Origin of the sequence: Pseudonocardia parietis, assembly GCF_017876315.1 — a bacterium.
In the GTDB taxonomy this organism is placed as follows: domain Bacteria; phylum Actinomycetota; class Actinomycetes; order Mycobacteriales; family Pseudonocardiaceae; genus Pseudonocardia; species Pseudonocardia parietis.
In genome coordinates this window covers 1-57,671 of record NZ_JAGINU010000003.1, presented here as the reverse complement: position 1 = coordinate 57,671, position 57,671 = coordinate 1, and the positions used below count along the sequence as shown (strand labels likewise).

General features: G+C 70.5%; 49 protein-coding genes and 2 pseudogenes (1 of these 51 running past the window's edge). 21 read left to right on the top strand and 30 right to left on the bottom strand.

Features of this window, described 5'->3' with window-relative positions; translation table 11 throughout:
- From JOF36_RS35890 to JOF36_RS35860, 7 genes are all read right to left on the bottom strand, one after another.
- Positions 1 to 251, bottom strand: the beginning of a protein-coding gene (locus JOF36_RS35890) for an HD domain-containing protein (protein ID WP_210036708.1). 484 nt of this gene lie to the left of the window's left edge; 251 of the gene's 735 nt are visible here — the first part of the coding sequence; it begins with the start codon at positions 249 to 251; its stop codon lies beyond the left edge, outside the window.
- Positions 248 to 1,051 (bottom strand): 1-acyl-sn-glycerol-3-phosphate acyltransferase, encoded by an 804-nt coding sequence (locus JOF36_RS35885; protein ID WP_245353213.1) that lies wholly within the window; start codon positions 1,049 to 1,051, stop codon positions 248 to 250. The genes JOF36_RS35890 and JOF36_RS35885 overlap by 4 nt, the downstream gene beginning before the upstream one ends.
- Positions 1,052 to 1,376: 325 nt before the next feature.
- Positions 1,377 to 2,222 carry a YmdB family metallophosphoesterase gene (locus tag JOF36_RS35880; RefSeq protein WP_210036706.1) on the bottom strand — a complete coding sequence of 282 codons (846 nt, stop codon included), beginning with the start codon at positions 2,220 to 2,222 and terminating at the stop codon, positions 1,377 to 1,379.
- Positions 2,219 to 4,039, bottom strand: a complete 1,821-nt coding sequence (locus JOF36_RS41235; RefSeq protein ID WP_210036705.1) for an ABC transporter ATP-binding protein — start codon at positions 4,037 to 4,039, stop codon at positions 2,219 to 2,221. The genes JOF36_RS35880 and JOF36_RS41235 overlap by 4 nt, the downstream gene beginning before the upstream one ends.
- Positions 4,036 to 4,836 (bottom strand): energy-coupling factor transporter transmembrane component T family protein, encoded by an 801-nt coding sequence (locus JOF36_RS35870; protein WP_210036704.1) that lies wholly within the window; start codon positions 4,834 to 4,836, stop codon positions 4,036 to 4,038. The genes JOF36_RS41235 and JOF36_RS35870 overlap by 4 nt, the downstream gene beginning before the upstream one ends.
- Before the next feature lie 9 nt (positions 4,837 to 4,845).
- Positions 4,846 to 5,439, bottom strand: a complete 594-nt coding sequence (locus JOF36_RS35865; RefSeq protein ID WP_210036703.1) for a hypothetical protein — start codon at positions 5,437 to 5,439, stop codon at positions 4,846 to 4,848.
- 257 nt (positions 5,440 to 5,696) lie between these two features.
- Complete coding sequence (locus JOF36_RS35860) at positions 5,697 to 6,554, bottom strand: YmdB family metallophosphoesterase (RefSeq protein ID WP_210036702.1); 858 nt, start codon at positions 6,552 to 6,554, stop codon at positions 5,697 to 5,699.
- Between the two features lie 341 nt (positions 6,555 to 6,895).
- Between JOF36_RS35860 and JOF36_RS41230 the strand changes: the two genes are divergently transcribed.
- Complete coding sequence (locus JOF36_RS41230) at positions 6,896 to 8,155, top strand: NAD(P)-dependent oxidoreductase (RefSeq protein ID WP_210036701.1); 1,260 nt, start codon at positions 6,896 to 6,898, stop codon at positions 8,153 to 8,155.
- Positions 8,156 to 8,400: 245 nt separating this feature from the next.
- Positions 8,401 to 9,294 (top strand): mycobacterial-type methylenetetrahydrofolate reductase, encoded by an 894-nt coding sequence (locus tag JOF36_RS35850; RefSeq protein ID WP_210036700.1) that lies wholly within the window; start codon positions 8,401 to 8,403, stop codon positions 9,292 to 9,294.
- A 68-nt stretch (positions 9,295 to 9,362) separates the two neighbouring features.
- On the opposite strand, the gene JOF36_RS35845 is transcribed toward JOF36_RS35850, so the two are convergent.
- Together JOF36_RS35845 and JOF36_RS35840 are read right to left on the bottom strand one after the other, a co-directional pair.
- On the bottom strand, positions 9,363 to 9,827 hold the full coding sequence (locus JOF36_RS35845; protein ID WP_210036699.1) for a hypothetical protein: 465 nt from the start codon (positions 9,825 to 9,827) through the stop codon (positions 9,363 to 9,365).
- Positions 9,824 to 10,549, bottom strand: a complete 726-nt coding sequence (locus JOF36_RS35840) for a hypothetical protein (RefSeq protein ID WP_210036698.1) — start codon at positions 10,547 to 10,549, stop codon at positions 9,824 to 9,826. The genes JOF36_RS35845 and JOF36_RS35840 overlap by 4 nt, the downstream gene beginning before the upstream one ends.
- A gap of 251 nt (positions 10,550 to 10,800) precedes the next feature.
- Between JOF36_RS35840 and JOF36_RS35835 the strand changes: the two genes are divergently transcribed.
- The 7 genes from JOF36_RS35835 to JOF36_RS35805 all read left to right on the top strand — a co-directional run bounded on the left by JOF36_RS35835 (position 10,801) and on the right by JOF36_RS35805 (position 16,745).
- Entirely contained in the window at positions 10,801 to 12,300 is a 1,500-nt protein-coding gene (locus JOF36_RS35835) for a ParB/RepB/Spo0J family partition protein (RefSeq protein ID WP_210036697.1), read from the top strand.
- A 215-nt stretch (positions 12,301 to 12,515) separates the two neighbouring features.
- Entirely contained in the window at positions 12,516 to 12,665 is a 150-nt protein-coding gene (locus JOF36_RS35830) for a hypothetical protein (protein ID WP_210036696.1), read from the top strand.
- Positions 12,666 to 13,281: 616 nt separating this feature from the next.
- A complete protein-coding gene (locus tag JOF36_RS35825) occupies positions 13,282 to 13,830 on the top strand; it encodes an Rv3235 family protein (protein WP_210036695.1) in 549 nt (182 codons plus the stop codon).
- 183 nt (positions 13,831 to 14,013) lie between these two features.
- Positions 14,014 to 14,463 carry a DUF3846 domain-containing protein gene (locus tag JOF36_RS35820; RefSeq protein ID WP_210036694.1) on the top strand — a complete coding sequence of 150 codons (450 nt, stop codon included), beginning with the start codon at positions 14,014 to 14,016 and terminating at the stop codon, positions 14,461 to 14,463.
- 15 nt (positions 14,464 to 14,478) lie between these two features.
- On the top strand, positions 14,479 to 15,465 hold the full coding sequence (locus tag JOF36_RS35815) for a bifunctional DNA primase/polymerase (protein ID WP_210036693.1): 987 nt from the start codon (positions 14,479 to 14,481) through the stop codon (positions 15,463 to 15,465).
- Between the two features lie 24 nt (positions 15,466 to 15,489).
- A complete protein-coding gene (locus tag JOF36_RS41530; protein WP_210036692.1) occupies positions 15,490 to 16,008 on the top strand; it encodes a WhiB family transcriptional regulator in 519 nt (172 codons plus the stop codon).
- 62 nt (positions 16,009 to 16,070) lie between these two features.
- Positions 16,071 to 16,745: a hypothetical protein gene (locus JOF36_RS35805; RefSeq protein WP_210036691.1), complete on the top strand. Its 675-nt coding sequence runs from the start codon at positions 16,071 to 16,073 to the stop codon at positions 16,743 to 16,745.
- Positions 16,746 to 16,767: 22 nt separating this feature from the next.
- Here JOF36_RS35805 and JOF36_RS35800 read toward each other — a convergent pair whose 3' ends face one another.
- Both JOF36_RS35800 and JOF36_RS35795 read right to left on the bottom strand, forming a co-directional pair.
- A complete protein-coding gene (locus tag JOF36_RS35800; RefSeq protein WP_210036690.1) occupies positions 16,768 to 17,481 on the bottom strand; it encodes a translation initiation factor IF-2 in 714 nt (237 codons plus the stop codon).
- 240 nt (positions 17,482 to 17,721) lie between these two features.
- The gene (locus tag JOF36_RS35795) at positions 17,722 to 18,750 is read right to left on the bottom strand and encodes a hypothetical protein (protein ID WP_210036689.1); all 1,029 of its coding nucleotides are present in this window, start codon (positions 18,748 to 18,750) and stop codon (positions 17,722 to 17,724) included.
- Between the two features lie 321 nt (positions 18,751 to 19,071).
- Between JOF36_RS35795 and mobF the strand changes: the two genes are divergently transcribed.
- A complete protein-coding gene (gene mobF, locus JOF36_RS40510; RefSeq protein WP_210036688.1) occupies positions 19,072 to 23,793 on the top strand; it encodes a MobF family relaxase in 4,722 nt (1,573 codons plus the stop codon).
- A 12-nt stretch (positions 23,794 to 23,805) separates the two neighbouring features.
- Here the strand turns inward: mobF and JOF36_RS35785 are convergent, their stop codons facing one another.
- Complete coding sequence (locus JOF36_RS35785; RefSeq protein WP_210036687.1) at positions 23,806 to 24,603, bottom strand: hypothetical protein; 798 nt, start codon at positions 24,601 to 24,603, stop codon at positions 23,806 to 23,808.
- Positions 24,604 to 24,819: 216 nt separating this feature from the next.
- Here JOF36_RS35785 and JOF36_RS35780 point away from each other — a divergent pair, with 216 nt between their 5' ends.
- Positions 24,820 to 24,981: a hypothetical protein gene (locus JOF36_RS35780; RefSeq protein ID WP_210036686.1), complete on the top strand. Its 162-nt coding sequence runs from the start codon at positions 24,820 to 24,822 to the stop codon at positions 24,979 to 24,981.
- Between the two features lie 203 nt (positions 24,982 to 25,184).
- On the opposite strand, the gene JOF36_RS35775 is transcribed toward JOF36_RS35780, so the two are convergent.
- The 4 genes from JOF36_RS35775 to JOF36_RS35760 form a co-directional block, all read right to left on the bottom strand.
- Positions 25,185 to 25,871 carry a hypothetical protein gene (locus tag JOF36_RS35775; protein ID WP_210036685.1) on the bottom strand — a complete coding sequence of 229 codons (687 nt, stop codon included), beginning with the start codon at positions 25,869 to 25,871 and terminating at the stop codon, positions 25,185 to 25,187.
- A gap of 274 nt (positions 25,872 to 26,145) precedes the next feature.
- The gene (locus tag JOF36_RS35770; RefSeq protein WP_210036684.1) at positions 26,146 to 27,774 is read right to left on the bottom strand and encodes a type IV secretory system conjugative DNA transfer family protein; all 1,629 of its coding nucleotides are present in this window, start codon (positions 27,772 to 27,774) and stop codon (positions 26,146 to 26,148) included.
- 68 nt (positions 27,775 to 27,842) lie between these two features.
- Positions 27,843 to 29,093, bottom strand: a complete 1,251-nt coding sequence (locus JOF36_RS35765; protein ID WP_210036683.1) for a hypothetical protein — start codon at positions 29,091 to 29,093, stop codon at positions 27,843 to 27,845.
- 190 nt (positions 29,094 to 29,283) lie between these two features.
- Positions 29,284 to 29,589: a hypothetical protein gene (locus tag JOF36_RS35760; protein ID WP_210036682.1), complete on the bottom strand. Its 306-nt coding sequence runs from the start codon at positions 29,587 to 29,589 to the stop codon at positions 29,284 to 29,286.
- 772 nt (positions 29,590 to 30,361) lie between these two features.
- Here JOF36_RS35760 and JOF36_RS35755 point away from each other — a divergent pair.
- From JOF36_RS35755 to JOF36_RS35740, 4 genes are all read left to right on the top strand, one after another.
- Positions 30,362 to 31,027, top strand: coding sequence for a DUF6879 family protein (locus JOF36_RS35755; RefSeq protein WP_210036681.1), 666 nt, complete (start codon positions 30,362 to 30,364; stop codon positions 31,025 to 31,027).
- Entirely contained in the window at positions 30,936 to 31,874 is a 939-nt protein-coding gene (locus JOF36_RS35750; protein WP_210036680.1) for a helix-turn-helix domain-containing protein, read from the top strand. The genes JOF36_RS35755 and JOF36_RS35750 overlap by 92 nt, the downstream gene beginning before the upstream one ends.
- Positions 31,875 to 32,709: 835 nt before the next feature.
- Positions 32,710 to 33,528 carry a ParA family protein gene (locus JOF36_RS35745; RefSeq protein ID WP_210036679.1) on the top strand — a complete coding sequence of 273 codons (819 nt, stop codon included), beginning with the start codon at positions 32,710 to 32,712 and terminating at the stop codon, positions 33,526 to 33,528.
- A 98-nt stretch (positions 33,529 to 33,626) separates the two neighbouring features.
- The gene (locus tag JOF36_RS35740; protein ID WP_210036678.1) at positions 33,627 to 34,037 is read left to right on the top strand and encodes a hypothetical protein; all 411 of its coding nucleotides are present in this window, start codon (positions 33,627 to 33,629) and stop codon (positions 34,035 to 34,037) included.
- 167 nt (positions 34,038 to 34,204) lie between these two features.
- Here JOF36_RS35740 and JOF36_RS35735 read toward each other — a convergent pair whose 3' ends face one another.
- From JOF36_RS35735 to JOF36_RS35705, 7 genes are all read right to left on the bottom strand, one after another.
- Entirely contained in the window at positions 34,205 to 34,999 is a 795-nt protein-coding gene (locus tag JOF36_RS35735) for a type IV secretory system conjugative DNA transfer family protein (protein WP_210036677.1), read from the bottom strand.
- 86 nt (positions 35,000 to 35,085) lie between these two features.
- Entirely contained in the window at positions 35,086 to 35,922 is an 837-nt protein-coding gene (gene istB / locus JOF36_RS35730; protein ID WP_245350810.1) for an IS21-like element helper ATPase IstB, read from the bottom strand.
- Complete coding sequence (istA, locus tag JOF36_RS35725; protein WP_210026967.1) at positions 35,923 to 37,194, bottom strand: IS21 family transposase; 1,272 nt, start codon at positions 37,192 to 37,194, stop codon at positions 35,923 to 35,925.
- A gap of 22 nt (positions 37,195 to 37,216) precedes the next feature.
- Positions 37,217 to 38,281, bottom strand: coding sequence for a type IV secretory system conjugative DNA transfer family protein (locus JOF36_RS35720; protein ID WP_210036676.1), 1,065 nt, complete (start codon positions 38,279 to 38,281; stop codon positions 37,217 to 37,219).
- Positions 38,282 to 38,478: 197 nt separating this feature from the next.
- Positions 38,479 to 40,299 carry a hypothetical protein gene (locus JOF36_RS35715; protein ID WP_210036675.1) on the bottom strand — a complete coding sequence of 607 codons (1,821 nt, stop codon included), beginning with the start codon at positions 40,297 to 40,299 and terminating at the stop codon, positions 38,479 to 38,481.
- Positions 40,300 to 40,483: 184 nt separating this feature from the next.
- Complete coding sequence (locus tag JOF36_RS35710; RefSeq protein ID WP_245353202.1) at positions 40,484 to 41,824, bottom strand: alpha/beta hydrolase family protein; 1,341 nt, start codon at positions 41,822 to 41,824, stop codon at positions 40,484 to 40,486.
- Positions 41,821 to 42,567 carry a glycoside hydrolase family 140 protein gene (locus JOF36_RS35705; RefSeq protein ID WP_281072840.1) on the bottom strand — a complete coding sequence of 249 codons (747 nt, stop codon included), beginning with the start codon at positions 42,565 to 42,567 and terminating at the stop codon, positions 41,821 to 41,823. Before JOF36_RS35705 ends, JOF36_RS35710 begins: the two co-directional genes overlap by 4 nt.
- 261 nt (positions 42,568 to 42,828) lie before the next feature.
- Here JOF36_RS35705 and istA (JOF36_RS35700) point away from each other — a divergent pair, with 261 nt between their 5' ends.
- Entirely contained in the window at positions 42,829 to 43,737 is a 909-nt protein-coding gene (gene istA, locus JOF36_RS35700) for an IS21 family transposase (RefSeq protein ID WP_443706284.1), read from the top strand.
- A gap of 92 nt (positions 43,738 to 43,829) precedes the next feature.
- Positions 43,830 to 46,889 carry a Tn3 family transposase gene (locus JOF36_RS35695; RefSeq protein WP_307862797.1) on the top strand — a complete coding sequence of 1,020 codons (3,060 nt, stop codon included), beginning with the start codon at positions 43,830 to 43,832 and terminating at the stop codon, positions 46,887 to 46,889.
- Here the strand turns inward: JOF36_RS35695 and JOF36_RS35690 are convergent.
- From JOF36_RS35690 to JOF36_RS35680, 3 genes are all read right to left on the bottom strand, one after another.
- On the bottom strand, positions 46,814 to 47,452 hold the full coding sequence (locus JOF36_RS35690; RefSeq protein ID WP_210036749.1) for a nitroreductase family protein: 639 nt from the start codon (positions 47,450 to 47,452) through the stop codon (positions 46,814 to 46,816). The genes JOF36_RS35695 and JOF36_RS35690 overlap by 76 nt on opposite strands.
- Before the next feature lie 93 nt (positions 47,453 to 47,545).
- A complete protein-coding gene (locus JOF36_RS35685) occupies positions 47,546 to 50,038 on the bottom strand; it encodes a tyrosine-type recombinase/integrase (protein ID WP_210036672.1) in 2,493 nt (830 codons plus the stop codon).
- Positions 50,035 to 51,276, bottom strand: coding sequence for a tyrosine-type recombinase/integrase (locus tag JOF36_RS35680; protein WP_307862796.1), 1,242 nt, complete (start codon positions 51,274 to 51,276; stop codon positions 50,035 to 50,037). Before JOF36_RS35680 ends, JOF36_RS35685 begins: the two co-directional genes overlap by 4 nt.
- 76 nt (positions 51,277 to 51,352) lie before the next feature.
- Here JOF36_RS35680 and JOF36_RS35675 point away from each other — a divergent pair.
- A pseudogene (locus tag JOF36_RS35675) lies at positions 51,353 to 51,514 on the top strand (Tn3 family transposase); the annotation flags it as partial.
- A gap of 92 nt (positions 51,515 to 51,606) precedes the next feature.
- On the opposite strand, the gene JOF36_RS35670 reads toward JOF36_RS35675, so the two are convergent.
- Together JOF36_RS35670 and JOF36_RS35665 are read right to left on the bottom strand one after the other, a co-directional pair.
- Entirely contained in the window at positions 51,607 to 51,909 is a 303-nt protein-coding gene (locus JOF36_RS35670) for a hypothetical protein (protein WP_143517423.1), read from the bottom strand.
- Between the two features lie 133 nt (positions 51,910 to 52,042).
- Positions 52,043 to 52,930 carry a MurR/RpiR family transcriptional regulator gene (locus tag JOF36_RS35665; RefSeq protein WP_010234896.1) on the bottom strand — a complete coding sequence of 296 codons (888 nt, stop codon included), beginning with the start codon at positions 52,928 to 52,930 and terminating at the stop codon, positions 52,043 to 52,045.
- Positions 52,931 to 53,059: 129 nt separating this feature from the next.
- Here JOF36_RS35665 and JOF36_RS35660 point away from each other — a divergent pair, with 129 nt between their 5' ends.
- From JOF36_RS35660 to JOF36_RS35650, 3 genes are read left to right on the top strand one after another with little or no spacing between them, the layout of a single operon-like run.
- Positions 53,060 to 54,247: a cobalamin-independent methionine synthase II family protein gene (locus JOF36_RS35660; RefSeq protein WP_050802454.1), complete on the top strand. Its 1,188-nt coding sequence runs from the start codon at positions 53,060 to 53,062 to the stop codon at positions 54,245 to 54,247.
- The gene (locus tag JOF36_RS35655; protein ID WP_094928609.1) at positions 54,244 to 55,092 is read left to right on the top strand and encodes a YmdB family metallophosphoesterase; all 849 of its coding nucleotides are present in this window, start codon (positions 54,244 to 54,246) and stop codon (positions 55,090 to 55,092) included. Before JOF36_RS35660 ends, JOF36_RS35655 begins: the two co-directional genes overlap by 4 nt.
- 24 nt (positions 55,093 to 55,116) lie before the next feature.
- Complete coding sequence (locus JOF36_RS35650; RefSeq protein WP_075315380.1) at positions 55,117 to 56,442, top strand: MFS transporter; 1,326 nt, start codon at positions 55,117 to 55,119, stop codon at positions 56,440 to 56,442.
- A 52-nt stretch (positions 56,443 to 56,494) separates the two neighbouring features.
- Here the strand turns inward: JOF36_RS35650 and JOF36_RS35645 are convergent, their stop codons facing one another.
- Together JOF36_RS35645 and JOF36_RS35640 are read right to left on the bottom strand one after the other, a co-directional pair.
- Positions 56,495 to 57,307 (bottom strand): class I SAM-dependent methyltransferase, encoded by an 813-nt coding sequence (locus JOF36_RS35645; protein WP_010234885.1) that lies wholly within the window; start codon positions 57,305 to 57,307, stop codon positions 56,495 to 56,497.
- A pseudogene (locus JOF36_RS35640) lies at positions 57,294 to 57,671 on the bottom strand (hypothetical protein); the annotation flags it as partial. The pseudogene JOF36_RS35640 and the gene JOF36_RS35645, both read right to left, overlap by 14 nt.

Sequence of the window (57,671 nt, the reverse complement as noted above, 5' to 3'; positions counted from 1 at the left end):
CACGTGCTGGTCTGGCGCTCGACAACGCGGTGATAATCGTGCAGATATGCCGCAGCAACGACGGTTTGCACGTCGCCTCCCTCACCACGTTGCAGCCGTCGGCACATTCCCGCCACGCGGTCGAGATGACTCAAGTCGTGGGCGACGTTCTCCGGGCCGAAGTCGGGCGCGACCGTTGCGCGCAGGCGAGCGGCGAGATCATCCCTGTTTGTGTCATAATGCTCTTGTGTGCCGTTCGCAGAGATATTCATCCGGTCAGCCTTTCACTCGGCGCGGGGTGGCATTCATTTGAAGTTATTGTCTCCTGGTCGTACTTGCGCAACACTCGAGCGTTCTCGATATGGGCTTGAATAATCGAATGAACCTTCGCCGTAGCTGACCCGATGGCTTCCTCGGTCTTGGGGTCGGCATCGCCCACGAGTGATTTGATGTCCAGGGGTTCACCGAAGCTGAGGGCGCATCGGGTGGGAAACGGTAAGGTCCAGGCAAGCGTAGGCATCGTTGCGGTCAGGAAGCTCTGGGGCGATACGGGGTACAGATCGTTGTCCATGCCCCAGTACCGCCCCAGGGTAGTGGATCGAAACAACGTTGGTACCGCAGACTCGAATCCTGACGATCCCACTGGAATGACGGGTACGTCGGCTTCGAGGGCAAGCCTTGCCCAACCGCTGCCGAAATGTTGCAAGTCGCATAGAACGTCGCGGTCTCGGAACCTCTTGCCGGTCGAGTTGCCGCCTTCTGGGTAGGTCATCACGAGCTCACCCTTGTCCAGCAGGTAACGCGCATTACGTCGGTGACCGACAACCCCACCTGCATACTGGATCATGAGGTGGCCGAAGAACAGCGCTTTCTCCGTGCCGATGTGGAGCGGCGCGCGGACCCACCGGCGCGCTGGATGGAACCGACGCAACGCGACCTGCAGGGAAAAGAAGTCGTACACGCGGAGGCCAGCGTGATTGCCAACCAAAATTGCCGCCCCATCGCTCGGGACATTCGACAGACCGGCTGTCCGAACTTGGAGCCAACGATAGTATAGGCTTGCTATGGACATCCAGCGATCGTAGCGATCGAGGTCGAAACCGAACGCATCCCATCTTTCGTCTGGCTTACTGTCCGGAAGCGGGGACACAGTGCTGTTGGTCGTCTGAGCGTTACTCATCCGTCTCCACCTAGGTCACGTGGTATAAGTCCACTACGGTGAGCGCTAGTTCCTTTCCTGCGGAGCAGGCCAAGGGTACCTGCCAGAGATCAACGCCGAAGCGATCCACGACCCGGCGTTACTCGTCTGATTGCGACTGTTCATCTTGGCTTCGTACTTGTCGCCCTCTGTCGCGGGTGAGGGATTGGTCGGTCCGGTCGCAGGAGACTGTGGCCGGTCAGAAGTGACGGGCTACACCCTCGTGCGTGGCCGTTTCGGCCGGATTCGCTCCGCGGGGCGAGCCGTTCATCCGCGCTATCCGGGAGATCTCCTGGGTGTGGTTTGCTTCGATGTCGAGGAGCACGGCGCCCAACTCGATGGGGCTGTCGGCGGGTAGTGGCAGTGGCAGGGCGAACGGCGTGTCCTGCTTAAAGCCCTCGACGAAGTTCGTCGGGTCGAAGCCCATCACCCCCGACGACGGGCCTGTCATCCCCACCTCGGTGACCAGCGCGGTGCCGCCGGGCAGGATGCGCAGCGCGAGGGTCGGGTCGTGGGTGTGCGTGCCGAGCACGGCCGCCGCCGCGCCGTCCACGGCGTGCGCGAAAATCTGTTTGTGGATCACGTGCTCGGCGTGGATGTCCACGATGACCGTCCCCCGCCGATCCGCGGCCTCCCATGCCGACCACAGCGGCGTGGCGTGGTCGACGGCATCGGCCAGCCGCAGCGCGTCGGCGTCGGCGAGGTTGAGGACGGTGACCGGTTCGTCGGCCACGGTCAGGTGCACGATGCCCCGACCGGGCAGGCTCGCCGGAACGTTGGCAGGCCGCAGCACGCAGGGGTGGCCGAGGATCGCCTCGGCCTCCGCGCCGTCCCATGAGTGGTTTCCGCCGGTGATCGTGTCCACCCCGGCGGCGAAGAGCATCCCGACCAGCTCGGATGTCATGCCGCTGCCCGAGGGCGCGCAGTTCTCGGCGTTGGCGATCACTAGGTCGACCGCGTGGTCGCGCCGCAGGGCGGGCAACCGTTCGGCGACGTGGCGTACCGCCGATGGTCCGACGATGTCGCCGATGAACAGGACTCTCATGTCCTTGTGCTCCTTTCGTGTGCTGAGGGCTCGTGCACGGGGCTCTTGTCTGGGTCGGCGTGTGGGGCAGAGGCGATGGTGGCCGGGGCCAAGCTCCGAGCCAGGAGTCCCGCGGCCTGCCGGCTGGTGCGAGGCAGGGGGGCGACCTCGTTGCCGGGGAGCCCGCCGAAGATCTCGGCCAGCGGTGGCGGACGGAGCCCGCAGCGGGCGAGGGTGCCCGGCTCCTGGAATGCCACCGCGGGATCGTCGTCGAGCACGAGCCGTCCGTGATCCATCACCACGACCCGGTCGCACCGCTCGAGGACGGTGCGCATCTCGTGGGTGAGCAGCACGATGGCGTGCCCGCGCGCACGTAACCCGTCGATCACGTTCAGCATCGCGGCGGCCGTGCTGTCATCGAGTCCGGTTGTCGGCTCGTCGAGCACGATCAGCGCCGGCTCCAGGGCCAGGACGGTAGCGATGGCGATCCGGCGCCGCTGGCCGCGACTGAGGAAGTGTGGGTGCTCGTCGCGCGCGTCTGCCATCCCCAGCGCCTCCAGCGCCCGGCCGGCCCGTTCGGTCACCTCCTCGGTGGGAAGTCCGCGCAGCTCCAGTCCGCACGCCACTTCCTCGAGGCAGGTCCGACGGAAGAACTGCATGTCGGGGTTCTGGAAGACGTAACCGACGCGGGCGGCGATCTCGCGCCGGGGCAGGTCCGAAACCGTGCTGTCGCCGAGTCGGACCACCCCGGCGCCGGGCCGCACAAGACCGGCCAACAGGCGCGCGAGCGTGGATTTGCCGGCGCCGTTACGGCCGACGAGCCCGACGTACTCGCCGGCCCGCACGGTGAGGTCGACGCCCGCCACGGCCTCGACCTCACCGTGGGTGTAGCGGAAGTGCACGTCGCGGGCCTCGGCGACGGCCGGACCGGCTGCGTGACCTCGTCGATCCGCCCGCCGCGGCGCGGTGCACCGCCCGATCCCCCGGGAGGCCAGCGCCCCCATCAGCTCCCGCGCGGACAGGGGCGCCACATCGGGGCGCAGCGGTGGCGGGAGCAACGCCGCCAGCTCCATCGGCTGCGGAGCCGTCAGCCCGGTCCGCTGCCCGAGCCCGGGATCACCGAGGACCTCACGCGGGGGCCCATCGGCCACGATCTGGCCGCCGGCGACGACGACCACCCGGTCGGCCCGGTCCGCAACAAGGTCCAAGTTGTGCTCCACGAGGATGACGGTGAGCCCGTGCTCGGCGTGCAGCGCCGAGACCGCGTCCAGCACGGTGTCCTTGCCGGCTGGGTCGAGCTCGGCCAGCGGCTCGTCGAGCAGCAGGACGGGGGGTGCCATCGCCAGGCACGCGGCGATCGCGACCCGCTGCTTCTGGCCCCCGGAGAGCTCGTCGGGCGACCGGTCGAACAGGTCTGCGATGCCCAGCAGCTTGCCCGCATGGTCGACCAGCTCGCGGATCCGCGGACGGGGCACACCCAGGTTCTCCGGGCCGAATGCGAGCTCGTCCTCGACGGTGAAGGTGACCAGCTGCCACTCCGGGTCCTGCAGGACGGTGCCGACCGAGTGCACGAGCTCGGCGGGACTCGTCCGCCCCACCTCCCGGCCGCGGACGAACACCGCGCCTGCGGTCTCGGCGGAGCGGACCTCGTGCGGGATGATCCCGTTGATGGAGTAGGCAAGCGTGGACTTGCCGCCACCACTGGGTCCCGCGACAACGACGAACTCGCCGGCGGGGATCTCGAGTGTGATCTGCCGCAGGCGCAGTGGGGCACCGGGCCCGTAGCGGCAGCTGTGGTCCGCGAAACGGACCACCGGTGTGTCCGGGTGCTCACTCACGTGTGGACCACCACCCGGTCCAGGGCCAGCAGCAGCCCCAGCAGCACGGCGGCCAACCCGCACAGCACGCCGTCGCGACGGCCCAGCGGAGGCGAGTACAGGCGTGTCGCCCCACCCCGGGTGCCCATCGCCCGCAGCGTGAGAGCGAAGCTCAGCGTCTGGAAACGCTTCAGCATCAAAAACAGCGTGGGAACGGTGGCGGTCGCGACGCGGCGGACCAGACCGCGCCACCGGGACCCGCTCTCGAGATCCATCCCGCGGGCCTGCTGCGCCTCGGCGACGCGACCGGCGTCGTCGATCACGACGGTCCAGAAGCGCAAGGTCATCGCCACGGCCCGAGACACTCCGTCGGGGATCCTGAGCCGGTCGAGCCCGGCGAGCAGGTCCCGACTCGTCGTGGTGGCGAGCAGCGCCACATAGGCGAGGACGAAGATCGCCCCGCGGAGCACCGCGACCGCGGCGTTGCCCACCGTGCCTTCGTAGAGGACGTAGTCGAGCGGGCCGAGCCGGACATCCCAGACGGCAGGGCCGTCCGGTGAGTTCGCGAACACCAGCCAGGACAGGCCAGTCATTGCGACCAGCGGTACAGCCGGCGCGAAATACCACAGCTTCGCAGCCTGCAACCGGGCCGAGGCCACAACTGCCACCAGCCCGAGTGCCACCGGCACGTGCCAGTGCGAGGTGGTCAGCAGCAGCGTCGCGAGGGGCACGGCCACGGCGAAGACCACGATCTTCGCCGCGCCGTGCGTCCGGTGCAGCCACGACGCCCCCGGCGAGTAAAACCCCACGTCACGCATCCCGGCGACCTAGAAGAATCCGCGGAACGAAAGCCCGGCCTTCGCCACGTACGGGGAGACGACGTTCAGGATGATCGGCCCCAGGACCACCATCCAGAAGGTGTCGCCGATGACCACGCCCGGGAAGATGGTCCACAACCCGGCTGCGAAGGGGACCTGCCCGAGGGCATCGAGGTTCCAGATGAGGATGAGCCCCACCAGGACGCTGGCGAGCAAGCTCACCCCGAACAGGCGCACCCAATCGCCGATCCCCCGGACCCGGTCGCGGCGGTAGAGCAGGGCGGGCAGCCACATGAACAGACCCTGCGCAAGAAAGGCCGGCAGCAGCGGTAACGGATTCTGCCCGATCGGAATCGAGGCCAGGACGTTGCCCAGGATCGCCCCCAGCCCGCCCCAGAACCCGAACCACGCGCCGAAAGCAGGCCCGACACCTGCGGCCGGGTAGATCAGCTGGAGGCTAAAGATCTGCGGGGCGAGATTGGAGACGTAGACCAGTGCGCCGAAGATCAGCGCCGTGATGACCACCGCCACCGTTCTGCTCGACACACTTGGGCCGCGCACCGGGCCGCGCGTCGCGATTTCAGCGTCATTGTCGTCGACCATGGCTTCTCGTCGTTTCCTTCCCGCAGCGACCGCGACATGTGGTGTGACGGCACGGGCCACCACCCGTCCTCTAGCACGGAGAAATCCCAGTATTCGTCGCGATGCTGGCCGCACCATTTGTCGTATGGATAGCGCGAGTGGCGCGGATTAATAGTAGAAGCGTCATGACGACCAGCAAACCATCACGGGCGTGCCGAGGGGTGAACCCTGCGTGCTGAAGTGGCGCGTGGGCCACGACCTGGTGAACGCGGCTCGAGCTAGGCTCCTGATGCCGGGTGGGTGCGCCCGTCCCAGGCGGGCGAGACCCGCACCACCGGTGCTGCCGGGTCCCAGGACAGCACCCACCCAAACTCGGCGACCGAACCGTCCGCGGCGATGTCGAGCAGGACGGCGCTGAGCTGGACCGGCCCGGATCGGTGCCGGTAGGGCTCGAGCCCGAGCGGCTCGCTGTCGAGGTACTCGGCGAGGAAGTGACCGGGCTCGAACCCACCGACGCCACCGACCGGACCCACATAGCCGATGTCGGCGACAAAGGCGGTGCCGCGGGGCAGGATCTCTAGGTCGCGTGAGGCGATATGGGTCAGACTGCCGATGACCGCGGCGCAGCGTCCGTCCACAAGATGGGCGAAGCGTATCGCTGCATAAGGCGTACCCAGCAGGTGAACGATCGTCGCCGGCCGGGTCAAGGCCGACTGCCAGGCCTCGGCGACCGAGTTGACCACGAGGCGGGGGACCGAGGGATCCGCCAGCTGCAGCACCGTCAAATGCGCTCCCCCGACGGTGAGCTCCACCCGGCCCGCTCCCGGCAGCAGCGCGTCGTCGACCAGGTTCGCGCAGCGGACCACGCGCGGGTGGTCGACCACCGCCACACCATCCCGGCTGTCCCAAACGTGGGTGCCGGTCAAGATCAGGTCCACGCCGCCGGCGAGCAGCGCATCCCGTTGAGCCACCGTCATCCCGCTGCCGTCACGAGGGCGCGGCCCCGAGATGGCCACGTTGTCGGCGACGGTGACCACGAGGTCCAGCCGGTGGGCCGCCCGCAGACCGGGCAGGGCGGCGAGCAGTTCCTGCATCGCCCGCTCCCCGACCAGGTGGCCAGTCATCAACAGTCGCATGTGCCCTCATTCAGCCGTGGAACCGGCGGGCCCGGTATCTCCCCGACGACGACGCTACGCGCGGCGAGCGCCAGGAGCCTCGATCTCAGCGTGAACGTCAACCCCAGCCCGGATTCGCGGGAGGCGGGCCACCCGGGCTGTTTCTCTGCGACCCACCTGTCGTCCATCTCGGCCCCATCTGCGTCTCTACTGTTCACAGGACAGCTACGCGTAATCGGTCGAGCCCGAGCCGGGGCGCGCAGTACCAAAGAGGGGACGCACCTTCGCGCCGAAATCGATGCGCCGCACCACGTAGCGAAACGTCGGTGCTGGGACCATCAGTGACACCAGGAGGAGGACCAGTGACCCTTACTCGGGACACCGTTACACGCGAGTTGGAATGGAACGAAAGCAGTCGCCCATTCTATCGAAAAATGGCGACCGAGCAGTTCTTCGGTGAGGTCGGCGATCGAGTCGGGTGGAAGGACTGCGCGTTCATCGTCGTCGCCCACATGCTACCCACCCTCCCGCCGTTCCTGCGCACCTTGGAGCAGATCGGTGACGTGGTCGCTGTCGTAACGAAGCCGAGCTCCGTGGACCCAGACGTACTGGGCTGGGCGCGCCGCAACCACCGAGTCGTGGACTGGACCCGCCAGACGATCAGCCAGCCCGAGTTCGTCGACTCCGAGCTCGCGGCTGTGGTCGGGCACCGCCCCTTCGCCGTCCTCGACGTCGGCGGGTACTTCGCGCCCGTGCTGGCGGCGATGCACGACGCGTTCGCGGACCAGTTCCTCGGGATCGTGGAAGACACTGAAAACGGCCACCAGAAATACGACGCCCAACCTCGCCTCACCGTTGGGTGCGTGTCGATCGCGCGCAGCCTGGCCAAGCGCAACGAGGACCGCTGGGTCGGGCAGTCGATCGTGTTCTCCGCCGAGATGCTGCTACGGGAAGGCGGAGCGACACTCGACCTGCGCGAAGCACTGGTCATCGGGTTCGGCAAGATCGGCCAGAGCATCGCGAACAGCCTTCGGTTCCGGGGATTGATCGTGACCGTCTGGGACACCGACCCCAACCAGCGCGTCTACGCACGCTGCGAGAACTTCCGCGTAGAGGACAAGCACGCCGCGCTCACCCGGGCCGACCTCGTGTTCTGCGCCACCGGCAACAGGGCGCTCGCCGGGTCTGACTTCGCCGGAACCAAGCAGGGAAGCGTCGTGTTCTCGGTGACCTCCGCAGACGACGAGTTCTCCTTCGAAGGCATGGGCGACTACCGCGGCGACGCGATCGACCCCTACATGACCCGGCTCCGCCGCGGTGAGCACTTCTTCTTCCTCGCGAACCGGGGCAACGCGCTCAACTTTCTGCACGGGGCCGAGCTCCGCCCGTTCGTCCACCTCACCCAGGCGGCGATGCTGCACGGCATCGGAACGCTCCTCGATGGCAGCGCGGTAGCCGGGCGTATCACCGGCATCAGCAGGCAACGCGAGTCACAGATCGCCGAGGCGTTCGAGCGGTGCTTCTTCGACGCGTCACCGCTGTTCGATCACCATCTCGCCTCGAACGGGCCGGGTTCGTTCGCCGAAGCGGTGCCCACAGCGTGGAGCCCCGCGACCCGCTGAGTATTCCGACCGCGGACGGCGGGCTACGGGGTCGCGGTCGCCGCCGATGTCGGCCAGACGGGTCCGGCGCAGGCTGTGAACGCGCCTCGACAGCGGCGGCAACCAGCGTGAAGCCACCTTCACAGGCGCCGACCAAGGAGCCCTCCCGGGCCATCGAATACCGCACGCCGACTACGGTCGAGAGCGACCGAACGTCTAAACCGGACAGCTGCCCGAGGGTGGGGCGGTTCGGAAGGAGCGACCCCGTGGCCCTTGAGACCATTGCGTTCGAGCTGGTGGCGCCGAACGTCGAACTCGGTCGCCAACGCGCCGTCGAGGAGGCGGGCAAGGTACTGGAGCACTCGGCAGCGTGTGGCATGCAGGATCGGATTGGGCACATCCTGATCCCCGGCATGATCGAGGAGGACGACGACCGTCCGGTGGCGATGAAGCCGAAGATGGATGTTCTCGACTTCTGGTCGACGATCTCGCCCGAGCTTCCGAACGTCCGTGGCCTGTGCACCCAAGTGACCTCGTTCATGGCCGAGCCGCAGCTGACCCAGCGGCTGAGTGCGCTGCGTGGCGCAGGCATGGAGGGCATCGTCTTCGTGGGTGTGCCACGGACGATGAACGACGGCGAGGGATCGGGAGTGGCCCCCGTCGACGCGCTGGCCACCTACACAGATCTGGTGCCCGAGCGCGGCGGGGTCGTCATTCCCACCCGCGATGGCGAGGCCGGTCGGCTGAACTTCAAGTGCGACCAAGGCGCGACCTTCGGCCTAACACAGCTGCTCTACTCCGACCGGATCGTCGAGTTCCTCCGCGACTTCGCCGAGCAGAGCCCGCACCGGCCGGAGTTGCTGTTGTCCTTCGGCTTCGTGCCCCAGGCCGAGAACCGGGTCAACCTGATCAACTGGTTGATCCAGGATCCCGGCAACCCGCTGGTTGCTGAGGAACAGGCCTTCGTGACCAAGCTCGCTGACGGGGAGCCTGCTGAGAAACGCACGATGCTGCTCGAGCTCTACAAGCGGGTCGTCGACGGCGTGCTCGAACTCGGATTCCCCGTCAGCCTGCATCTCGAAGCCCCGTACGGTGCCAGCGCACCAGCGTTCGAGACCTTCGCTGCCATGCTCGACTACTGGGCTCCGGACACCGCGTGACGTGTACGAAGCAGTACCGGCGTCACGGCCGTGATCTACCAGCCAGGCGAGCGCGTCATCGAACAGAGTCACGATTCCTGGCGCATCCTCGGGTCGCGCAGGCCGGACCGCGAGTCGGGGAGGCGAGATTGACACCAGTGGCCACCAGCACCACCAGCTGTCCCCGCCGCCTCGCCGCAGCCACCCAGCCGGCTGGCGGTGCCGACCCCCACGTCACCGACGTAGCCCAGCACTCCCACGTCGAGCCGAAGCGTCCCGGTGAGCGCGTCGAGCCGGGCGGTCCCGCCGGCTGGCGCCGGTAGCGCAGCGAGCTCGGCGACACCGAGCGCGGAGACCAGGGCGAAGCCATGCCCCAGCACCGCCGAGACCACCACGTCGACCGGCTGCTCGGCGCCGGGCCGGTCGTCAGCGGTGAACACCCCCACCGGGGGCACCAGGGTCAGCGTCGCGATCGAGCCGTGTTCCGGGCGGGACGGGTCGTGATAGATCCCGGGCGAACCGCTGATCGTCAGCAGCGGATCCCGGGCGGTCACCGATCGATCGGTTCCGCCGCGTTGTCGGTTCCGCCGAGCTGGCCCAGCGTGCGCCGCAGCGCCGCGGCACACGACCGGTGCTCGTCGGCGACGTCGGCGGTCTCGGCGCGCTCGGCCAGGTCCTCGTGCACGCTGGCCTGCCGGGCCAGTACCGCGGCCCGCTCCGCCGAGGCCGGGCCGTAATCGTCGGTGTAGCGCCGCTCCAGGCCTTGCAGGTGAAGCAGCTCGAGCAGCGGGTGCTGGCGGGTCATCACCGCCGACACCGGCGCCGCGCCGGCGGCGGGATCGCCCGGCTCCCGATGCCGGACCACCCAGGCGTCCAGCTCGGCGAGCTCACCGGCGCGGGCCTGCTCGCCCGCGGCGGCATCGACCGGGCACCCGGGGCGGGTCTGGGACCACTCGTGGTGGGCGAGCTCCCACCGCGACAGGGCCTCGTCGGCGGTGAGCCCGAGCGCAGCGGCGATCTCGGACCAGTCGGCGCCGTCGTCGCGCTCGACCAGCACCGCTGCGGCCAACACTTGCTGGGCTCGCTCCACCAGCGCGGCGGCATCGCCGACGAGGACACCGCCGTAGGCCTGATCCGGGCGCGGACCGACCGGCACTATCGCCCGTGCCCAGTCCGCGGTCTCCCGCGCCAGGCCAGCCAGGGCCAGATGCGCCAGCGAACGGCTCGTGAACGGCGCCCCGGCCACCGGCGCCGACCACAGATCTTCCTCGGTCATAGCCACGAGCCTGACCGGACCCGGCCGCGCGGGCAACACCCCACCGCCAGCCTGTGGACAACACCGCGCCGGCCCAGGCGGCTGTGGAGGAACAACTACCCCCAAATGATGCGCTCGCGCGCAAAACTGCTGGTCACGGCGCCATTTGGGTGGCCCCGCAGCACTGCCCGATGTAGAATCTGTGGTGTATCGACGGATCGACAAGCCGGCGGTGCATCCGCGAACCAGACACACCGAAGGAAGTAGGAACCATGGATCTGATCAGGGTGTCGGTCGAGGCCCTTGACGACCTCGACCCCGACCGCGACGTGCGGACCGAGCGGGGCAGCCTCGACGAGCTGGCCTGCTCGCTGATCACGCACGGGCTGCTCAATCCGCTGACCGTCATCCCCGGCGAGAACGGGCGCTACGTTATCCACGCTGGCGGGCGCCGGCGCGCGGCACTGCGCCGCGCCGCCGAGTTGCTCGCGGAGAGCCCCGAGGAGTTCGGGTTCGACGACGACCAGGCGGCCGAGAGGACCGCGGAGCTGACCGGGCAGGTCCCCTGCTGGGTCCGCGCCGACCTGGCCGGGCGGGAGGCGCTCACCCAGCTGGCCGAGAACGGCGAACGCCGAGAACTCTCGGCCAGTGAGCGCTATCGGGGACTGCAGCTGGCCTTCGCCGACGGCCTTGACGACCGCGAGATCGCACACGCGGCCGGGGTGAAACTCGCCCATGTCCGCACCGCGCGCCAGACCAGTCAGTTCCCCGACGCGGCCCAGGAGGCGATCGCGGCCGGGCAGCTCGACCTCGACACCGCCACCGAGCTATACGCCTTCCGCGACGATGGCAAGGCCACCGCCCGACTCCTGCGCCGGATCGAGCAGTCCCCGCAGCAGGCCCCCTACGCCATCGCCGAAGAACAGCAAAAGCGCCAGCGCGCCGCGGCCGCCGAACAGATCAAGGCTGAGGCGCGCGAGGCCGGCTACACCGTGCGCGGGCAACCGGGCTGTCTGCACTGGGGCTACGACGGCCCCGATGAACTGTTCGAGTTCCTCACTCACTCCGACGGCGCCCCGCTGACCGGCGAGATCGACGGCGCCGGTGACGGGCACTGCGCGTTCGTGGAGCAGGCCTACGATGGGCCCCGGCTGCGGCACTTCTGCACCAACCCGGAGGCGCACGGCCACACCCGCGCCCGGCACACCAGCTACCGCACGCCCGACGAGGTCGCTCGCCTGGAGGCCGAGCGCACCGCGGCCGACGAGCACCGTCTCGCCCTGGATGCGGCCCGCACCGTGCGCGGGAAGTTCCTGCGTAGCCTGATCGGCAGCCAAAAAGTCGCCGCCCGCCACACCGACTTGCTCGCCACCGTGGCGGCCCGGTTCCCAGCTCTGCTCGGCCAAGCCGAGCGGCACCACCTGGCCGACGAGCTGATGCCCGTCGTCCCTGAGCAGTGGAACCCCCCGCGCGCCACCCAGCACGCCGTGGCGCGTGCGGTGCTGGCCGCCGACGCTGCCGCCGAAGGCATCATTGGCTGGCGCCGCGACCGCGAGGCCGCCCTGTGGTGGTGGAACACCCTTGCTGCGCTGGGCTACGAGCGCGGCGACGCCGAGACCGCCCACGTGGGCGCCCTCGAGGCCGAGGCCGAGCGCCGCACCGCCGAAATCGCCGCTGCGGCCGAGCAGGGACAGGCCGCGGCCGACGCCGCCGAGCAGGCCCTGGCCGAACACGGCCTGCTCGGGCCCGAAACGGACGACGACATCGCCTAGCCCCGTACCGGGCGCCCCGCCGACAGGCCGGCGCCCGGTGCGGGCTCCATCCACCACAGCACGGAAGGACGCCCCCTGATGGGCAGCCACGCCGGTCAGGACCGTGGCTGCGAGGCCTGGGACGCCGAGATGGACGCGGCGCACGCCTCGACACGCTCGGGCACTGCGACGCGCTGACCCCGGACGACGTAATCCGCCACGACAGCCAGTGGCTCATGGTCGACCACGCCGCGCCGGGCGGGGTCCGCGAGCTCACCGACTCCGAGCAGCGACACCTCACCGAGATGCTGCTCGCCTACCAGGTCGAGCACCAGCGGGAGCCCGACCAGCTCGAACTCGCACCAGGAGACGACGAGTTCGGGTGAACAAGTGATGGCCGGCGACCCAGCCCCGCAGGACTCACCCCGGCGACGGGGTGCCGACAAGAGGTCACCGGCCATCGGTGCTCGACCCGCAAACCCTCGGGCGCCGAAGGACACCCGCTATTAGCCGGGCACCGGCCCAAGGGTAGGTCCGTAGCAGCGGGCTGCACTACCCGGGCGGGGCGGTGGGGCCGGTGTGCCACTGGCGGCCCGGGTGGGGGTCTCTCCTCGCGTCGCAGCCAGGACGGTGCCCGAGAACCCGCACAGCCGCCAGGCCCTCCGCTGACGCTCCGGCCGCTACGCGGTCGCCTCCGGCGAGCCCGGCACCTGCACGGGTTCTCGGGCAGGACGCCGCCCTGCCGACGCGAGGAGAGACCCCCACCCTTCAGCGGACGCAGAGTGCCCACCGGCCGTGGTCTAGAGCACGGCCCTAGCGGGCCGCTCCCTCCGGGGGCCAGGGCGCTGCCCTGGACCCGGCCTCGCTTCGGAGAGGGGGTAAAACCGCAGGTCAACCACCAATTCGCCTTGACCCACATCGCTGGGCGATGTAGAATCAGTGTTGTTGCGAGGGACCGACAAGCCCGAGCAGCACCGGCCCGCACACCGAAGGGACTCCCCGATGCAGGACAAGGTCGCCGCAGCCCGCAAGAGCCAGTACCGGCTCGCCGCCGAGTACGTGACCGAGCTGGTCGGCGATCAGCGCACCGTCGTGCGGGTCATGTCGCGCGTCGACCCGTTCGCGGCGCAGTACCGCGCCGTGGCCGAACCGCAGTGGGTCACCGACCTCGCCACGACCGATCAGGGCTACTTCTGGCAAGGCCAGCCGACCTCGGATGTCGTGCGCGACCGCGACCTGGCACGGGCCGCCGTCACCGTGCTGCGACTGACCGTCGAGGCCCTCGCTGCACGGCGCCCGATCAGCCAGCTCACCGGATTCACCGACCCGCGGGTTCTGCAGTACATCCAGGCGCGCGGACACCAGCTGCGCCGCGGCCAGCTCACCGGCACCGGGCGCCTGCGGGCCTGCCACATCAGCCAGCCATGCGAGGGCGTCGGCGAGGTCTGCGGACTGGCCTCGATCACCAGCGGGCGCCTGGTCGCACTCGCCGCGCGGTTCGAACTGGTCACCACAACCGGATGGCGCCTCACCAGCCTCGGTGCCCTGTAGCCACCACGGGCGTCCCCGGGGTCGGCACCGGCCCTGGGGTGACCTCTACGAGTAAAACAGCAGGTCAGAGCACAGAAACTCCTTGCCTCAAACCGTTCTGCTGATGTAAAATACTAGGTATTGGTCAGGTTCCGACAAGCCTGGTCGACACCGCAAACCCCAGCCTCCGAAGGAGCACCCGAGATGAACGAGAACCAGACCGAGGGCCCGGCCGAGCAGACGATCCGCGGCGTGCTGGTGACGGTCACCCACCAGGTCCGCGACGTGGAGATCCCGACCGCCGACACCCTGTCCGGGCTCTACGAGGTGATCGGCGCCGAGATGGTCGAGAAGGTGTCGCTTCCGTGTGACCCGGCGCTGGACATGTGGTGCGACGAGGAGGGGCTGCTCGCCTGGCCGGCGTTCCGTAACCCGGTCGCGGAGTACATCGCCAGCTACTGGTTCACCCACCCCACCGACGACCAGGCGATCGCCCTGGACCCGGAGGACCTGCCGATCTACGTCGGCGACGTGGTGTTTCTCGGCAGCCGCAGCGGCGAGATCGCCGACGTGCCCGAGGGGTTCGCAAGCGTCCGCCAGGCCGCCGAGGTCATCGCCGCCAGCCTGCGCGGCGAGATCCGCACCGCCAGCTAAGAGGAGGGACACGGCATGACTACCGAGATCACCCACGATCACCGGGGCGAGGTGCCGGCCACCCTCGGGCGACGCGGCCACGCCGCGCTCGCGGCGGCACGAGCGGGTTTGTTCGTGTTCCCGGTCCGGGTCGGCGCGAAGGTTCCCGCGGTCAAGGACTGGGAGGCCGCCGCCACTCGCGACACCGCCCAGATCGTTCGCTGGTGGGCGCACCGGCCCTACAACCTGGGCGTGGCCACCGGCAAGAGCGGACTGGTCGTGATCGACCTGGACCACGGCCGCGGCGAAGCCGCCCCGGAGCCCTTCACCGGGTGCCGGGACGGGCGCGACGTGCTGGCCCAGCTCGCCCGCGAGGCCGGCCAGCCCGCCCCCTGGGCGACCTACGCCGTCACCACCCCCACCGGCGGCGGCCTGCATCTGTACTTCCGCGCACCGGCCGGCAGCCACTACCGCAACAGCGCCGGACGCCTGGGATGGCGCGTGGACGTCAGAGCGCACGGAGGCTATGTCGTCGCCGCAACCAGTACCCGCACCGAAGGGACCTACCAGGCGGTCAACCGCCAGGCCATCGCGCCGCTGCCCGGCTGGCTCGCCGCGCACCTGGACGCCCTGGGCCCGGCCGAGCCCGACCCGGACACCGCGCCGATGCCAGCCATCGTGGCCCAGGGTCGGCCCGGCGCGTTGGTGGCGGCCATCGTCAAGGGCGAGATCGAGGAGTTGACGGCCACGCCGGTAGGGCAGGGCAAGCGCCACGAGGCCCGGCTCAAGGCCGCCCGCAAGCTCGGCCAGCTCGTCGGCGGAAACGCGCTCACCTACAACGACGCACTCGCCGAGCTGCTCCCGATCGTGCACCGCCACATCGGCGAGACCCGCTCGGCCGACGGGCGGATCACCAGCACCAGCCGGACCGAAGTCGAGCGCGACGTCGCCGACGGTCTCGCGTACGGCATGGCCCGGCCCCGAACGATCACCGACAAGGCCGACCGAGGGCACGCGGAGTGACACAGCGAAGGAGGTGAACCACCAATGACCAGCCAACCGATCACGCAGTCGACCCTGCAGCCGCGCGCCGGGCGGCACGGGCAGGACTGGCGCGACGCCGCCGCCTGTCGCGGCGCAGACCCCGAGCTGTTCTATCCGGCCTCCGAGGTGGGTCCGGGCCGCCGACAGGTTGAGCAGGCTAAGCAGGTCTGCGGGCGGTGTCTCGTCCGTGAGCAGTGCCTGGAGATAGCGCTGAACCGCGGCGAGCCGTTCGGGGTGTGGGGCGGAACCACGGCCAGCGAGCGGCGGGCCCGCACGCGCCGGGGAGCCCGTGCACACCATGCCGCGCGGCGCGCCGGCAGCGCCGACCCCGGTGGCGGCGGGGATGCGCCGGTGTTGGCGGAGTGGCGCCGCGCGGCGACGATCGCTGACAAGCGCCGCCTCGCCCGGCGCGCGATCGACCGGCACGGGCACCCCCGGACCGTGGTCGCGGCCGCGTTCGGCGTCTGTCTGCGCACGGTCGACCGTTGGATCGCCGCCGAGCGGGCGCAGTCCGAAAGCTGATGACCATCCTCGACGTTCGTGGGCCGACGGCCGGACTCGGTGCGCGTTCTAGGCTGTCGGGCGTGTCTACGCCCGACCGCCACGTCGTCCACGGCCGCACCGTGCTCAACCGGGCTGCGATCTGCGCGACGTTCGGGGTCGCGGTCTCGACCGCCGAACGTTGGTGGCGCGACCGCGCCACCAACGGGCACCCGCCGGTCGCCTACCGCGAGGGGCGGCGGCAGTGGTGGGACGAGCAGGCTATGCGCGCGTTCGTCGACACCGGCCGCGGCGAGCCCGACCAGCTCGTGCACGAGGGCCGCACGCTGCTGGGTCGGGCGGCCCTCGCGCGCCGGTACCGGGTCAGCGAGCAGTACCTGACCGACCTGTACCACCGGCGGGTCGACAACGGTCACCCGGCGCCGGTCACCCGGCACGGGCGACGCCTGTACTGGGACCCCGACCTCACGGACTCCTGGTGGGAGCAGCGGCAGGCCGCCCAGCGCGCCACCCTGACCCCAGTCGACCGCAACGGCGACCCGGACGAGCTGCTCGACCTGACGGCCGCGGCCGCCGTGCTGGGTTACGAAGACGCCGGCACGCTGCGGGCCTACATCTCCCGCGACGACCCCTACTTTCCGAATCCGGATGCCGTCGATGAGGACGGGCGCCGGCGCTACACGCGCCGCACCCTGTGGCAGTTCGCCGACCGCCGGAGCCGGCCCGGCCGGGCCGGCCATCCACGTCCCGCCCGCTGACCGCGCGGGCGCCGAGAGCGAACTACTCGTTGCCGGGCGATCCGTCGCCCGCGGCCGGCCCAACGTCGACGTGGCCAGCGCCGACCACCGCGGCTCCCGTGCTCGCCGACGTCGCACGCTCACTCTCAGATGACGACGCCGGGTCGTCTGATCCCGAATGGTCGGCGGCCGTGGTCGTTGACCTCGACCGAGTGACCGGCGCGCTGTCCGCTCGTGCAGCGGCGGCGTTCGGACCCTTGGTCGTGGTTGACCGGGCGGCCCGTAGCAGCGTCCGGACACGCTTGACCGGCAGCTCGAACAGCGCGGCCAGCTCCTCGGCGCTGCGACCAGCCGCGTTGAGCTCGACCAACACGGTCTGCTGTTCGGTCTCGACCTCACCGAGCCGTTCGGCCGCTCGCTGCTCGACCCTGGCCCGTTCGCCCTGGAGCTGCTCGAGCGCCGCGTCCCGTTCACCGGTGATGGTCTCGGCCCGGGCCGCAGCCTCGGCATAGCGCGTGAACGCGGTGTCCTCCCGCCGCCGCCGCTCGGCCTGTTCAGCATCGAGCGCGTCGCGCGCCGCCGTCAGCCGGCTCACGCGCTCGCGGACCACGTTCGTGCTGGCCCGCTTCGAGCCCTTCCAACCTTTCGCCGCCATCGCTGGCGTCCTCCTCGGGTCGGCTGACGTGACGCTCCGACCAGCGATCTTGCCAGCACCACAAGCCGTTCGGGAACCCACTTCCTGGTCCGTTGTGGTCACCGGACCGTCGCCTGATGTTGCCTTCTCGGGACAGCTCGGCGTGACCTAGCCGAGATCGCTGCGGTCATCTCGGCGACACCACCAGCGCGCGGCTCGGTCCGCCGGCACTGCCGCACGGCGTCGTGCTGCCGGCCGTCGCGCCGACTGCGGTCACCCGCCATAGTGCGTGTGCCACGCCCCGGTTTGTGCTGGTCGCGCGGGTCGGCCCCGCGTACTCAGCTGCGCCCTCCGCGGACCACATCAGGTAGTGATGCGGGCGCCGAGCCGGGTGATGGTCTGCTCGAACTCGGTGAAGAACTCCCGGCGGACCTCGGCCGGGCAGCGGCCACCGGCCAGGTAGGTGGTCAGTTCGTCGCGCGGCCACCACCGCACGACCCCGTGCCGGGCGAAGACCAGCCCGACCCGGCCGATGCCCCAGTCGTCGCCGGACTCGGCGTCGAGGAAGGCGTAGGCGAGCACCTGGAACAGCCACCCCGCCACCCGGCGCGAGTCATCAACGCGGGTCACCGTCTTCACATCGAGCAGGGTGGCGCCGGTGGCCCGGTCCGGGTGGATGATCAGCACGTCACCGTCTGCCCACTCCGGCACGAACACCGGCCCGGCATGACCCAGGCTCTGACCTGGCGTCGGGTCACCAGCGAGTGTGCGGAGCTGGTCGAGAAGCCCGGTGTCGCGGGCAGCCGCGGTGAGCGCATCGAGGTCAGTGCACGGTGCCCGTTCTAGCCCCTCGACGGCCGCGACCAGCAGCTCACGGTCGGCCCCGCTGGTGAGGCGGGCGTCGGCCAGAGTCCGGTAGAACGCGGCCACCTCCCGGTCGAGGGCACCACCGCGGTAGGCCTGCTCCCAACCGGCCAGCAACAAGCACAGCCGGTTCAGTTCCGTCTCCACCTCCACCGAGCCGAACCGGCCCGGCTCCGTGTCCCGCGCGAGCAGATCCGCGGTCCGTGCGGCGATCGCCTGCACCGCCGCGGTGGCCGTGCCCCGCTGCCAGCGAGCCGGTGCCGGCTCAGGGCCGGGTGGCGGGCGCAGATCCAACCAGCCGGCCGGCGCCGGCCGGTCCGAGAGCCGGTCATCCCGTCTATCGGGTGCCGGCGGCGGCACATCGCGATGGGTGGGGAAGCGGGCCGCGAGCGCGTTCGCGTCGTCCCAGCCGATCAGGCCGGCGTTGTAGGCGCCCAACAGCGCGTAGTAGGGCGGTGCCGGCTCCACGGCGAACCCGAGGCGTTGCCCGAACGCGCCGCCCACTTCTCCATAGAACCGGGTCGCCATGCGTCGGGGCGGCGTGACCACAGGTCGGTCGGCTAGGGCCCGTCCGACCTCCTCAGCCAGCGCCCGAGCCCGCGGTAGCGCCCGCCACATCCATGCGCCCAACGCGCCCGACCGCAACTCACTGGTCAACGACACAACAACGGCCCCGACCTCTCTCGTCTCTCTCGGCTGTCGTCACCCGCTCGCCTGCTCTCGATCAGACAGTCATTTTCTACCAAACGATTGGTACATATTCTCTCCTTCAAGTACTACTTCGAGACCCTACCACCCAAAGATGGATACACCTATGCATTACATAATGATCTTGGTACTGTGGTGGCCATGTTGTCGATCACCGCCGTCTCGGCGAACGCGATCGACTACCTGCTGCGCGGATGCGGCTGCACCGACCACGAACACGTGCGCGGCGCCCCGGAGCACGAGCACGAGCGGGCCCGCGAACAGAGCCGCGAGCAGGGCGGCCCCGAGCGGGCCGGCGCGGAGTATCTGATCTCCGGCGCGGAGAAGGAGCCGGCCGGGGTCTGGTGGGGCCAGGGCCTGTCGATGGTGGGGATGAGCGCCGGCCAGGAGGCCCTCGAAGCTGATGTGCGGGCGATTTTCGGGCAGCTGCGGCAGCCAACTTCGACGGAGAAGGACCCGGTGTATCTCGGCCGGAAGCCGCGCACCTTCCGGTCGGTCAAGGAGCGCACCGCGGCCGCGTTGGCGGCCGAGCCGGACGCCACCGACGAACGCAAGGCCCAGATCCGACACGAGCAGTACGTGGACCAGCGCAAGGCGGTGGGCTACTACGACTTGACGTTCTCGCCGGCGAAGTCGGTGTCGGTGTACTACGCCGGGCTGGTCGCCCAGGGCCGCACCGCGGAGGCCGAGAAGGTGATGGCGTTGCACCGGGCGGCGGTGCAGAAGGCCATGGGCTTCGTCGAAACCGAGGCCGCGTATGTGCGGTCTGGCTATCACGGCAAGACCGCCGGAGGGCGCTCGGTGGGCCGCTACGAACGGGCGACGGGGCTGGTCGCGGTGGAGTTCGACCACCGCACCAGCCGGGCACAGGAGCCGCAGATGCACGCCCATTTCGCGGTACTGAACCGAGCGGTGACCGAGCGGGACGGCGAGATTCGGGCCGTGGACGGGAAGGGGTTTCGCCCGATCAAGATGGGCGCGGATGCGATCTACATGCGCGAGGTCGAGACGGGGATGACCGCCGAGTTCCCGGTGGTGTTCGCGCTGCGCCCGGACGGCAAGGCCCGCGAGATCCTCGGGATGGACCGGGGCCTGTTGGCGTCGGGGTCGTCGCGGCGCGAGCAGCTGATGAAGCGCACCGACGAGCTCGTCGCTAAGTACCGCGACCAGCACGACCGCGAGCCCGGACCGGCGGCGTTGAAGCGGATCCGGCAGGAAGCGACCTTCGAAACCCGGGAAGGGAAGACCGACCGTGGGCCGCTGACCCAGATCCGGGACTGGGGCGCCGACAAGACCGTCGCGATCCGGGAGATGTTCACCCGCACCGCCGGCGAAGCCGACCGGGTCGGCCGTGACGGGCATCCCGACCAGCGCGGATACGCCGACCGCACCCTCGACCAAGTGCTGCACGCCGCGGTGGAACAGGTGCAGACCCGCTACGCGACGTGGGAACTGGGCAACCTGATCGACACCATCCGGGAGCAGCAGAACATGACCCCGGAGGCCAGCACCGAGACCGCCGAAGTACTCGCCGCGCAGGTGGCGCGGGAGCCGGCGCGGTACGGGATCGCGCTGGTCTCGGCGCCGGATCCGGCGCCGGTGCCGGAGGCGCTGCAGCGCGCGGATGGCAAGAGTGACTACCGCCCGCACAACGACGAGCGCTACGCCACCCTGGCCCATCTCGGCACCGAGACCGGGCTGGTCGCCCTGGCGCGCCAGCCGGGCGCTCCGGCGCTGGTCGGGCCGGTTGCCGAACTCGCCCGGGTCGAGTTGGAGGCCGCCGGCCTCTCGGCGGATCAGCAGGCCGCGGTGCTCGATGTGGTCGGCTCGGGTCGCGGCGGGGATGTGCTGATCGGGCCGGCCGGGGCCGGGAAGTCGCGCACCGTGGCCGGGCTGGCGCAGGTCTGGCAGACCCACACCGGCGGCCGGGTGGTCGGGCTAGCGACCGCGCAGATCGCGACAAACGTGCTGGTCGCCGACGGTCTGGAGGGGCTGAACACCGCGCAGTTCCTGGCCCGGTTCGCCCCCGACGAGGACGGACTGGTGCGCGATCGGGTCCAGGCCGGGGACCTGGTCGTGCTCGACGAGGCGAACATGTCCGACACCGGTCAAGTGGCGCGGATCGCGCAGATCGTGGCCGCCGGCGGCGGCAAGCTGGTCTATACCGGCGACACCGAGCAGCTGGTCGCAGTGGGTGCCGGCGGCATCCTGGAACTGCTGATCGCCGATACCGGTGCCGCCGAGCTGTCCACGATCCACCGGTTCCGCGAGGACTGGGAGAACACCGCGTCGGTCCAGCTGCGGGTCGGGGATCCGGCCGCCCTTGCGGCCTACGAAGAACACGGCCGACTGCGAGCCGGTAGCCGCGACGAGATCCGCGACTTGGCGGTGCGCGGCTACCTCGCCGACATCGTGGACGGCAAGACATCGGTGCTGGTCGTACGCACCAACGACGAAGCCCGCGACCTGTCGGGGATGCTCCGCGCCGAGTTGGTGGCGCTCGGACGGGTCGAACCCGAGGTGTTGGCCACGCTGCGCGACACCAACCTGGTCGGGGTCGGCGATGTGGTCCAGGCCCGCCAGATCGACCGCACCATCCGGGTGGACGGGCCCGGCTATGTGACCAACAAGGCCACCTACACCGTGGAAGGCCGCGACCAGCACGGATACCTGCTGGTGCGCAGCACTGAGGACGGGGTCAGCGCGCACCTGCCGGATGTCTATGTCGCCAAGCACCTGACCCTGGCCTATGCGGCGACGGTGCACGCCGCGGAGGGCATCACCGTCGACACCGGGCATGCCCTGGTCGATGCCAGCACGCCGCGCAACAGCGCCTACCCGGCCGGGACCCGTGGCCGCGAGTGCAACACCTTCTACGTCGAAACCGCCCGCGAACCCGACCACCACGAACCCGAACGAATGGCCTCGACCGCCCGCGCGGTCCTCGAGCAGGTCTTGACTCACACTGACCAGGGCGTGGCGGCGGCGGAGACCACCCGGCGGGCCGGACTGGAGGACGGGCGGTCGCTAGCCTCGGTGGGCACCCAGTGGGACCTGCTGACCGCCGAGTACGCCGGGGACCGCTACACCGACACCCTGACCCACCTGCTCGGCGCGGACCGGGTCCAGCAGCTCGTGGCCGAGCCCGGATGGGCGGGGTTGCTGCGCGCGACCCGGGCCGCTGAGCTGGCCGGGCACGACCCCGCCGCGGTGCTGACGCAGGCAGTCGGCCGCGGATCGCTGGCCGGTGCGAACTCGGTCACCGATGTGCTGCGCGCCCGCGTCGGCTGGACGACCGACCAGCGTATCCCCGAGCGGGACACCGATGGGCGGGACTGGTCCACGTTGACCGAGCCGCTGCCCGGACCGGCCGGGGACTACGCCCGCGCCCTCGCGGAGGCGGCCACCGAACGGCAGGCCGAACTTGGCGCTGCCGCAGCCGCTGACCCGCCCGCCTGGGCCCTGGAATCGCGACTGCTGGGGGTTCCGCCGGCCCAGCGCGGCGGCAGCCAGCATGAACAGGATGAGTGGGTCCAGCGGGCCGGAGTGGTGGCCGCCTACCGGGAACTGCGCAACCTCCCCGACACCTCGATCTCCCTCGGCGCAGCCCCCTCCCCCGAGCAGGAGTTCCACCGGGCGCTGTGGCGCCAAGCCCACCGCGCGCTGGGCTCCCCGGTCGACGCCCTGGACTACCAGGCCGCCACAGATGCCGAACTGGCCGCGATGCGGGCTCGCTACGACCGCGAACGCGCCTTCGCGCCCTACTACGTGGCCGAGGAGATCGCCGACACCCGCGCCGCGGCCCGCGACCAGCACAACGACGCCATCCTGTTCGCCGCCGCTGCCGCGCAGCACCCCGAGGGCAGCCCAGACCGCGAGCTCGCCGACATCGACGTGGCTGCCGCCCGCCAGGCCGCCGCCGAGCTCGACGCCCGCGCCGCCCACCTCGAAGTCATCCACCGCGGTCGCGGCGACTGGGTCACCGAAGTCGAAGCCGCCAAGGACCGCCACCGGCTCGCCGGCGACGAACTCGAACGGCGCGGCCTGGCCCGCGACCCCGCCACGACGGCAGGGGAACAACTCGCCGCCATCGACGTCGTCGAACCCGACGACCAGCGCTCCCGCGACCGCGCGCACGATCGCACCCGCGAGGGAGGTGGCCGGGATCGGGACCCGGCCCAGCAGCGCCTCGATCTGTCAGTCGACCGCGACCCAGTGCGGCCACGCGGCAAGGCTCAGCAACGCGCCCACGAACGCGACGAGCGGGTCACCGTCACCCGCGAACCAGGCACCGACGAACGCACCCCGCGCGAGCGCGAGCACGCTATGCGCGACCAGCAGCCGGAACACAGCACGACCGAGCGCGACCGTAACGAGCCGAACCGCGCTGTGGGCGAGGAGCGACAGGACCCCCTGTTCGGCATCACGCCGCGCCCGGTCGACACCGCGGCCGCCGCAGCCCTGCGCGCGCCGGACCCGGTCGAGCCGGTCGCGGACGTCCGTGCCGGCAGCCCCGAGCGGGCCACCAGCGCGGAAGGGTGGAGCGAGGAGCCGGGTCCGGTCACCGTCGGGGAGGCTCGTCGGCAGGCCGAGATCAGCGCCGCGATGCGCGCCGAACGCGACCGTTGGGACACCACCATGGCGGCCGGTGTGGACCAAGCCCAGCGCCGGAATGCCACCGACCGCGACGGCCTCGACCGGGAGCGGCGCGACCAACCGCTACACCAGGACCGCAGCCTCGCGGCCGACCTGGTCCGCGACCGCGGCTACGACGCCACCCTCACCGAGGGCCGAGGGCCGTCCCGCGAGAGCGACCGCGGCCGCGACCGGAGTGACGAGGCTGGGATGGGCATCGAGCCGTAACACGAACTCGTGTCAGGAGGCGTCCGGGTCCCGGTTCGGATACAGCTCGTCGGCGACATTCCAGCGCCGACACCGCCACAGCCCCCAGCTGCAATACGCGCGCGGATGCCACGGCTCCCCGTCCTCGACGTCCGGCACGACGATGTCGCGGAATGCCTGGCGGATCGGTGGGCGGTACATCGCCTCACGCCCACCTGGAGGGACCGACCACCGCACCCCGAGACGCGCGGCAAGTACGTCCTCAAGCGCCGCACGGTGAGCGACCGCGGCCATCTGCATAACGGGCTTGCGGAGGCTGTCGTGGTCGACCGGCCACCACTGCCGGTCCTCGTCGGCAACACCGTCGGCGCCGATGAAGATGTGGTCGTGCAGCCGGGCCAGGTCCGCGGTCGGCTCATAGTCGGGGTGCCGACCCAGCATGTACTCGTGCGGGACACGCGTGATGCAGAGCTGGCCGGGCAGGTACTTGCCGACCGAGGCCCGGCCGGGGCGCGGGTGGTGGGGGCCGACTTTGAGGTAGCCGCCCTCGCGGCACAGCGTGTCCAGCGCGGCGGCGACCCCGGCCTCGCGGGCGGCCAGGATCGCCTCGATCACCTCTTCGGCGACCTCAGGGTGGCCGAGCAGGTAGCCCTGGCCCGCAGTGCGATCCCCGCCGAGGACGCGCAGCGCCTGGTCGTAGTACACGCACACGCTGACCGGGGTCTCCCAGCAGAAGTCGACCGCCGACCGGGGCGGCTGTTCGACCGCCGGATCGAACAGCGGCCGATACGCCGGCCGCGGCGGCGTAGCCGGGCGCTTCACTCGAGCCACCGGCATCACCGCACCCCCAACCCTGACCGCTCGTCGCCTCTGCGACCACGGTAGCGCCGGGTACCGACAGCCGGGGCCGACAGGCGGGGGGCCGACACGAAGCTGTCACAGCGTCTGGCCACCGACCCGGAGGTCGCCCTGGTCATCGACACGTGCGACCTCAACACCGGGACGGTCCTGCAAGTCACCGCCTCCGGCGTCGCGGAGGTCGTCGCGATGGACCGGCAACGGGCGACCCGCAAGCTCACCCGCTATCTCGGCTCAGACATCGACACCTGGTCCGAGCGGTTCCGAGGCGCGCTCACCGACCCAGGCGCCCGCCTGGCGAAGCTGATCCCCCGCCGTCGGCCTCGGATCATCGATCAGAGCTTCCGCTGATAGGTGACGGGCCCGGGACGACGGGCGGGAACCGACTACCAGGTGAAGCCGCTTGAAGCCGCTTCCGTCGTCCAGATTGCGAGCGGCTGCGAGATGCCCGAACGCGGCGGTGCAGGGGTGGGTCCGCCCCTGCGCGGTGAAACCAGACGAGGAGCCCAGATCCACACTCGGCGGCGGCTTCGGGACCCGATGTGGCGGACTGGTCAGTCGGCTTCGTCGGCCGCCGGCGGTGTGTGGCGCTGTTCAGTGCGCCGGGCGAGATCGCTATGCACGGCCTCGGTGTAGAAGGCCCACCAGAAGTCCGGGGTGGCGAGCTGCTCGTGTGGTAGCGCGGTCGCCTCGCCAGGCTCGCTCGGGGCCGGCTCGAGACGGCGCGCGCGGGAGTCCTGTTCGGAGACGTCGTGCTCCCCGGGACGGCATCGCCGGCCGCGGTTGACGACGGCCCGGACCCGGGACAGGACCGCAGGGAGCCAGCGGGTGTGCCAATCTGCGGACGCCCCGGCGGTGGCGGCCGAGACGTGAGCTTGGGCGTAGGCCACGCGCAACCAGGACAGCTCCACCACCGCGGGCCGGTGGAGCGCCCAGCAATCGGGCAGCTCCTCGCGGGTGACCTCGTACCAGGGCACCAGCACTTCGCCGATCCATTGGGCCAGAATCGGCCACTGGTCGCTCGCCTCGTCGACGCTCAGCGCCGGCCAGTCGATCGGGGGGTGGTTCTCGCTCTCGGCCTCGGCGACCAGATTCCGGATCTGGGCAGTGTGCATCGCGAGCTGTTCGAAGGTCTGTCGCCGCAGCTCGGTCACCGTGGGTTCGAGTTCCTGCTCGACGGCCTCCCGCAGATGGGCATGGCCGGTCTCGAGGTGCTCGACCCGAGCCCGGACCGCCCGCACCAGTCCGGCCAGAGCCGGGGCGGTAGTCGGATCCGGGCTGTCCGGGGGTGGGTTGTAGGGGCCGCCGTCGCGGGCCGTAGCCGGTCCGGGGTGATTCAGCCCGTCGCTCGCACCAGTTGGGCCCGGACCGACTGCGGGGTCGGCCGCCTCGGCGTCGGGCTCGCCGTGGCCGGCGGCGTGGCCCGATGAGTCAGGGTCGACTCCAGTCTGATGTGGGTGCTCGGGTGGTTCGGTCATCGGTGAACAGCCTCTCGTGTGTGCCCGCGGCGCGCGCTCAGGCGGCCTGGCTCGGTCCGTAGTCGGTTCCTGTCTCGTCGGGTGGCGGCGCCAGCTCAACGACCCGGGGGGTATCGGTGGCGCCCGCGCGAGCCGCCGCCGCGCGGCCGCGGCCGCGGTAGCCGGGATGGAACCGGACGATCACCGGTTTCGAGGCCACACCGAGTACGTAGGCGTGCCAGCGCGGCAGGGCGTGGATCAGGTGCCCGGGCGCGACCGGCTCACGGGTCCAGGACCGGCTACGAGTCAGCCGCGGTCGTCCGCCGTCAGTGGCGGCGTGGCTTTCGCTGGTCTGGCGGGCCCACCGCTGCCCACCCAGATACGAGAGCTCTTCGAGGTCGTCTTTCTGCGCGACCCCGGGCAACACGATCCGGGTGGGCAGGTTCGAGAAGATCGTGCGCGCCTTTGGCCTTCCCCAGCGGGTCTCGAGCTGGGCCAGGTCTTGTGCCGCCGCGCACACGGTGATCCCCCAGCCCCGCGAGTCTGCCGCCCAGGTCTCTAGCGGCACCGGGGTGATGTTGGCGATCTCGTCGAGGAACAGTCCCAACCCCGGGTCCAGGCGGCCGCCGGGGCGGGTCGCGGCGAGGCGCTTGGCCGCGGCGAACACCGCCTCGGTCAACGCGGTGATCAGCGGGGCAATCTGCTCGTTGTCCCCGGCCACCACGTACAGAGTGTTGCTCGCCTGCAGGAATCGGGTCAGGTCCAGGCCCTGCCCCGGGCTCGGGCGGCAGGCGCGGGCGACCTCGGCGTGACCCATGAACGCCACCGCTGGTAGCAGGGAAGCGAAGTAACCGGTGCGGGTGTTCGCGGTCGCGGCCAGGTTCGCCTCCAACAACCCGCGCCACCCCTCCGGGACCGCGCGGTCGCGCTGGGCCAGGATCGCGGTCGGCTCGCCCGAATCGGGTTGCTGCGCCCAGGCCATCACCTGGCCCATGTCGCGCCCGGTCAGCGCGGCGGCGAGCAGGTAGCAGCGCAGGATCTCGGCGGCCTTACCGGCCCAGAATTCCGCGTTCTGCGTGCCGGTGGCTCCGCCACCACCGCGGACGAGCGCGCGGGCTCGGGCGTCGGCGATCTCCGGGTCGGTGCAGTCGGCCACCGGGTCCCAGCGAAACGTCGAGGCCAGCCCGCCCAGCTCGGTCGGGTTGAACACGTGCACGTCGCCGACCTGGGCGCGGGTGTCTGCGGTGCGGTCGTAGGGTTCGGTCTTGGTCGAGGTCACATACGCCGCGCCCGGGGCCTGGCAGATCGCCCCGTTCAGCAGGGTCGATTTCCCCGAACCGGGGGGGCCGAGCACGAGCACCCCTTGCGACCAGGGCGAATACACTCGACGGCGCCACATCCATACTGGGCCGGTGACTACTCGGCCCACTGTGATCCCCGCCTGGGCGACCGGCGGGTGCAACCGGGTCCAGCCGGGGACCCCGGCCCGGCGGCACACCGCCCGCCCGCCGGCGGTCACCAGCAGGTCGCGCGGGCCGAGCCAGCCTTCGGTGCCGGCTCGGCGGCGTAGCCGCACCGGATCGCGCTGACACCAGCCCGCCCAGCTCGCGAGCCCGGCGGCGGCGACGCCCAGCACCACCAGCACCACCGTCGTCCACACCACGGTGGCCACGGCCACCGTGGCCATGCCTACCGCAATCCCGACCGCACCCGGCCGAGGGCGGCCGACGGTCGGGTGGGCGTTCGTCGCGCCGCTCACCGGGCACCGCCCTCAGCGATCCGGCGGGTCCGGCCGTGCTCCGCCGTCGCCGGGGTGGCCAGCTCGGTGAGGGCGTCATGTACCGCCTGGGCCTTACGCTTCTCGCAGGTGAAGTAGCGCGCGATCGCGGACACGCTTGGCAGTCCGGTATCGGCCCAGGTCTCCAGATCGCCGGCCGTGACCGCGGACTGGACCCGGGCGACCATGCGCACCACGTTCAGGGTGTCTAGATCCAGCCGGCTCGACCCAGTCTCGGTCGCCTCCACGTAGGCATCGACCAGGAGCTTCGACAAGAACCCGGACACCACCAGCTGCCCGACCAGCGCCACCAGGATCAGCCCCGGCGGGACCAGATGCGCCAGCAACACTGTTGCGCCCTGCCAACGGCCTACCCCCGGCAGCACTGGGAAGGTGTTCAGCGCGACCGTCACCGCGAACAGGCCCGTCTCGATCGCGAACACCTGCCGGCGCTGCGCCGGGGCGGGGAACACGTGCCCCCACTGCGCGGCCAGTGCGGTCACGGCCATGAACACCAGCAGGGGCAGCGAGAAGATCGGCTCCACCAGGTAGGCCAGGGGCGACCCACCGGGCCCGACCAGGGCGTCATGCACACCCACCGAGGTCCACACGATCCCCGCTAGCGCCACCATCTGCAGCACCACCGAGGCGACCACGTTGGTGCGGTGGATCGCCGCCAACCGCGACGCCGGGTCCAAGATCCGGTGCCGGCGCGAGAGCGCGCGGCGATGCCAGATCCGGTCGCGGACCTCCGCGGCCGTCAGCCGCGCCTCCGCACGCTGCTCAACCCGGGCCAGCTGCTGACCCGAGCGGGCGCCAGCCAGCAGCTGCCGACGCTGCGCACCACGAACCCGGCGCGCCGCCGCGGCCTCCCGGCGCCGCTCCCACCACGACAGCCGATCCAGCCACGCCGGGTCACGCTCCAGTTCAGCCACTCCACGGCGGTATGCCAGACGGACCCGCTTGCGGTCCAGCCGCTGCTCGACCCGCTGCTCGGGCCCCGCCAGCGCGGCGCCAGGGGTCGACTCCTCCCCCACGTTCTCGTCGTGCCAGACACTGTCCGCGGCGGACTGGCTGCCCGTACCGGGCAGCGCAATCACGCCCGCCGTCGCGGCAGGAGACTCCTGCGCCGCCGTCCTGGGCGCCGTCGGGTGTAACCACGCGCCCAACGCTCCCGGCGAGGGAGCCGAGCTGTCACGAGTGCGCGTGCCGTCACTGGTGGTGGTCATCGGATCTCCTCCCGACCATGGGTGCTCGATGGCATGAGGCCTGCTGCGACGGCGTCCGTGGCCACCAGCCAGGACCAGGCGCCGCACGACGGACACCCCGTCGGCTCGACCGGCCCCCACGGCTCCGGACTCGCCGCCCACACGGCCGGGCACTCGGTGCAGGCCAACAGCGGAACGGGACCACCGGCGCTCACCAGGCCACCTCCCTCATCCGCGGGCGCTCGGCCCGCAGCTGGAACCGATGCACCCACGCCGACAGCGCGCGGCGCAGCGCATGCGCATCAACGGCAGCCTCCGGGGCCGGGTCCACCTCCGCCGCGCACGCCCGGCACGGTCGTCCCGGCCGCGCGGTCAGCGCCGCAGGCGCCACGACCACCCCGCACACCGCCCGATACCGGCCACTGCCCCGGCCCGCGGCCAGATCGGCATCAGCGATCTCGTGCTCGACCCCGTCACCCTGACCGGTCAACGGCGTGGACCACCCCCGCACAGCCACGACCCGCTGCCCCGCGCCACGCCCCCTCATGACCGCGCCACCGCGGGCGCAGCGGTGAGCTCGCGCGGGCCCCGCCGCGTCACCGCGGCGGTGGTCGGGTCCCCGTCCAAGTCCCGCAACCGGCGGCGGATCCGCAGCTCCTGCCGAACCGCCCACACCAGCCCCGCGGCCACTGGGCCGCCCACAAAGGCGACCCCCAGGACAGCTTCCGCGATAGGGCTGACCGCCCCGGCCAAGCCCGCTCCACCGACCACGCACGCGATCAGATTTGCCTCTCCCTCCCGGGGACCTCGATACCGGGCCGGCAGGGGCTGAGAGATACTACTCATCGGATCGTTCCTCCTGAGTTCCGCAAGTTCCTGGTCGTGCGATCCACCAGGTCCCGGCAGGTGTCTCACCACCTGCCGGGACCGCTCCTCTTAAGAGGCTCGCCCACAAATAGCGCTCTTGTCGGACCGTGGCGCCCGAGTTCTACCGGCGTCGCGGCCCCTGTGGCAGTGGGCGACTGTGCCCCTAAAGCTTGGACCCTCTGAAGTCCGTACGCAACCCACGATTGACTATGCCTTGGAGGGGCGCCATGCTTGTAGGCAATGCCGAGTTGACTACCACTGTCGGCGGGTCGGACACTGAGCAGGCCCACAGGCCAGCCGGAGGGGAACCCGCGATGACCGCCGTCCAGACCCTGATCACTGCAGCGAACACCCAGGAATCCTCGGAACGGCGCAGCTGCCCAGGAGTCCACACCCTGCCCGATCAGCCAGGAGACCGATTCGTGATCACGAAGGACATCACCGACCCGGACGTGCACCAGCGCCTCGCCAAACACGTCGGGCCAGGCGAACACCTCGGCCGCGCTCCAGCCTGGGTGCCGTCAATGCTCCTCGACATGGCCAGCCTGGAAGCGCTGATCGACGCGCACTTCTACAGGCCCGGTGACCAGCTGTTCCGCATGGAACAACTTCCCGCGTACGGCGTGGACTCGGACGGCGACGACTGGCGGCGCTTTCGAGAGGAAGGCGCCATCGAACCGGATTGGTCCCGAAAGCAGGAGTGGTACGAGGTCATCCGCCGTGAGCGAGAAAACGGGCAGGACTCCCGGCGGGTGCGCCGCTTCGGCCCGACGCTGACGGACTACGAGCTCTACCAGTGCCACATGGGCTACCTGTACAACGCCCGGTACGAAGACATCCGAGTGCTCCGCGACGACGAGCACGACGTCCCCGAGCTGTTGGAGATGGACTACTGGATCGTCAACGAACAGCTCGTCGTGCCGATGATCTACGACGGCCACGGCCGCTACGTCGGCGCCGGAGTTCTCCCGCCGGACCGCCTGGAGGAGTTCCGGCATGACCGCGACCTGGCCTGGGAACGCGCGGAGCCCTTCCACCAGTGGTGGGAACGGCATCCGGAGCTGCACCGAGGCCGGGTGGCAGCCTGACGCGGTGCCAACACGTCAGCGGTCGGCCGACGACCCCCGCGACCGGACCTCCGCGCTGCTGTTGGAGATCCGCCAGGGGTACCGCCACCCGGACGGTCGGACGGGGCTGCGGCAAGTTGACGCCGCGGCCCTCTCCGGGCTGACCCAGTCCAAGATCACGCGGGCCGAGCGCGGCCAGTTCACCCTCCATCCCGACGAGGCCGCCCAGTACGGGCACGCCCTGAACGCCACACCGGACCAACGCCGCGAGCTCGTGGAGCTGTGTAGCGCGGTGAAGGCCGACTCCGTGTCCGGACAGACGCGGATCATCCGGCGGGCCGCGGAGATCCAGCGCCGCATCCGCCTCCTGGAGACGCAGTCCCGGGTGATCCGCTCGTGGCAGCCGACAATCGTCCCCGGGCTCCTCCAAACGTGGGAGTACACCGTGGCCCTGGACGAGTGGACCCCCGACGAGGCATGGGCCGTGGAGCGGCGCGGCCGGCTGGCGCTCCTCGACGATCCCGACAAGCGGTTCGAGCAAGTGCTATCCGAGGCTGCCCTTCGCTGGATCGTCGGGTCCCAGAAAGTGATGAACGGGCAGCTCCGGCACCTCGTTGAGCTGTCCGAGCGCCCGAACATCGACGTTGCGATCCTGCCGTTCGGACAGACGATGGTCCCTCCCCCTGAGGGCACCTTCCACCTCTACGACTCCCGCGCCGCTCAGGTCGCTACGGACATCGGGCCGGCGTTCCCCACTGAGCGCCCGGACCTAGACGCATTCGCAGCCACCTTTCGGCGACTCTCTGAGGCCGCGGCCCACGAGGCCGAGGCACGGACGCTGATCGAGCGGGTGGCCCGGGGCCGATAATCGGCCCTTCCGTCGCCCGGCGTTTCCTGTCCTCGGAACGTCACCCAATCCGCGACCAAGGGGTTGCGACGGCCAACCTCAACCTCACGCCTAGCTTCGATACGCCCCCTCTTGCCGCAGGAGGGGGGGACCCAAACCGGCCAGCTGGAACGCCCGGGTCTCGACGGAACCCGGGGTGCGCTGCGGCATCCAACTGCGCAGCACCACCGTCGACGAGCGTCGCGGGTCGGCCACCTCCCGTCGACCGAGCGCACCTCCCACCGGGAGCTGACGCCTGCTGACTCGTAATACGTTACGGGCTTTCAGAGCCCAGCTAGCCAGCAGTGTTTGCGGGGCTCGACGGGTCCTGCAAGCTGTTAGGGCCTGAGAAGCCTAATGGGCTTTCCGGGCTCTAAACGCCCGGTGCATGTTGCGGGCTGGGCACGTGTGCCGGGCTACCGACACCCTGGTAGCGCTGCACACATGCAGTGCGTCGTAAGTGTGACGGGCTTGTCGGGCTCTAAACGCCTGTTGCATGTTGCGGGCTCACCACGTGTGTCGGGCTACCGACGCCCTGGTAGCGCTGCACACATGCAGTGCGTCGTAAGCGTGACGGGCTTGTCGGGCAATATGAACCTCTCGGGCCTGCCACACTGTCAGTACGTTCCATAACTCACGGGCTCACAGAGCATGCGCGACCCGTGACGTACACCGGACCCGCAACGCATGCAAGGCTTGAGAAGCTGAGCACGCACGACACGCCCACAGTGCTAGGTAGACCCGGCGGGCGCCGCTAGCGTTCCGGGCAACGCGGGTTCTACACGCGCCCCACCGAAGTCAACGATGCGAGGAGTACATGACCGCCACGACCGCGGTCGTCCTGTCGGGAAAGGGCGGGACGGCCAAGACCCTGTGGCAGCTCACGATGGCCGGGGAGGCGTCACGCGCCGGCTACCGCACGCTGCTGATCGACATCGACCCTGAGCAGAACATGTCGTACCGCCAAGGCGCCGGGCAGCACGCGACCGGACTCGGGGAGGTCCTGAACGACGCCGGGATCGCGTCGGGGGAGGAGAGCTCGGAGAAGGGCGCAAAGCGGGCGCTCGCCGAGATCCGGCCCGGCGGGTGGGATGGCGTCGACCTGATCCCAGCCGGGGCGAGCCTCCAAGGCTTCTCCCAGGTCGCGATCGCCGACGCCTACCTGTTGCACGACATCCTGGAGGATGCCGAGCTCTACGAGCGCTACGACCTGATCCTGCTCGACACCGGCGGCCGGACCGGAGCGCTCGTCACCCAGGCCATGTACGCCGCCGACGTCGCCTACGCCCCGATTGCACCGACCACGGACGCGATCCGAAAGGCTGGCGAGGCGAAGGAACGAGTCAGGAAGATCCAGCGCTCGCACCAGCTCCGCTGGGCTGGGGTCGTCCTATCCGCGTTCGACGTTCGCACAGGCATCGAAGACGCCATCCGGACCGAAGCCCTGGAGACCTTCGGCGACGAAGTCCGGGCCGAGGTGCCACGCCGCACCGCCGTGAACGAGGCGTTCCAGATTGGCGAGCGCCTCGGCGACCGCAGCGACATCGCCTCCCGCGGTCTCGCCGGGATCTTCCGAGCATTCCTGGAACGTGACCTCATGCAGCGCGACGGGCATCCGATCGGAGTCCTGCGATGAGCCCTACCCCAAAAGGCGATCGGCTCCGGGCGCGGCTGAACCGGCCAGCCCCGGTCGACCCCGACGCCCCTGCCCCCCCAAAGCTCGGACCGGTCGACGTGCCGGACAAGACACCGACCGAGACGCCCACCGCCGCGCCGACGGAACCCGAGCCAGCCCGGACCGCGCCTCAGCCGGCGCGCCGACGCGCCGGCGCGGCCAAGACGGCCGCGCCGAAGCTGAATGCACTGGAGGACCCCGACTGCATCCCGGGCGAGAAGGACTACCGGTCGTTCTACGTCGAAGACTCCGCGTACTTCCGGTTCCGGGCGGCGATTCACTGGACGTCGCGAAACCCCGATGCCGACGACGACGTCCCGGAGAACATGACCGCCGCGATCGAGGACTACATGATCACGGTGGCCGCCGACCTGGAGCAGCGGTTCAACGGCGGCGAGCCGTTCCGGATGCCGCCCGCGACGAAACGCCGCGGCCGCAGCGCACGGCGGCGACGCAACACGAGCCCATGATGTAAGACGAGCCCGAAACGGCGCGAAGCTCCCGCCTCCGGCCCGCAGAAGCGCGGCCGGAGACGGGGACCGTCGCCGGCCATCCCGGTCGGATCCGGCCGATCCGACGGCTGTTGGTCAGACGGCAGGAGTCCGAAGGTTCCAGTTGCCGCCGTTCGTGCAGGCCACTACCGGTCCCGGGCGGCTGACGCCATGGTGGCGGCGCGATGGGCGTAGCCGGCTGGGTCGACGGGTGCGGCGCGGCCGCGCAGGGTGTCGGCATCGGCCAGGATCTGGGCGGCGTCGCGCCGGTGGCTCAGGGGAGTGGTGTGAGCCAGGATCGCGCCGAGGTGCCGGTAGACCAGCAGCACTTGCCCGCGGGGGATTTGCCGGATTTCGCCGGCGCGCAGGATCGGCACCCATTCGGTGCCGACGCTGGTACGGCTCGGGGACAAGATCCCGTCCTGTTGATATTGGGTTCGGACCTGCTGGCGTTGCCCCATCAGGGTGGACAACATTTCGAGGGTGGCCGGGTCGGGGATCCCACCCCACACGCTCAGGGCGGTGGTGTTGCCGATGACGCTACGGGCACCGACTGGTCCGTAGGTTCCCTCCAGCAGCGCCATCGACTGTGCAGCCCAGTGAATCGAGATGCCGTTGCCCGCCACCTGGGACAGCAGGCTCGGTAGCTGCGGGATCGGGGTGGCGTTGGTGAGCTCGTCGAGGACCACCGAGGCAGGCGGGTCGAGCCGTTCATGTGGGTAGTCGCCGGCCAGGGCCTCGGCGGCGAGAATGAATTCCTCGGCCAGCGCGGTCAGTAGCGGTACCGCGGACCGGGTCCGGCGGGATCCGCCGATCACATACAGCGAGCCGTGCTGCCCGATGAACGAGCGCAGGTCGAGCCCGCGGCCGGGCGGGGGACTGCACATCTGGTGCAGTGCCCGGTTGAGCACCCAGGGGCCGACGACCTGCCGGACTCCCATCCACACCCCGCCCGAGGTGTCAACGGCGGGTTAGAAGTGACCCCCTGGCGACGGTTTGGGATTGACCCCTGTGTGCCCGGTTCGTGCTAGTTGTCGCGGTCTTTGGCGAGGAGTTCGCGGCGGGCGCGTGTGCGGTAGGAGTCGCCGGAGAGGGTGAGGACCTCGGCGTGGTGGACGAGGCGGTCGATCATCGCGGCGGCGACGATCTCGTCGCCGAAGACCTCGCCCCAGCGTCCGAAGGGCAGGTTGCTGGTGACCATGACCGAGCCCTGTTCGTAGCGAGAGGCGATGAGCTGGAAGAACAGGTTCGCCGCGTCGTGGTCGAAGGGGATGTAGCCGACCTCGTCGATGATGATCAGCTTGTAGCGGCGGATCTTGCGTAGCTCGGCCTCCAGCTGCCCGGCCTGGTGCGCGGCAGCGAGGCGGGTGATCCAGTTGCCGGCGGTGTTGAAGAGCACCGAGTGCCCGGACTGGGTGGCTTTGACCCCGATCCCGATCGCGAGGTGGGTCTTCCCGATCCCGGGCGGTCCGAGCAGGATCACGTTCTCGGCCTTGGCCACGAACGTGCCGGTCGCCAGATGGGCGAGCAGGTCTCGGCGCAGAGAGGGCAGATGGTCGAGGTTGAACTCCTCCAGCGTTTTCACGGCCGGGAAGTGGGCGGTGCGGATGCGCATGGTGGTGCCGGCGGACTCACGGTCGGCGACCTGGCGCTCCAGGACCGCGGTCAGGTACTCCTCGTGCGACCAGTTCAGGTCGCGGGCCTGGGCGGCGAGGTCGTCCCAGACGCGGGCGATCGTGGGCGTCTTCAACACGCGAGTCAGGTAGGCCAGCTTCGAGCCGAGCTCGGTGCTCACGCCACCGGTCTTCGTGGCTTCCGTGGCTGCTGTCGTGCTGGTCGTCGCGGTCGTCTTCGGGGTGGTCATCTACTGCCCTTCAGCGGTGGCGGTCGGGTCGGGTGCGGGGTCGAAGTTCACGCCGTAGAGCGCGTCGTAATCCGGCAGCGCGCGCAGGGCCACGACGTGCCCATCGGTGTGGGAGCGCGTGTCATGGCGGGCGCGGTCACGGGCGGCGGTGAACGCAGTGCGCAGGGCGCGGGCGGTGGCCCGGTGCTCGGGATCGGTCACCGTGGCGCCGCTGGCCCAGACCCGCTCGTGGGTGGCCGCGATCTGCCCGGCGCAGGTGACCGCGACCAGGGCGGGAGTGGCGATCCAGTCGACGAACCGGCCGATCGCGGCCGGGTTGACCGAGTAGTCGTTGCCGTCGACGCGCACGTAGTAGTCACGCGCCAGCCGAACCCGCCCGGTCAGCCCGACCTGCGGCGCCACCGGCGGCAGGGCGACCATCGCGGCCCGGTCGATCGGCCACCGCGTGGCGGGGGTGGTCCCAATCGAGCGCAGGTGCCGGGCGCCCGCCACCTCGGTCAACCAAGTCTCGATCTGGGCGTTGAAGTCGAACGGCGAGACGAAGCTGCGTCCGGGCAGAAAGGAGGTCTCGAAGTAGCCGTTGCGCCGCTCCACCAGTCCCTTCGACTCCGGGTCCCGTGCCGGGGTGAGCTTGATCCGCACCCCGAGCGTCCCGGCGAACGCAGCTGCCTCGACGCCGGGTCGCCCGGTGCCGCCGATCGCGGCCTCGCGGTCCCAGACCAGCGTGCGGGGACAGCGGCCCCACCCTGCGATGATCTCCCACATCCCGGCCAGGATGTCGCCGGCCTTGCGGGACGGGATCATCACAGCGTCCGTCACCCGGGAGAAGCCGCAGGTCATCGCCAACACCGGCAGGACCCGCGCCCCGCTGGCACCGACCGGGATCGGGACCGGCGGGAACCACAGGTCGCACTGCGCGAGCTCACCGGGGGCGTACTCGATCCGGTCCGCCGGGTCGGGAGGGGCGAACAACGGCCGCAGCTCACGCACCCGGTCCTTGAGGATGGTCAACGAGTGTGTCCAGCCGATCCGCTCGGCGATCACCGTCGCCGGCATCCTCGGATACTCGGCCAGCAGGGCCCGGACCTGCGGCTCCACCTTGTCCACCAACGACCCGCGCGGTCCACGCTCCCGCGAGGGCGGCGCGTCGGCCCGCAACGCCGCCCGCACCGTATTTCGCGCCAGTCCCAGCCGGCGGACGATCTCCTTGATCGGCACGCCCTCGGCGCGGTGCAGACGACGGACCTCAGCCCACTCTTCCAACGTGATCACCCCTCCAGCCTCGATGGAGGGGTCAGTCCCAACCCGTCGCTAGAGGGTCAGTCTCAGCGCGTCGTCGACACGAGGTGCGCGGATCCTCTTGCCGTTCGGCGTTGAGTTCCTCGTAGAGCTGGGTGTGAGCGCCTTGCAGGATCGCCAGCGGGTCCTTGTGGTGCGGGTTGGCCGCCCAGGCCACCAGGTCCTCGACCGGTTTGTTCGCCACTGCGGCGGCGAACAGGTAGGCGCGCAGCACCATGATGGTGTGCTCGCGGAAGAACTCCTCGTTGCCCGAGCTGCTGGCCTTAGCGGCCCGCCCGGCGCTGCCGGAGGTCTCGACGAGGATCCCGGCCCGGCGGTCGGCGACCTCGGCGTCGGTGCAACCGGTCATCGGGGGCCAGTACGCCTGGGCCGGGAAACCTACGGTGCCGGTGGCATCGAGCAGCTGTACCGGGCCAGCCTGCGGGCGGCGGGTCCGCGCCAGCGCGGTGTGCAGAAACAGGTCACGCTGCGATGACGAGCACCACAGCGCGCCCGGTGCGGCCAGAGCCTTGGGGATCTGGTCAGTGGTCGTTTTCCCCGCGCGGGTCGGCGCCAATGCCCCGGTGTGGTTGTCCTGCGCAGCCCAGAGCGGGCCGGCAGGCCCACGCGGCAGCGGCACCCCCAACTCCTCCGGCGGCAGCCCGCGCCGCTCCGTGACCGTCAGACTCGGTCGGGTCTCCCGAGCCCGCTCGCGGGCATTGGTCTCAGACAGCTCGCTGCGTAGCTGTGCTCGGGTCGCGTGCCCGGCCTGGGTCGGTCCCCATCGCCGCCACGCCAGCCCTGCCAGCACCACCACCACGACCGCCGCGGCCGTGATCAGGGCCGCCGCGACCACCAGGAACACCATCGGGGCCTGTTGGAGCACCGCCCACGGCTGCGGGGCCGGGCCACCGACAGGGTCTCCAGCCATGGCCGACACGGTGGCCAGCGCATCGCCAACGGACGGCCACGCCAGGCCGGCACCGACGAGCCAGGACGCCAACGCCAGCGCTGCCATCAGCAGGACCCCGATCCCGGCTACCCCTGCGGCCAGGGCCGTGAACGTCACCCCCAGCACCACCTGTGTATCCAGCGTGTCCCGCGAGTCTGACCTCATCACTGCTCCTCAGTTCGTAAACCATCTCGATCGATCGCCGAGCTTCGGCGGTACTCATCGCGCGACGGCCCCGCCCAGGTCTGAACCGGCCGGCTCGGCCCGGCCGGCAAGTCCGCCCGTCCCGCACCCGAGCTGGCGGGGCGGTAGCCCGGGCCCGGTGGTCATTGGTTGCCCTCCGAGGTGGTGGGGCAGCGGCCGCGCAGCTGTGCGACGGGTAACCGGAGCCGGGTGGTGTGCTCGGAGCTCTCCAGTGCGGCGTACAGCCACCGCGGCGGCGCAGGGCCGGGCCGTCCGGGCACGGCGAACATCTCGGCGATGTCGCGGGCGAGCGCGGCCGGAGCGGCGTGGGGGCCGAACGACCACGGTTCGAGCGCTTGCTGACGCGGGAGACCCGGGAGCGGGGTGAGCCGGCCGTCGGGCCAGTCGACATACACCGCCCGGTCATCCGGGCCGGCATCGCCGATCAATACCGCCTCGGCCAGCCCGGCCGGGTCGTCCCAGTCGGGCATCTGCGGCCACTCGCAGGCATAACACTGGGTACCGAACCCGGCCGCGGGACTGGCGACGGCAACCAGGTGTCTGTGCGGGTCCAGCCCGTAGAGCAGCCCGCCGCGCGTGTCTGCTCGAGTGGTGGCCAGCGCGGCGGCCAGCACCCGTGCGCGGCGCGCGAGCCCGCTGCCAGCGTCGCCGCCGCGACTGGGCTCGGGCGCGGGGTCGAGTGGGGTGAGCCCGTCCAGGTAGGCCTGGTCGATCGGGCCGCGCACGGTGAACGTGCGTGTCGTGGTCTCGCGCACCGGGTGCGGCTGGTAGTGGTCGCGGACCCGGTAGCCCTGCTGCACGCGCAAGTGAAATCCCAGCAGATCCGCGGCGACGTCCAGGGCTGCGTGCAGTGGCGGGTCGGGCAGGTCGGCATACGCCCCGGTGGCGTCGGCCCACGCCCACAGCCGCCGCAGTAGCGCCTCCTGGGCCGGATCGGGCGGGTGCGGGTGCAGGGCGAGTGCGAATCGGTCCGAGTAGCGCTGCAGAAGCCGCCGCTCGGCCGGGCCGGGTTCGACCGGCACCGCCCGCGCCGCCCACCGCCGTGGCCTGCCATGCTCGGCTCCTGCCGGGCCGCAGCCGTCGTCGTGGACCGCGGACCGGGCTGGCATCCGGCGGCCGGTCTCATCGGCTAGCAGCCTGCACGCCGCCACGGCGTCCGCGCGCCGGGCGGGCCCGAGCGGAGGGTCCTCGCCTGTCTCACCGACGCCGCCCGCCTCTCCGCCGATGCGGGTGTCGAGCACGGAGGCTGCACCGAGCAGCTCGCCCAGCATGATGTCGTCGTGCACCGCATCTACCAGGGCACCGGAATCGCCGGGGTGGCCGGCTCCGCCAGCCTGGTAAAACCGGCGGACGGTGTCGCTGGTGTAGACCGGTTCGGGGTAGGCCTCGACGGGGGCGCCCACGACCATGTCCAGATCTGCGTAGCTGGCCGGGCGGCGGTGCCCGTCGGGCTCAGGGAGCCGGCCCACCGCGTCCTTCGCTCCGGCCAGCCAGTCGAAGCGCCCCCGTGGCGGGGGCCAGGAAAACATCAGGTTGCACAGCGGATAGGTGTCGCCGGGCCAGTACCGAAACCACACACAGTCCATCGGCGGGACCGGCAGCCACCGGCGGGCGATCTCCGCGCAAACCAGCTCCTCCCGGCCTGGCCCCGCAGAACTCGCCGGTCGAGAGCGCTCAGGCGGCGAGTAGGTGAAGGCGCTGAACACGCCCAGGACGACCACCACCCGGCGGCCCTCCGGAGCCGGCCCGTCCCAGACCCGCAGATGCAGCTCCAGCGAGCGACCCCCGCCTGATGGGGGAGCTGCTGGCGGCTCATAGTCGATGACCTGATCGATCAGCCGCGGCAGCGGCGCCGCCGGCGGCGACAGCGCCGACGCAAGCCCGCTGACCGTGCGGCCCTCGAACCGGGCTAGCAACGTCGCCACGTCGGCGGCGGCCCACACTCGCCTACGGTCTCCGCGGGTGTGTGGGCGCGGAAGCTGCCCTGCCCGGACCAGCTGTTCCACCTGGCCCCGCCGCACTCCGAGCTGTCTGGCCACCTCCGCCGCGCTCATCCAGCCGTGCTCAACCACCACACACCCCCTGTGTCCTTCCTTCTCAACACACCGCCTGTTTCGGCGTTGACCGTCATCTCAAGAACAGCTCGCCCTGCAGGTAGATCGCCCAATCTGCGCTGGTCAGGCCGTGCTCGCCGCCGCGCAGGTGATAGCTCATGGCCGGGCCGCGGAATCCCTTGTCCGTGGTGGGCGGCCAGCTCTGCGAAGACAGCCCGGTGTCACCCAGCCCGTAGAGGTCGTAGACCGGTTCGGCGGCGAGGTAGGACAGGAACTCGCCTTGCGGGTCGGCGTTGCCGTCTTCGGTGGCGCTGCCGACGACGACCCGACCGGGTGCGATGAGAGCCAGCAGTTCGTGCTGGTCGACCGGTAGTGAGTCGGGGCTGTCGGCGTAGTCCTGGTAGGTGGGTGGGAACCAGTGCGGGAACTGCGCGGTGATGGCCGCGATGGACTCGCCGGCCTCGTCGCGGCGGGCGAGCTTGGCTCCGGTGGAGCCGGAGTTGTTGGACAACACCACGGGGAAGCGGGTGTCCTGGGCCCCGGCCCACAGCGCGGCTTTGCCGCCTCGGGAGTGCCCGATGACTGCGACCTTGCTGGGGTCGATGTCGGGGTCGTCCTGTAGGTAGTCCATCGCGCGGCTGGCGCCCCAGGCCCACGCGCTGATGGCCCGCCCGGCGTCCTCGGGCAGTTCCTGGCCCGACGGGTAGAACGCGTCGAGGACCCCGCTGCGGTAGCTGGCCGCGTCGTCGGGGGCGACCTCTTCGGCGTCGAGCGCAGCGAAGGCGTAGCCCTGGTCGAGGATCGTCGTCACCGGTGCGTAGTCCGACGAGCTGTTGGGGTCGTCGCCGACCGAGCCGCGGTGATCAATCAGCAGGAACGTGCCCTTCGGCTCGGAGCTGGCGGGGACGAACAGTCGCAGCGTGAAGCTCGCCGAGCCCTCCGGGCCGGTGACCTCGATGGCGACCTTCTTACCGCCATCGCCCAACGTCTGCTCATCGAAGGCGATGTCGGCGGGTTCAGGCAGGCTCTGGCCGTAGACGTGGGTCTGGAAGGCGTCCAGCAGCTCGGGGCGCCGCTGGCGTTCCCAGGCCTGCACGCTCTCAACGGTGTCGCCATTGTCGAGCGCCAGCGGGTCCGGAACCCGGGTACCCTCCACCGTCATCGTGGCAGCGCCACCGGTGGCATCGTCGGTGGCGGCGTCGGCCTCGGTGGAGCTGTCCTCCAGCGGCTCCTCGTCTGCGATCAGGGCAAGCGCCGCACCGCCCGGCACGGAGCGCTCCGGAGCCGGGCCCAGCCCCCCAACGAGGATGAGTGCCGTGGCCGATGCCATCAGCCACGCAGCCGCCGTGGCGCACCTGCGCACACCGCCATCCGGCGGGGGCCGACCGGGCTCGTGCTGGTCGTTGCCGGTCATGCCGTGTCCTCGACGAGCAGGAGCCAGTCCTCGTCACTGGTGGGCGGGCTGTACTTCTCGGCGACCTCGACCTCGTCGAACTCGCCGGTGCGCGGGTTGAACCAGTAGGCCTTGGGGCTGCCGGTGACGACGCTGGTGTCGACGGAGAAGCCCTGCCCGGCGGGGGTGTAGACCAGCAGGTACGAGCCGTTCGAGGCGACGTTGGCGACGATCCGCTCGGCCCCGGAACCGGCCTCCGAGGTGAGCACCGACTGGTCCGGCTCGCCTCGGGTGAACGGCAGCGACTCCATCAGCTCCCGCAGATGCCGCATTTGTTCACCTGCGGGGAACTCCAGCGCCTCGGTCCAGCTGCCACGCGCGCCGAGTTCACCCTCGCCGCCGTCGCTGAACTGCCACACCGCGTGGTGGCCGTAGGTGTGCCCGGCCGCCCCGCCCAGCACCGACCAGTAGGCATCCCGGCGCACATCCTGGGCGGTGGAAAAGCCCTGCTCGGGCTCCCAGCAGTACGGGTGCTCCTCATAGATCGGCTCGCCGTCGAGGAACGGTTTGGCCGGATCGGCGGCGTAGGTCGAGTCCACGAGATCGGCGCGCACGTCATAGCGCAGGCAGTGCCCGCCCTGGATCATGTTGAAGTCCAGCCAGTCGGGAATCTTGATCCACTCGCAACCTGTCCACGATGTCCAACTCGCGAGCATTCGAGGATCGGCTCGTGCTACACGGACACCCACAGAGTCAGTGTCCATGTCGGAGCGGGTGGTTGGGTTGCGGGTGCAGCGGCTGTCGTCGGGAGAGTGCGCGCGCTCGTACACGGTCGTTGTCCGTGGCCATGAAAAAGTCCCCGCTGGTGGCCAGGTTCAGGTCCCCGCGGGTGGCCTTGTGAGGTCCCCGCTGGTGGCCAGATAGAAGTCCCCGGTCCCTCGTCGTGTCGTACGCCGGGTTGAGGCCCTGGGCGGTGACGGTGGTGGTTGTCGAAGCCAGCCGCCGCACCACCCAGGGGTCTCCCATTGAAGTCTGCGAGGGAACGGATGGACATCATTTCGGCCTATCGGGATGTCGGCAGTTATCGCGGCGCGGCCGCGATCTGCGCCACGACACCGAAGACCGTGCGTCGGGTCATCGAGCGTCATGACGCGGGGGGTGTTGTCCCGCAACGCAAACCACGCTCCCGGAACTATGAGTCGGTCGCCGAGCTGGTCGCCGGGCGAGTGGAGAAGACCAAGGGCAGGATCTCGGCGAAGCGGCTGCTGCCCGATGCTCGCGCCGCGGGCTACGAGGGCTCGGCGCGCAACTTCCGCCGCCTCGTCGCGCAAGCGAAGGCCGACTGGCGCCGCGATCATCACCGCGGGCGGCGTCCGGCGGTGTGGTCCCCGGGCGAGCACCTGGTCATCGACTGGGGCGTGATCGCCGGGCTGCACGTGTTCTGCGCCGTGCTGGCCTGGTCGAGGGTGCGGTTCGTCCGCTTCGCCGTCGACGAACGCGCCGAGACCACCCTGAACATGCTGGCCGAGTGCTTCGAGACCATCGGCGGGGTCCCGAAGGTCGTGCTCGCCGACCGGATGGGGTGTCTGAAGGCCGCCGTGGTCGCCGACCTCGTGGTCCCGACACCGGACTACGTGCGCTTCGCCAGCCACTACCGGTTCCGCCCGGACTTCTGCCACGGCAACGATCCGGAGTCCAAGGGCATCGTGGAGAACCTCGTCGGCTACGCCAAAGCCGACCTGATCATCGGCTGCGACCTGGTCGACCTCGACACCGGGGACACCGGGGGGCCGGGACGCCCCGACCTGGCCGCGGCCAACGCCGCAGCGCAGCAGTGGTGCGCGGAGGTCAACGCGGTGACGCACTCGGAGATCGCCGCGATCCCCGCTGAGCGGCTGGCCGAACACGAGCTCGACGTCTTGGGGTGTCGTTAAGGACGGTGTCACCAGGGGCGAAGTAGCCCGGTGATGATCACACGCTATCGTGCGTTCTTGCTGGTCGGGGCCGGTTTTGGGTGGAGGCGTGTGTGGCCCGGGTCCTGGAGCTCGACGAGCTGGTCGAGCACTTCACGTTGCTGCCCGACGAGGTGGCGTTGCTGCGCAACAAGTTCGGCGCGACCCGGCTGGGGTTCGCGCTGTTGTTGAAGTTCTTCGTGCGCGCGGGCCGGTTCCCGTCGGGCCGCTCGGAGCTGGGCGATCAGGTGGTGGAGTTCGTCGCCGGCCAGGTTGGGGTCCCGGCCTCGGAGCTGGGGTTCTACGACTGGTCAGGCCGCACGATCAAGGCACATCGTGCCGAGGTGCGCCGGGTGCTGGGGTTCCGGGAATGCTCGGTGGATGACGCCGAGAAGCTCACCGACTGGTTGACCGAGCAGGTCGCGTCGGCCGAGCGGCGCCCGGAACTGGTGCGTGAGGCGTTGATCGGGCGCTGCCGGGACGAGCGGGTCGAGCCGCCGGCGCCGGCGCGGGTCGGGCGGATCGTCGCCGCGGCGTTGTACCGGGCGGAGGAGGGACTGTTCGACCGCGTCGCGAGCCGGCTGTCCGCGGTGGAGACCGCCCGGGTGCGCAGGCTGGCAGCGGTGGCCGAGTTGGACGACACCGACACCGACACCGACACCGACCCCGGCCTCGACACCGCCGCCGAGCTGGGTACGCAGCCGGGCGCACACGAGCCGGACGGCGGCGACACCGCGGGTCTGGTGGGTTCGGAGCTGCTCGGGCTGATCCGCAGCGAGCCGGGCGCAGTGAGCTTGGAGAGCATGCTCACCGAGATCGACAAGCTGACCGCGATCCGCCAGGTCGGGCTCCCGGAGGGACTGTTCGACGACGTCGCCCCGAAGATCCTGGCCGGATGGCGCGCCCAGGCGATGATGGAGTCCCCGTCGCATCTGCGCGCGCACCGCCCTGAGAAGACGGTGACGCTGCTGGCCGCGCTGTTGCACACCCGCCACCGGGAAGTCACCGACGCACTGGTGGACCTACTGATCGCCACGGTGCACCGCATCGGGGCGCGAGCCGAGCGGAAAGTGACCGAGGAGCTGGTGAACGCGTTCAAGCGGGTCACCGGCAAGGAGAACATCTTGTTCTCGATCGCCGACGCGGCCCTGGCACACCCCGACGAGGCGGTCCGTGAGGTCGTGTTCCCGGCGGTGTCGGGTGGGGAGCAGACGCTGCGCGAGCTGGTCCACGAGTACAAGACCAAGGGGCCGGTGTATCAGCGCACGGTTCGGACGACGTTGCGCGCCTCGTACACCAACCACTACCGGCGCGGCCTGATCCGGCTGCTCGACGTGTTGGAGTTCCGCTCGTCGAACACCCACCGCCCGGTGCTGGACGCACTGGAGCTGATCGGGCGTCATGCGGTGTCGGGGAACCGCTCCTACTACCCGACCGACGAGACTGTCCCACTGCACGCGGGGCTGGGCGGGGACTGGGAGCCGCTGGTGTGGCGCGCCGACACCCGCGGACGGCGCCGGGCTGTGCGCATGGCGTATGAGATCGCCACCTTCCAGGTGCTGCGCGAGCGGCTTCGATGCAAGGACATCTGGGTCGCCGGCGCCGCGCGGTGGCGCAATCCCGACGCCGACCTCCCTGCCGACTTCGACCTCCACCGGGTCGAGCACTACCGGGAACTGCGCAAGCCCCTGGACCCGACCGCGTTCATCGACGAGGTCCGCGACGAGCTGACCGACGAGCTCGATGGTCTTGACGAGGCGTTGCCTGGCCTGGGCTGGCTGGAGGTGGCCGAGCGGGCGTCCGGAGCGATCCGGCTGACCCCGCTCGACGCGGTCCCGGAGCCGACCGGGTTGCGCAGGCTCAAGGCCGAGGTGGCGCGGCGGTGGGGCGCCGTGCCGCTGGTGGACATGCTCAAGGAAACCGTCCTGCGCACCGGCTGCCTCACCTCGGTCACCGGCCGCACCGGCCGCACCGGGATCTCGCCGGAGGTGCTGGCCGAGCGGCTGGTCCTGGCCATCTACGGGTACGGCACGAACACCGGGCTACGCGCCGTTGCCGCCGGGCGACACCCGCACAGCGAGGAGGATCTACGCTACGTGCGCCGCCGCTATCTCAACCTCGACGCTGCGCGGGAGATCGCGGTCGCGATCGCTGATGCGACCTTCCGCGCCCGCCGCGAGGCGATCTGGGGTGGCGGGTCGACCACCGTGGCCTCAGATTCCACCCACGTCGCGGCGCTGGACCAAAATCTGCTCACTCAGTGGCACTCCCGCTACGGCGGCCGCGGGGTGTTGATCTACTGGCACGTCGAGCGGGACTCGATGGCCGTGCACTCCCAGCTGATCTCCTGCACCGCCAGCGAGGTCGCCGCGATGGTCGAGGGCGCTGTCCGACACGGCACCACCATGCAGGTCGAGGGCAACTACGTGGACTCCCACGGCCAGTCCGAGATCGGGTTCGGCGTGACGCGCCTGCTGGGGTTCGAGCTGCTGCCGCGCATCAAGCAGATCAACCGGGTCCGCCTCTATCGGGCCGGGCCGGGCCAGACCGAGCGGCACCCGCGGCTGGCGCCGGCGATGACCCGCCCGATCCGCTGGGACCTCGTCGCCCAGCAGTACGACCAGATGATCAAGTACGCGACCGCGATCCGCACCGGGACAGCGTCGACGGAGGCGATCCTGCGCCGGTTCACCCGGGCGGCATCGCACCCGACCTACCAGGCGATGCTGGAGCTCGGACGCGCCCAGAAGACCATCTTCGTCGCCCGCTACCTGCGCTCGCGGGAGCTGCAGCGCGAGATCAACGCCGGGCTCAACGTGGTCGAGTCGTGGAACCGAGCGAACTCGGTGATCGCCTACGGTAAGGGCGGCGGCCTGGCCACCAACCGGCGCGACGAGCAGGAGATGATCGTGGCTTGCCTGCGGATCCTGCAGGCCGCACTGGTCTACGTGTTCTCTGCACTAGATCTTGCTTCCAGTGCGCTCCGGCCACCGTGTCCATCAGCGCCGACACGACCGGGGACGTGCAAAGCTTGTTGTCTATCGTCCGTCGAGCGGGATCACCAGCGGTCGAGGTGCAGGACCTGGTCGATCGGGGTCCGGGGCGCGGGCTTGAAGTCGGTGCCGAGGCTGTAAGCGGTCGGGATCATCGGGCCCTGCCGGACACCCTCGGGTAGCCCGAGCACGTCGGCGACTCGCTGCTCATAACGCAAGTGCAGATCGGTCCAGGCCGTGCCGAGGCCGCGGGCGCGAGCGGCGAGCATGTAGCTCCAGACCGCCGGCAGCAGTGAGCCCCACATGGTGGCTTGGTTCTGGTCGGGCAGCACTGCGCTTCCCGACGAGCGCACGCACGCGACGAGCAAGACCGGCACCCGGTGCATGTTCTCGGCGAGGTAGGCCACGCTGCGCGACACCCGCTGCTGTACCGAAGCGGGCTGGGTGTCCGTGGCGAACAGTCCGCCGCCGTGGGTGGCCGTGTCGCGGTACTCGCTGAACGCCGCGCGATACAACTCGGCGATCCGAAGTCGCTGCTCGGGGTCGGTGACCACCACCCAGTGCCAGCCCTGGGTGTTGGACCCCGACGGGGCCTGCAGCGCCACCCCCAGGCACTCTTTGATCACGTCCAGCTCGACCGGCCGGTCCAGATCCAGACGGCGACGGACCGCCCGGGTCGTGGTCAGCAGCTCATCAGGCGACAGATCCAGCAGCGCGGTCACCGACCCATCGTCTCCGACCGAGGGAGCGTCCCGGGGCCCGGGCCCGCAATCTGCGACGGCGTGCCGGCACTGGCGTCACCGAGTTCCGGACGTTGACGCGGTGGCGGTGACGGTTCGTCCGGCGATGGCGGAGAAGCTGGGGAGGCCGAGCGCGATGGTGGTGCTGCGACGGGCTCGATCGTCGAGTTGGGTGAGTTTCTGTTCGGCTCCGGCGAGGCTGACCTGCAGGCCTTCGACTTCGCCGAGCCAACCCTCGTGCTGGGCTTCGGCGATCCGGGCGGTGAGGTTATCGCGGATCTCGAGGATGCGGGGCCGTTGGGCGGGGTCTGGGCGCAGCAGGCTGCACCGCAGGCAGCTGTGCTCATGGACGCAGCCGGCGCCGTAGGCGCGGCCGCAGTCGCCGAGCGCGACCCGGCGGCGTTGGAAGTGGCCGAGGAACTCGTCCCATTCCTCGTCGGTGGGCGTGCGGTACTCCTCGCTGGGGCGGGTGGCGCGGCGCCGGGCGATGAAGCTGCGATGACCGTTGATGACCTCCTGCGGATAGACGGCCTTGTAGCCCATGGTGGTGTTGATGTCGCCATGGCCGACCACGAGCTGGGCGATGTGCGGTGGCATCCCGTTGAGGATGGCGTCGGTGATGAACAGCCGCCGAAAATCGTGCGGGGAGAACTGCAGCGGAGCCCCGCTGGGATCGGTGAGCCCGGTCTGGGCCAGTGCGTGGTCGAGCAGCTTGCGGATGCCGCCGATGGGAATCGGTCGGTTCTCCACCCCGACCGGTCGCTGGAACAGCAGCGGCATCGGTGAGTTCCACACTCGTTCGTGGCTGTCGTAGGCGGTCACGAGCGGGACCGCTCCGGTTGTCGTGTCGCGGATCCGGCAGATGATGGCGCTGAGCACGTCGGCGAGCTCGGGATCGATGACCAGCAGCCGTTCGGCGTCGGTCTTGGACGGGGCTATCTGCAGCAGCGGGACCAGCTCGCCGCTGTCGGGCAGCCGATATTGCACCAGGCTGTGGTGCGAGAGTTCGGTGAGCTCCTCGACGCGGATGCCGGTGTGGCGCAGCACCTCGACGACGGCCCAGGCCCAGAACGCCCGGTACTCGGCGAGGGACAGGTCCTGCCGCTGGCCGGTCTCCACGTCCTCGGCCCACAGCTTCGCGGCGGGGTTCTTGGTGGCCCGGCGGCGCCACCGGTGCCCGGCAACGGTGAACTCGGCGCCCGGGGTGGCGGCCTGGGCGGCGGCGAGGCGTTCGGCGGCGACCCGGCGCTGGTCGTCGACGGTCCGGGCGAGGGTGAGCAGCACCGGGAGACGTTCGCGGGTGCGCTGGTCCATGCGGGACTTGCGCTGCGAGTGGTCCTTCTTGCGGCTGAGCTCGTCGGCGCGGATCGGGCAGGGGGCGGCCCAGACGCCCCAGCGAGCGGGGTCGTCCATGGCCCACTGGGCCAGGTCGAGGTAGAAGGCGCGCACCATGGCCAGGTAGTTCACGCCGCCGGTGACCCGGGGCACCCTGGTGTCGACCCGTTCGCCGCTCGCGGTCGTGGCGTGGACGGTCTTGGTCGCGATCCGCTGCTTCCAGCTCGCCGCGACCTCGGGGGTCAGCCGCAGCGAGTTGATCCCCGGGTGGTGATCCTCAAGGTCTTTCCAGAACAGCTTGCCCAGACAGAACGCCACCGAGCGCAGCGAGGCGTAGTCGACCGCGAGCTGGCGTTCGCGCAGGTAGTCGACGAGCAGGTCGCGCACCGGGCGACAAGCCAGCTGGTAGCGGTCGATCATCTCCTCCACGGGCTGTTGGCCCTGGGCCCGGCCGCTGACGGCGCGGACCGTGGGCGGGGCTGCCATGGGGAACACGCCCATCGTGTGCAGCAGCTGGTAGAAGTACGCGCTGGTGACCACCGAGCCGCCGATGCCCAGCAGGACCTCGAGCAGCTCCAGGCAATCTCCGACGGTGATGTCACCGACTCTGCCGCCTTTGGCCGCCATGATCGTGGCGATCCGGCGCAGCGCGCCGTCCTTGGTGGACTTGTTCGCCGGGTCCCGGCGGCAGACGGCCAGCAGCTTGTCGAACCCGTCGGGGTCGCGGCTGCGGGCCATCTCCGCGGTGAGGATCTGCACCGTGCCCGGATTGAGTAGCCAGGACAGGCTGGGACGGATCACGTCCGCGCTGATCAGCACCAGCACAGCGCTGCCCAGGGCGTTGAAGTCGTTCTTCGGGTCCTGGTAGGCGCGGCCGGTGGCCTGCAACCATTCGATCGCTCGGTGTCGCCACTCGATGTTGCCGGCGGCGTCGGCGCCGCTGACCAGCCACCGGTCCTGCCAGGTCTGCCCGGGCTGCTGCTCCAGCCACGCCAGCAGCTTGCCTAGCCCCACCCGCCGGCGGGCCTGGGTCCCGGGGGCCTCGAGCTCGAACGGCGGGCGCAGCAGCCGCGCGGAGACTCGCTCAAGCGGCTGCGCGGTCACCGGCCAGCTCGACACCGGCCCCCGGGGTGGGAACTGGCGCAGCAGCGCCAGTCCGGCCGGGCCGAGCTCGCGGCGGGCGCGTTCTGCCCTCAACGCAGAGGCGCTGCTCATCCGGTGCCTTCCCCGAACAGCACGTTGAGCGTCTCCGCCCGGTACGACGGCGCGGGCGATCCGGCCGGGCTCGCCGCCGGCGTGGCCGGTGCGGCCCCGTCGGTGGCGCGGCGTTGGTGGTGGGCCAGCACGGTGGCGATCACGTCCTCGGGCAGCGGGTTGGTGTAGATCTGGGTAGTGGACAGGTGGGCGTGCCCCAGGACCCACTGCACGTCGGTCAGCGGCATGTCCGGGTCGCGGGCCATCCGGTAGGCCGCGGTGTGCCGCAGGTCGTGCAGGGTCCAGTTCGCCCCCAACGCCGCGTTGGCTCGCCCGAACATGCGGTGCGCGGCGTGGTAGGCCAACGACCGAAACGGCCGCCGCCGGGTCCACCACAGCGGCTCGTTCCCGCCGACGGGCACCAGGCCCTGCATCTGCGCCTGATAGAGCCGCAGCCACACGAACGCGTCCGGGGACGCCGGCACGGCTTGGATCGCCCGGCTGCCCTTGCGCACCACCGTGATCAGCTGCTGGCCCGGGTCGGCGTCACGGCACCGGGCACCGAGCACCTCGGAAGCCCGCGCCCCGCTGGACACCCAGAACGCCACCAGCGCTCGGTCCCGGTGCGAGCCCAGCGCGGCGAAGAGCTCGTTGAACTTCTCGTCCGGGATCGCGTGCCGCACCCGCTGCACCGGTCGGGGCCGATACAACCCGGACCGCTCACGCCGGTAGGGTTCCATCGGGTTGTGGTGGGCGTGAGCCCGCCGTCCGGGCCGGACCAGCGGGAACGGGTTGACCATCGGCCCGGACCCGGTCTCGGCGTGGAACTCGTAAAAGCCGCGCAGCACGCTCTCGCTGTGCCCGCGAGTGGCCGGCGCGTACTTCGCCCCCGGCGACGGCTTCCCCGTCACCGGGTTCGGCATCGCACCGTCCCGAGCGGGCCGCCGTGGCTTGTCGACGACCTGAATCCAGCGGCTGAACTCACGAGCCTCGCTGCGGGTGGCCTGCTCCCAGGGCGTCCCGAGCGCCCACAGGAACCGGAACCAGCGCAGCAGATCCATCCCGTACGAGCGCTGCGTCGCCGTCGACCGCCCGCCCGCCTGCAGCTCCCGGAAGTACACCGCGACCGGCTCGACCACACCCCCGTCCGGGTCGATCAGCCGGTAGGGCTCCCACACATCGCCGGTCTCGACCAGCGAGCCGACCCGCGACACCACCAACGACCCGAGGTCCTCGCCGACCCCGTCCCTGTCGATCACGGCTGCGGACCATAGCCACACGCCGGCCCGCTCGTCCATTGACCTGCGGAGACTCTCCCGGTAGTTCAGTCAACAGGTAAACACCCTGATGCTGCAGGACGTCCTCGACGACCCCGACTGGGCCAACACGCTGTCGCCGGCCGACCGGCGCGGCCTGTCCCCGCTGTTCTGGACCCACGTGCTGCCCTACGGCCAGGTCCACCTCGACATGACCGCGCGGCTGCGGCTGCGTACCTGATGACGGCCGCTCACCTCACGCAAGCCGCACTTGGCAGCGCTGGTCACACCAAGACATCCCGCTACCTTCGTGCCAAGGCTGCCTGATTCCGCTCAGTGTTGAGACACGACTCGCAGTCCGCTTCCGTCATCGAGTAGACCGGCGGAGGTGCTGTAGCCGGCTGTGGTCAGCAGGTGGCGGTAGTGCTGTTCCTCCGCAGCCAGGTCGAGCCCGGGCCCGTCGGAGCAGGCCACGAGAAGCTCCCCGTCAGGGCCGGGCTCGACGACGAAGCCGCCGTGATTCTCGCCGAATTCGGCGCATCCGGCCGCGCGGAGTAGCGCCCGCACCTGCTCGGCCTGTCGGTCCTGCTCGGTTTCTAGCGGCCGCCGACCGCCTCCGCCGTCCTGACTGTTCATGAGCTCGACCATAGGTGACCCGTCCTGACTAGGGGCCTGAATCCGGGAGGAGGGCGGTGGGGTTGTCGGCTGGTCTCTGGAGCCAGGATTACCGGAACTGTCGTCGACACCGTCTGGGCGGCTGATGGTTGGGTTAGACGCGGTGGGCAGCGACGGCGTCGGTGTAGAGCTGTTCGGCCTGCGCGGCCGCGGTGGGGTCGAGGTCGGTGACGAGCGCGACCAGGACGTCGATGACGGCGAGGTGGACCAGGCGGCTGGCGGTGGCCTCGAGGCCGTGGAGCTCGGTGGCGCCGGCGACGATCGCGTGGTTGCAGAGTTCGGTGAACGGCGAGCGGTGGTAGCTGGTGAGCCCGATCGTGCTGGCGCCGGCGTCCCCCGCCGCTCGGAGCGCGGTGAGGGTCTCCTGGGTCTGTCCGGTGTGGCTGATGGCCAGGCAGCAGCCGTCGGTGCCGAGCATGCGGGCCGCCAGGTGCTGCTGGTGCGGGTCGGTCAGCACTTCGGCGTGCACGCCGAGGGTGCGCAGGCGGTGTCCGGCGTCCATGGCGATCGGCGCGGAGGAGCCGACCCCCGCGACGAGCACGCGGGTGGCGCGCCGTAGTTCCTGCGCGACTTGGAGAAGGGTGTGGTGTTCGAGGGTGGCGGGGAGCTGCTCGAGCCCGGTGACCGCTGACCGGAGAACCGTCTCGATGGTGTTCGCTGGGGCTCCACCGGGTTGCTGGCTCGCGGTCGCGTGCGGTGCGGCTTCGGCGGCGAGGCGGAGCTTGAGGTCGTGGAAGCCCTTGAGGTCGATGTCCTGGCAGAAGCGCACGACGCTGCCGACCGAGGTGCCGGTGCGGTCGGCCAGGTCGGTGACGGTCAGGCCCACGACCTCGGCGGGAGCTGCGAGGACGGCGTCACCGATGCGGGCGGCGGTGGGTGAGAGGCTGGGCCGTAGTGACCGGATCCGGGTGGTGATCGGCCCGACCAGCTTGGGTTCGGGGCGGTGATCGAGCGCGGCTCGGGTCGTCACGGGGCGGGCCATGCCACCACCTTAAGCCAGCTAGAACCCTACATTTCGCAAGTTCCATGTGTTGTGGACGGAAGTTCCATCCATCGTTCAGGTTCCATACGATCTACGTTTCCGGCGCGGGCCTAGCTTCTGGTACTTGTGATGACGAGCAGCGCAGAAGGCGTTCTGACCACCCATACGGGCAGCCTGCCGCGCCCGAGCGAGCTGGCCGAGTTGATGGTCGCGCGCGAGACCGGCACCGCGAACGAAGAGTCGTTGGCTCGGCTTCCGGGGCTGATCCGGGACGCGACCCAGCAGGTCGTGGCGCGCCAGGGCGAGATCGGGATCGATGTCGGCAGTGACGGCGAGCAGGGCAAGATCGGATACGCGACATATGTGAAGGAGCGGATGTCGGGCTTCGACGGCGAAGCCGGAGCGCTCTCGCTGGCCGACCTCGACGACTACCCCGAGATCACCGCGCAGGCTCTCGACGGGCTGGTGACCGCGACACCGTCGTGCACCGGGCCTGTGCGCTACACCGGCGGCGAGGACCTGGCCCAGGAGCTCAAGGAGCTCCGTGCGGCGGTGGACTCGGCCGGCGACGGTGCGCCGTCGGAGGTGGTGGTGACCGCGGCGTCGCCGGGGGTGATCGCGATCTATCTCGCCGATCAGCACTACGGCTCGCACGAGGCCTATCTCGGGGCGCTGGCCGAGGCGATGCGCACCGAGTACGAGGCCATCGTCGCCGCGGGGTTCGTGCTGCAGATCGACTGCCCGGACTTGGCGATGGGCCGCCACGCCCAGTACGCCGACGCCACCGTGGCCGAGTTCCGCCGCGCTATCGCCGGGCACATCGAGGCCCTCAACGCCGCCACCGCCGGCATCGATCCGGACCGGATGCGAATGCACCTGTGCTGGGGCAACTACGAGTCCCCGCACCACCGCGACGTCGACCTGGGCGACATCGTCGACATTGTCATGACCGGGCGGCCCCGCGGGGTGCTGATGGAGGCGGCGAACCCTCGCCACGCCCACGAGTGGCAGGTGTTCGAGGACTACTCGCTGCCCGCGGACAAGATCCTCGTCCCGGGAGTGATCGACACCTGCAGCAACTACATCGAGCACCCGCAGCTGGTCGCCGAGCGCATCGTCCGCTACGCCCGCAGCGTCGGGATCGAGCGCGTCATCGCCGGCACCGACTGCGGTTTCTCCACCTTCGCCTCGTTCCTGCCCGTGCACCCTCGGATCGCCTGGGCCAAGCTCGCCTCCCTGGTCGAAGGAGCCCGCCTGGCCACCGAGCAGCTGCGCTCCCCTCGCCGACCGGCGCATGCTGTGGAGCTCAGCGCATGAGCACCACCGAGGCCCGGCCGGAGCCGGGTACCGGGGCGATGCGGGTGCTGTGCGTCGGCGACGTCGTCGGCGAGGAGGCCGCGGGCTGGCTCGCAGGCCGGATCCCGCAGCTGCGTGACGAGCACGGCCTGGACTGGGTCGTGGTCAACGCCGAGAACTGCGCGGTCACCGGCCCGAACCCGATGGACGGGTTCGGCATGACCGTCGAAGTCATCGACCAGCTCCTCGATGCCGGCGTGGACGCGATCACCGGTGGCAACCACTCCTGGGACGGCCCGGACGTCGACAAGATCCTCTCCTACCCGCAGGTCGTGCGACCGCTCAACCTCGACGAGGACCGCGGCCAGGGCCTGCTCACCCTGCGCCGCGGTCAGACGACGCTGACCGTGATGAACCTGCTCTCCCCCACGGCGGAGCTGCCCGGCATGGCTGCGCCGATGCCGAGACCGCTGTGGCCGTCCTGGTGCCAGATCACCGCCGACCACGACCTGCCCGGTGCGGTGGTGATCGACCTGCACGGCGAGTCCCCGTGGGAGAAGGCGTCCTTCGCCGCCGCCATCGATGGACAGGTCGCCGGCGTGGTCGGCACCCACACCCACGATCCGACCCTGCGCGGGCACCTGCTGCCCGGTGGAACCGGGTACGTCGCCGAGCTGGGAATGACCGGCCGGCTCGGACACACCGGCGGCGGTTTCGACCCGATGCACTTCGTCGCGAAGCTACGCGGCGAGGACCACACCGCCCTGCCCGCCTACACCCTCGCCCAAGGCCCACTCGCCCTCGGAGCGGTCGTCCTCGACATCGACGCCACCGGAGCGAGCACCGCGGTCACCCGCATCAGCTGACACGGGCACCCACCAGGAGGACCAATGACCGGCACCCCCGCCGCAGCCTCGCCCGACCAAGGAGCAACGCGGCGGCGGGTGCTGATCTCCTCCACCATCGGCTCGACGATCGAGTGGTACGACTTCTACCTCTACTCCACCGCGGCCGCGCTCGTACTCGGGCCGCTGTTCCTGCCCGCGAGTTCCCCGACCTCGTCGACGCTGGCCGCGTTCGGCACCTACGCCGCCGGGTTCGTCGCCCGCCCGATCGGCGGACTCGTCGCCGGGCACTTCGGCGACCGGATCGGCCGCAAGACCCTGCTCGTGGCCACCGTCGTGCTCATGGGGGCAGCAACGGTCGGGATCGGGCTGCTGCCCACCTACGCCCAGATCGGGATCTGGGCACCGATCCTGCTGATCACGCTGCGGATCCTGCAAGGCCTCGCGGTCGGCGGTGAGTGGGGCGGCGCGGTCCTGCTCGCCGTGGAACACGCCCCACCCGGGCGGCAGGCGTTTTTCGGTAGCTGGCCACAGATGGGCTTCCCCGCCGGCCTGTTCCTCGGCACCGTGGCGTTCAGCGCCGCTGCGACCCTGCCCGATGAGCAGTTCTATGCCTGGGGCTGGCGGCTACCGTTCCTCGTCTCGGTGCTGCTGGTCGGCCTCGGCCTGTTCATCCGGCTCCGCCTCGACGACGGGCCGGCCTTCGCCCATGCCCGGTCCCGTGGGCAGCTCCTCGAAAATCCTCTGCTGGCTGCGCTGCGGCGCTACCCCCGGCGGATCGTCGCGGGCAGCGCCGCAGCGCTCGGGCACGGCACGATCGTCACCCTGTTCACGGTCTGGCTGCTCAGCGTCGCGTCCGGCCCTACCGGGGAGCACCGCAGCACCGCGTTGCTCGCCCTGATGATCGCCGCCGCCGGACAGTGCCTGAGCACCCCGGCGTTCGGGACGCTGTGTGACCGCATCGGCTATCGCTCGGTCATGCTCGCCGGTCTCGCCGCAGCCGCGATCGCGCTGATACCCGGCCTGCTGTGGGTACCCGGCGGCAGCCTGGCCGCCGCCGTGGTGACCTTCCTGCTGGCCATGACCGTCGGACACGGCGCCGTCTATGCCGGGATCGCCGGGCTGCTGGCCACCAGTTTCCCCACCGAGGTCCGGTTCTCCGCGGTCTCGACCACCTACCAGCTCGGCAGCACCGTCTCCAGCTTCGTTCCGCTGGTCGCTGCCGCGCTGGCCACGACCACCGGTGGCTTCGGCGTCATCGCCGCGATCGCGCTGTTCGTCGCGGCCGCGGCGGCCGCCGCGATCGTGGTCCTCGCCCGATCGGTACACAGCACGCAACCGGCGCCGACCGGAGCCGACATGGACACGTGACCGCGCGGGTTCCTATGACGTCCCGCGACCGGATCGCGGCGGCCCCGGCGATCTATCCGGCGACGATGCCTCGGCAGTAGATGACGCCCAGCTCGACGTGGTCGATGTTCTGCTCCCGGATCCAGGCCATGTTCTGCTCCTGCACCCGTTCCGCCGCCGAGGGCTCCAGCTCCATGATCAGGCGCCGGATCCCGGTACCGGTCGCGATCCGCCACCAGTCCTGCGGCGTCTGCAGGGGCAGCGCACTGACCTCGTGCACGACCTCGACCTGCTCGAGGCCAGCGGCTTCGAGATGTGCGCGCATCACCTCGGCGTCCTCGGTGCGATGCCACGGCACGTCGACGTCGAGCCCCGGGTGCTCGGCGAGAGCGGCCTCGATGAACTGCCCGTAGAGCGGGGAGAAGAACTTCGGGCCGAGCGAGGTCACCGCGACCTGCCCGCCCGGACGTACTGCGTCGCGCATCGCCGCGATGCTCGCCCGGACATCGCTGGCGAAGAAGATCCCGAACACGCACGTCGCCGCGTCGAACCGATCGGCGCCGACGTCGAGAGCGTCCATGCTGCCCACCACGAACTCGGCCTGCGATGCACCGGTCTCGGCTGCATGCCCACGCGCCAGCGCGATCATCTCTTCGGCGATGTCGACCCCGAGCACCGTGCCCTGCGCGCCCACTTGCTGCGCGGCGGCCAGCGCAGCGGGGCCAGGCCCACACGCGACGTCCAGAACCGACTGGCCTGCGCTCAGCCCCAAGCGCTGCACCGTCTCAGTGGCCGCGTAGCTCCAGAAGTCCACCGAAGTCGTGTCGTAGTCCACGGCCGCGGTGTTGTAGGTCATCCGCGGGTTGTAGATCTCAAGACTGGTCATCAGAACTCCTCACAACGTCCCACACCACGAAACCGAAGCCGTCCTCGGCGCCGATCTTGGTTCCCGCCCCCTCGAAGCCGAGCGGCCTGATGCGCTCGATCAGCTCCTCGGGCTCCCAGTACTTCTTCACCACGTCGTACTGGCGGCCATCTCTGAGGCGACGCCGCGTCAACGGGATTGATTCGCGTTCGTGAATATGTTCCTCGATGCGCTGCTCCTCGGGGGCGACATCGATGATGATCACATGGCCACGCGGCGCTAAAGCGCCGTCGACAGCACTCCAGAATCGATCGAATCGATCCTCGGGGACGTGTGCGAGCCAGTGCGCGAAGAAGACCGCGTCCCACTCTGTCGGCGGATTCCA

Excerpts from the sequence above, each read along its gene's own strand:
- mobF (WP_210036688.1), top strand. The coding sequence starts at position 19,072 with ATGTTGTCGATCACCGCCGTCTCGGCGAACGCGATCGACTACCTGCTG.
- JOF36_RS35665 (WP_010234896.1), bottom strand. The coding sequence starts at position 52,930 with ATGGCCCGCCCCGTGACGACCCGAGCCGCGCTCGATCACCGCCCCGAA.
- JOF36_RS41530 (WP_210036692.1), top strand. The coding sequence starts at position 15,490 with ATGACCAGCCAACCGATCACGCAGTCGACCCTGCAGCCGCGCGCCGGG.
- JOF36_RS35655 (WP_094928609.1), top strand. The coding sequence starts at position 54,244 with ATGAGCACCACCGAGGCCCGGCCGGAGCCGGGTACCGGGGCGATGCGG.
- JOF36_RS35885 (WP_245353213.1), bottom strand. The coding sequence starts at position 1,051 with ATGTCCATAGCAAGCCTATACTATCGTTGGCTCCAAGTTCGGACAGCC.
- JOF36_RS35750 (WP_210036680.1), top strand. The coding sequence starts at position 30,936 with ATGACCGCGACCTGGCCTGGGAACGCGCGGAGCCCTTCCACCAGTGGT.
- JOF36_RS35685 (WP_210036672.1), bottom strand. The coding sequence starts at position 50,038 with ATGAGCAGCGCCTCTGCGTTGAGGGCAGAACGCGCCCGCCGCGAGCTC.
- istB (WP_245350810.1), bottom strand. The coding sequence starts at position 35,922 with ATGACCACCCCGAAGACGACCGCGACGACCAGCACGACAGCAGCCACG.
- JOF36_RS35745 (WP_210036679.1), top strand. The coding sequence starts at position 32,710 with ATGACCGCCACGACCGCGGTCGTCCTGTCGGGAAAGGGCGGGACGGCC.
- JOF36_RS35870 (WP_210036704.1), bottom strand. The coding sequence starts at position 4,836 with ATGCGTGACGTGGGGTTTTACTCGCCGGGGGCGTCGTGGCTGCACCGG.
- JOF36_RS35865 (WP_210036703.1), bottom strand. The coding sequence starts at position 5,439 with ATGGTCGACGACAATGACGCTGAAATCGCGACGCGCGGCCCGGTGCGC.
- JOF36_RS35795 (WP_210036689.1), bottom strand. The coding sequence starts at position 18,750 with ATGGCGACCCGGTTCTATGGAGAAGTGGGCGGCGCGTTCGGGCAACGC.
- JOF36_RS35670 (WP_143517423.1), bottom strand. The coding sequence starts at position 51,909 with ATGAACAGTCAGGACGGCGGAGGCGGTCGGCGGCCGCTAGAAACCGAG.
- JOF36_RS35705 (WP_281072840.1), bottom strand. The coding sequence starts at position 42,567 with ATGGACACTGACTCTGTGGGTGTCCGTGTAGCACGAGCCGATCCTCGA.
- JOF36_RS35880 (WP_210036706.1), bottom strand. The coding sequence starts at position 2,222 with ATGAGAGTCCTGTTCATCGGCGACATCGTCGGACCATCGGCGGTACGC.
- JOF36_RS35645 (WP_010234885.1), bottom strand. The coding sequence starts at position 57,307 with ATGACCAGTCTTGAGATCTACAACCCGCGGATGACCTACAACACCGCG.
- JOF36_RS35660 (WP_050802454.1), top strand. The coding sequence starts at position 53,060 with ATGACGAGCAGCGCAGAAGGCGTTCTGACCACCCATACGGGCAGCCTG.
- JOF36_RS35780 (WP_210036686.1), top strand. The coding sequence starts at position 24,820 with ATGGACCGGCAACGGGCGACCCGCAAGCTCACCCGCTATCTCGGCTCA.
- JOF36_RS35765 (WP_210036683.1), bottom strand. The coding sequence starts at position 29,093 with ATGACCACCACCAGTGACGGCACGCGCACTCGTGACAGCTCGGCTCCC.
- JOF36_RS35835 (WP_210036697.1), top strand. The coding sequence starts at position 10,801 with ATGGATCTGATCAGGGTGTCGGTCGAGGCCCTTGACGACCTCGACCCC.
- JOF36_RS35830 (WP_210036696.1), top strand. The coding sequence starts at position 12,516 with ATGGTCGACCACGCCGCGCCGGGCGGGGTCCGCGAGCTCACCGACTCC.
- JOF36_RS35735 (WP_210036677.1), bottom strand. The coding sequence starts at position 34,999 with ATGGGAGTCCGGCAGGTCGTCGGCCCCTGGGTGCTCAACCGGGCACTG.
- JOF36_RS35770 (WP_210036684.1), bottom strand. The coding sequence starts at position 27,774 with ATGGCCACGGTGGCCGTGGCCACCGTGGTGTGGACGACGGTGGTGCTG.
- JOF36_RS35650 (WP_075315380.1), top strand. The coding sequence starts at position 55,117 with ATGACCGGCACCCCCGCCGCAGCCTCGCCCGACCAAGGAGCAACGCGG.
- JOF36_RS35840 (WP_210036698.1), bottom strand. The coding sequence starts at position 10,549 with ATGACCGAGGAAGATCTGTGGTCGGCGCCGGTGGCCGGGGCGCCGTTC.
- JOF36_RS35815 (WP_210036693.1), top strand. The coding sequence starts at position 14,479 with ATGACTACCGAGATCACCCACGATCACCGGGGCGAGGTGCCGGCCACC.
- JOF36_RS35820 (WP_210036694.1), top strand. The coding sequence starts at position 14,014 with ATGAACGAGAACCAGACCGAGGGCCCGGCCGAGCAGACGATCCGCGGC.
- JOF36_RS35710 (WP_245353202.1), bottom strand. The coding sequence starts at position 41,824 with ATGACCGGCAACGACCAGCACGAGCCCGGTCGGCCCCCGCCGGATGGC.
- JOF36_RS35860 (WP_210036702.1), bottom strand. The coding sequence starts at position 6,554 with ATGCGACTGTTGATGACTGGCCACCTGGTCGGGGAGCGGGCGATGCAG.
- JOF36_RS35825 (WP_210036695.1), top strand. The coding sequence starts at position 13,282 with ATGCAGGACAAGGTCGCCGCAGCCCGCAAGAGCCAGTACCGGCTCGCC.